Origin of the sequence: Chromatium okenii (assembly GCF_016583745.1) — a bacterium.
GTDB classification, from domain to species: Bacteria; Pseudomonadota; Gammaproteobacteria; order Chromatiales; family Chromatiaceae; genus Chromatium; species Chromatium okenii.
This window is the reverse complement of sequence record NZ_NRRQ01000002.1, coordinates 115,343-173,013: the sequence shown is the minus strand read 5'-3', so window position 1 is coordinate 173,013 and position 57,671 is coordinate 115,343. Positions and strand designations below refer to the sequence as shown.

Genomic DNA, 57,671 nt, shown 5'->3' with positions numbered 1-57,671 from the left:
ATTGGTGCCATTGTGCGGCAAGACGCTAGATTTATTGTGGTTAATGAGCCAAGGGTTGCGCGTGATTGGCGTTGAACTCAGCCCATTAGCGGTGGAAGAATTCCTTGCTGAACACGAATTAACGGCAGTCGTGATGGATACGCCACCATTGCGCCGTTATCAGGTAGATGAATTGACGCTATTGTGCGGTGATTTCTTTGCGCTCACTCCCGTGCATTGCGCTGGAATTGATGCAATTTATGATCGCGGTGCGTTGGTTGCATTGCCATCTGAATTGCGCGAGCGTTATACGGAAGTGCTCAAAACAATAGCACCGACTGCGCCCAAGTTGTTAATTACGTTTGCGTATGACCAACAACAAATGAATGGCCCGCCATTTGCGATCCAACCGGCGGAGGTACGACGCTTATTTGCAGAACAAAGCGTTATTGAATTGGCAACGTTTGATGTTTTAAGCGAGGCGGGAAATTTGCGCCAGCGCGGTGTGACGGCGCTGGCAGAACAGGTGTGGAAAATCGTTTGAATTAAATGCGGTTAATTGCCGCCAGTGCATCCTCACCGGCGCGATCAATTGCAGCAATCTGCGTATTAAATTGCTGCTGTAACGTCTGTTGAATTTCTAAAAACCGCACAAATGCGGCTTGCCCTTGCTGCATATCCTGCGCCGTTTCTTCTAATGCCGTTAATGCGCCGCGCATGATCTCTTGGGTGAAAAGATCGGCTAATTGCCGCGCCGTTGCGGTGGGATTGGAATCAAGCGGCGCATCGCGGTATAACTCCACAGCGCGTTCGCGGTCAATTCCAAACCGTTGCTGCATTTGTATTAAAAAACTCTCGTTGGGCTGATCGGGATGATTTAATACGCCTTTGTGCATGACGGTTAAAGCACGAGCAGATGCAGCTTGTTGCAACGCAGTTTCAGAATTGGGAGCCGCTGGATTGAGCGTGGAATGGCTCAATTCCTTGCCACAATCCCGAAGAACAGCAATTGCATCATCAAGAGAAAGTTTTCCAGATTTCAATTGGTTAACAAAAGAATCCACCTTGTCGGCAGCAATTACGCCCTCCCGACCCAACTCCCGAAATAGCGCCTCAACTTGCGCCGTTTGATCGGCGAGTGATGCTGGTTGCTGCGTGGCGACGGGTTGCGCTTTGGCTTGGAATAACGCTTGAATTTTATTAAGAATTCCCTTGCCGAGTACCGAGCGTTTCTCGTCGTTTTTACCGCCGCTGTGCGCCAACCGATAAACGCCGTAACCGAGTCCCGCACAAATGGCGATGCTGCCCAATACCCAGCCGACCGGCGTGGTAATCGTCGCAACTGTTGGAATTCCAATGGTTTTCAGCATACCCGCTGGCAGCCAACTTAAAACGGTTCCCAGCCCCGAAGTGCTAATCACGTTGGCACCAAACCAACCGGCAATGCTTGGCGCAGCAACGCCGCCCAGTGTTGCGCCCAGCGCGGTGCTGCCCGCCGCACCGGCGACCGTTGCTGCATCCGGTTTTTTTGTGGCTTCATAAGTCTTGATGCGATTCTTCAATTCTAATTGATCATTCATGACGAAAACCCATTAGCAAAGTATTCATCGCGCAGCGCCAAAAAGATGTCGGCGATTAAATGAAAAAAGCGTTTTGCAACGGTAATCAAATCTTCAATAAGTGAATACTGAACGTGTTGACCTTCGGCGATTTTGTCTAAACGATGTCCATTCAACATGCCGATGGTGATGCCAATCGTCATCGCAATTGGCGCGAGCAGCGGACCAATAAACGGAATCATGCCCACCAATGCGCCAAACGCTGCGCCGAGGATTGCGCCAATCACCATGTGCGGATTGGCTTTAATGAACTCCCAGATTTTCATAATGATCACGCGCCCGATATTCACCACCTTGCCGGCGATGATCTTGGTTTTTTCCCACAAATCCTCCATTCGCGTCACCAATTCCAAAGGTGCGCCGCGTGAATGCAGCAGCGTTGCCATATCCACCCAATCCAATTGATTGGTTTGCGAATTCAAAATCATCAGCTCTAATTTCGCCTCAGTGCTGGTGATGCTGGGTCGAACTGTGGTGGTTATTGTACTCATTATTGATCTCCATCAATTGATTGTAAGTTCAAGCTGCCTGAGCGATTGTTGTTAAGCGCCATTCAATTGCATCCCAAGAAATTGCTACGCCTTCTGGCGTCTGTGCGATTAAATCAAGTGCCAATAATGCCGTAATATCCGCTTGAACAGCATGATAATCACGCTGCAATTTTTGTGCTAATTGTTGAACACTCACGGTTCCAAGTTGCTGGAGCGTTTGCAATAAAACAAATCGCTCAGGTGTGATTGCACGATACGCATCGAGCGGATCAAGATAATTCAAAATATAGTCCGTTTCTGGTATGGATTCACCAGCATCAGCACGGCGGGCAATATCAAGTGTCCGCGTCATCATTTCTGCTTGACTAAAGTTTGTAATGATTGCTTTTGGCATGTTTTAAGCTCCGAGGTGAGGACGAATTGCAGCAGCAAAATCATTTAGCAATTGGGTCAAGGTGCTAAAGATATAAGGTCGCTGTTTATTATAAAAAACGCGCCTCGCGCAGAATGCGATCACGCAGCGCCGGATGCAGGCTCCCCTCCGTAATGACATCCACTTTGCGCTGGGTTAATTCCTGAACATCCGCAAGTAATCCGCCCAGTATCAGTCCGCTTTTACCCGGCGGCAGCGCAACCAGCAGATCAATATCGCTATTCGTATTGGCATCACCCCGCGCCATAGAACCGAAAACGCGAATGTCGTCAATGCCGTAACGGGCGGCAAGCGTCAAGATGGCAGCGCGGTGATGTTCAATAAAAGGGTGCATATCAATGATCTCATGCTGAGTTTATGATTAAACCTGCTCAAATAATGCGGTAATGAAAACTCAATGCTCATTAACCATTTCAAACTTCCTCGAAATTATTTAATCACATCAATTGAATTGCAATCATTAAACAATCAAAAGGATCAAAATCACTGTCCGCCGCGGACGAGGCGAACGTGGAGATCCAAGCCGCAATCGCTGTCGCCGGCGTAGCCATTGCCGAAATCCACGTACCACGCTTTGCTGGCAATCGGAGAGCTGGACCAAAACCATTTTAGCGAAAAAAATCCATAAGGTGTATTAGGAAAAGCTTTATGATCTATAGCAGGTTTTTGACCTTCAACAATCAGCACTTTTAATTCATTAATCGTTGGTAAACGCCAATCTGTATATCCAGCATAGCACGTCTCTTTGGCAACTTTTAAGGCGTCATTCCAATTGAATGTATTAGCCGATCCGACACAAGTTTGACCGTTCCAAGTCTGCCCCAGCGCACAGCGCATCCATTGCAAATTGGTCTGCGTATCCAACGCTACACCGTCGCCCAAATCTAAATAGCGCCCTTGGCTATCAATTGGCTTGTGAGTCTGCGGTTGCCGTGTAGCAACTAGCGTTGTCGGTTTATTTTCAGTCTGCGGTTGCTGAATTTGTAGCTTGGGATTGATTGCAGTCGTGACGCCAGACAATCCCAACACCAAACCACGACAGCCCAACAATTCCACTGCTAAATCACGCAGCGGAATGGTAATGCTGGTATCAATTCCTTCTTTTTCAATAAAACCGCGCAATACCCGTTTTAATGCTTCGCGGCGAGTGATGGATAATTGATCGGCTAATAAATCAATCACGTCGCTGCTGTGATTGTAACTATCCGCGATTTTATACAGCGCCTTGTGACTCGGTGCCGAGATGTTATCCAAAATAAACTGGTGTTCAATTCGCCCCTGTGCGCCGTTTACTTCAATCAAGCGGTCATACGCATCAAAGCCCTGCGCGTCAATTTCATCAATCAAACCATCAATAAAATCGCCCAGCGTAATGCCTTCACGCCACGGCAATTCCACCTCCTTGAGAGCCTTCTGTAAATACTTAATCTCGGTAACAGTCCAATTCGCCGATTTTAAAGCAAAAAAGTCCTGAATCACCCGCAGCATCCGTAACTTAGCCGGATAGCGATCAGGATAATCATAAGCATCCAACGTCAATAACCAACTGTGAATGTTCTGTTGAATCTCAATGGTTTCAACGCGCTGCTCTAACGCAGTAAAGCGTTCAGAAATGCGATTTGCCATCATGGTCAACATATCCCGCGTCTCGGTTTCCTTCACCGCCAACGTGAGCAAATTGTTTTTCACCGTGATCATGGTATGCGCGAGCATCAACTCGCGCTCATTCAATAACTGCAAATAGCGCCAACTCAGCCGCTGCATTTCAAACAATTGCGTTTGCGCAGCAGTGGTTTGCGCTTGCGTATTGCCGGTTAAACCACCCAGCAACCGCTTAAAAAATGGTTGTTTCACGACGATTGCCAATTGATCGGGACGTACTGACAGCAAGCGCGTGGCATCCATTGCCAACTGTTCGGTTTCAGCCGCCCGCTCACTGGCTCGCGCCAGCAACGGTTCCAAAGTGCGGTCAAGGGTGGCAAGTTCTGTGGCGTTAGCATTAAACATGAGGAAAACCTGCAAAAGCGGAAAGGTGCGCAAAGTTTAGACCTTTTTGCGGCAACTGAGCACACCTTTTTTTGTGAATTCACCACTGGCAAACAGAATCACTGCACCAGCATTGATGACACCAAACCAGCGGTTTTAATACGGATTAAAGTCGCTGCCACGCATGACCGCCACCACTCGCACAACCACCAGTTGAAGGCATCATTTTAGCCTGTAGCAATTGCTGACATTTGGAACATTGAAAAGCATGATTACCAACTTCAGCGGCGCGAAACCAGCGATGACCACCACCAGCGGGACAACTCGCATTATTCGGAGTTGTTGATTTTTGAATGCGGGTATTACAGCGTTGACAAATCCACCAATACTCAGCCATTTTTAGCGCCCTCAGAATTATTTAATCACATCAATTGAATTGCAATCATTGCACCATCTAAAGTCACTGTCTGTCACGCACGAGGCGGACGTGGTTGCTGACGTTCCGATTGTAGTTGCCGGCGAAGCCACTGCTGAAATTCACGTACCACGCGCTGCTCGAGTTGCTGGCATTCGGAGAAGCTGACCAAAACCATGCACTCAGCGTATTCGGAAAAGCCTGCTGGTTAATCGTTGGATTTTGACCTGTAACGATCAGCGTTTTTAATTCATCAATCGTCGGTAAACGCCAATCTGTATATCCGGCATGGCGCGTATCTTTCGCAACTTTAATAGCATTATCCCAACTAAATTGTTTAGCCTCTCCAACACAAGTTTGACCGTTCCATGTCTGCCCCAGAGCACAGCGCATCCATTGCAAATTGGTCTGCGTATCCAGCACTGTGCCATCGCCTAAATCACGATAACGATCACCGATAAGCGGCTGGTTGTAAAAAAGCATCTTATCAATTCGTTTAATTTGTATCGTCTGTTGCCGCAACTCCTTTTCAAATCGCTCAAAACGTTCATTAAGTTCCTGCAAACACTTATCAACGTGCGCTGTATGCGTTGATAACCGCCGCAAATACTCATCAGTACGCGCATCAATTGACAATTCGAGAAATCGCACAATATCTTCATCTTGCATGTTTTTAGTCTCCATTTCTGTAAATCATTAAACCATGATGAACTATAATTCATCTTTTTTGCGTAACAAAACACTTTTTCATCCATTAAAAACTGGCGAGCAACAGTGCTGCGCCAGCATTGATGACACGCAGCCAGCGGTTTTTAATCGACATTCAAGCCGCTATTACAAAAGCACGGGTTACGCAGTGCGTTGGTAAATTTTCCAACAATTATGAATCCGCGGATTCCGCGCAAAATCACGCGGCAATGTCGCCGCACTGAGGTCTTCAACCACGCAACCTTCTAACGCTTCGACATCCATCTTGAAACGCCGCAAATTGTTAGAAAAAATCAACACGCCTTCCGGTGCCAATAACCGCAGCACCGCTTGAATCAACAACACATGATCGCGTTGAATATCAAGCGTCCGCAGCATTCGTTTGGAGGTTGAAAAACTCGGCGGGTCTAAAAAAATCACGTCATAAAACCGGCGGCCAACGGCGTGATCAATCCAGCGTAAACAATCGGCTTGCACCAATTCGTGTTGATTCAAATCAATGCCATTTAAGAGAAAATTGTTTTGCGCCCAATCTAAATACGTATTGGATAAATCAACCGTCGTGCTGGCAATTGCGCCAGCCGCAGCGGCATAAACAGTCGCGGTGCCGGTGTAGGCAAAAAGATTGAGAAAACGTTTGCCAGCCGCCAAGCGTCCCAGCAGCCCGCGCACGTCGCGGTGATCTAAAAACAGCCCGGTGTCGAGATAATCTTCAAAATTGACCAGAAAGCGGTGCCCCGCTTCGACAACTTCGTGAAAATGGCGCGTATCAGCCAGCCGTTCATATTGGCTCGCGCCCTTTTGCTGCTGGCGCACTTTGAAATAGACCTGCGCTGCCGGCACATCGAGCACTTCGGGAATCAAGCCCAACGCTTCGCGCAGCCGCTGCCGCGCTTTTTTGGGATCAACCGTCGCAGGCGCGGCGTATTCCTGCACCTGCACCCATTGCGCAGTGCCGTTGCCGTACACGTCCACCGCCAGCGCGTATTCCGGCAGATCGGCGTCATAAATCCGCACGCACTCAATCTGCGCCTCGCGCTGCCATTTGCGCAGTGCTTTGCGGTTTTTGAGCAGGCGATTGCTCAACATTTCCGCGCCAGCACTCCGCGCTTCTGCTGGCAACGGACGCGGCTGATGACTGACGAAATAGTGCGGTTCAACCTTGAAATGGAGCAGGCGACATTCGATAGCGCCGTTAAACAGCGTGTGCATTTTGAGCGCCCGCAGTCCCATCGTTTTGCCCAACTCCGGGCTGCCGGTAAACAGCGCCGCTCGCCAACCGACAAAGCGTTCTTTCAACACTGCGCCGAGGCGGGCATACAACGCGGGCAACTCGTCAACCTCGCCGAGGCGCTCGCCATACGGCGGATTGACCAGCACCAGCCCTTCATCTTCCACGCGCCCCGGATAACAGTCCGCCAGCTCGCGCCGTTCAAAATGCGCGTATCCCGTCAGCCCGGCGCGTTCCAAATGGTGCAGCGCAGCGCGAATCGCGTTGGGATTTTGATCGTAGCCGCGCAGGGCACCGAGCCGTTGCAGACCGGCAGCGCGGCGGATGTGCGCTTCTGCCAGCAGCCGCTGCCACAGCGTTTGATCGTGTTGCAGCCAGCCATGAAAACCGAAGCGTTCGCGCAGCAAACCGGGCGCGATGTCTGCTGCGATCAGCGCCCCTTCAATCACCAAGGTGCCGGAGCCGCACATCGGATCAAGCAGCGCCCCGCCGTCCGCCGCAATCTCCAGCCACCCGGCACGGAGCAGCAGCGCGGCGGCGAGATTTTCTTTTAGCGGCGCGGCAGTGCCGGTGTCGCGGTAGCCGCGCAGATGCAGCGAAGTGCCTGATAAATCGACGCTGATGCTGACTGTGCCTTGATGGGCGTAGACGTGAATTTGCAAATCAGGCTGTTCAGCATCGACGTTGGGACGTTGTCCGCAGCGGGCGGTGAAATGATCGGCGATGGCGTCTTTCACCCGCAGCACGGCGAAATGGGGATGATTGATGCCCTCAAGTGCGCCGTCGAACTGAATGGCAAAGGTGTGATCGGGCGTTAAATGCTCATGCCAGTCGATGCTGGCGGCGGCGTCGTAGAGCGCCTCGGGGCTGGCAACCGGAAAATGTCCGAGTGGTAATAAAATGCGATTGGCGATGCGCGACCACAGACAGGCGCGATAACCGTCTTCTAAACTGCCGGAAAACCGCGCTCCGCCGCGAGTTTCGACGGCGTCGCGCATTCCGAGGCGGATGAATTCCTCAGCAAGCAAACTGCCTAAATGTTTGGGGGCGGAGGCGAAAAAGAGCTGCGATGACATGATGGATAATCAACTATCAATGGGCGCAGTTGCAGACAGCAGCGCGATGCGGTGCGGTTGCAACTGCGCCGGAGTGGGAAAAAGAAAGTCAGCCGTGATGATTGCAGCGGTGACCATTTGAAATAATGGCTCGGTGCGCAATAGAGCTGTATTGATGCATGATGCGATAGTGCTAAAACAGGAATGACTGGAATTCAATTGATGATGAATATGTACTCCCAACGTTGTGCCGAATTGGTTGCCACCCCGCGCACTTGGCTAGTGACCGGAGTGGCCGGTTTTATTGGTTCTAACCTGCTGGAAACGCTATTAAAGCTCGATCAAAGCGTCGTCGGGCTGGACAACTTTGCCACCGGCTATCGCCGCAATCTCGATCAAGTGCAGCAAGCGGTGACGCCAGCGCAGTGGATGCGCTTTCGCTTGATCGTCGGCGACATCTGCTGCCTCGACGATTGCCGCAACGCCTGCCTCGGTGTGGATTATGTGCTCCATCACGCCGCGCTCGGTTCGGTGCCGCGCTCGCTAGAAGACCCCATCGGCACCAACGCCGCCAATATCGACGGTTTCCTGAATATGCTGGTATCCGCCCGCGATGCGCGGGTGCAGCGGTTTGTTTATGCCGCCTCCAGTTCGACTTATGGCGATCATCCCGGTTTACCTAAAGTGGAAGATGAAATTGGTAAACCGTTATCACCGTATGCCGTCACCAAATTGGTGAATGAACAATATGCCGACGTATTTGCGCGGGCGTATGGTTTTCAAACGATCGGGCTGCGCTATTTTAATATCTTTGGAGCGCGACAAGACCCCAATGGCGCGTATGCTGCGGTGATTCCGAAGTGGACGGCGGCGATGATTCACAACGAGCCGCTGTGGATTAACGGCGATGGCGAAACCAGCCGCGATTTCTGTTACATCGCCAATACCGTGCAAGCCAATGTATTAGCAGCGACGGTGACGCAAGCGGAAGCGTTAAATCAGATTTATAACGTCGCAGTGGGCGAGCGCACAACGCTCAACGAATTATTTACCGCAATTCGGACAGCATTAGCGCCGCGCTTTCCACATTTGCTGGAGTATAAAGCGAATTATCAGGATTTTCGGGCGGGAGATGTGCGACATTCATTAGCGGATATTTCTAAAGCGCAGACGTTGCTTGGTTATGTTCCCAGCCATCGCATCAGTGCGGGTTTGATTGAAGCAATGGATTGGTATATCAAAAACTTAACCGTTTAATGCTGGCGCGGCAATGGTATTGCGTTCGCGCCGTCGCTCGCCATGAACACGGTCAGCGGCGGCGAATACACGCCGCAAGCTGATTTTGTAAAACACGTCATTTTTCTAACAGTCTAGGAGTTACGCAGTTGAAAGTTAAGTCATTGATTTTTATGAAAACGCGATCATACACTGCACAAACCAAGTTTCAATAAAATCAGGCACTTAGCATCCAACTGCGTAACTCCTACAGTCGTTTAATTCTGACGCGCTGCCAATTGGGGTTTTTATTTAAGACAAAATTGGCGAATTAACCCGCCTAAAATATCCAACATCGGTGGAATGCGTTCCAACGCCAGATATTCATCAGGCTGATGCGCTTGTGCAATATCACCGGGGCCAAGAATTACCGTGTCCATGCCCAATTGATTAAAAAATGGCGCTTCGGTGCCAAAATTCACCGCCTCCGCCGCATGTCCCGTCAAGCGTTCACACGCCTGCACCAACGCCGAATCCGCTGCCGTTTCCGCCGGCGGGATCGCCTCAAATAACGGCGTTACCGACCACTGCAAACCGCGCTTCTCAGCAACTGCCGCCACCCGCTGCGCCATTTCTGACCGTAAAACAACGGGATCAAGCCCGGGCAAAACCCGCAAATCGACATGCAGCACGCACTCGCCACAAATGCGGTTCGGATTATCGCCGCCGTGAATGTAGCCACAATTGAGCGTCGGATACGGCACCGCAAATGCCGGATGATGATGTTTTTGCTGCAATTCTTCGCGCCACGCCAACAACGCCGTCAGCACCGCCTGCATTCCATCCAGCGCACTGTTGCCCAAACGCGGATCGCTGGCATGACCGCTGCGCCCAAGCAACCGCACCGCTTCTGCCATCACGCCCTTATGCAGCCGCACCGGACGCAGATTTGTCGGCTCGCCAATCAACGCATAACGCCCAAACTGCCGCCCCGCCGCCGCCAATGCACGCGCCCCGTGCATCGCCGATTCCTCATCAGCGGTCGCTAAAATCAGCAATGGAGCGCGTAACTGCGCCGCTGTCAACCCGCGAGCCGCCTCCAGCGCCAAAGCAAAAAATGCTTTCATATCAGCGATTCCCAGCCCGTAATAGCGCCCATCCGCTTCCGTCAGCGCCAACGGCGGATACATCCACCGCGCCGCATCAAATGGCACCGTATCGGTGTGACCTGCCAACACCAAGCCGTTGCTGCCGCTGCCGAGCGTTGCTAACAAATTGAATTTATTGGCATGATCGGGCACAGGCAACATTTCAAGCTGCCAGCCCGCCGTCTCCAGCCACGTCATTAACCGTTCAATCAATGGACGATTACTTTGATCCAGCGCCGGATTAACACTACTGACTGATTGAATAGCAATGAGTTCCTGTAACAGTTGTCGCAATGGCGGAAAACGAGAAGACATTATTTTACCTTTTCAGAAACAACGCGGTTGAAAACGCAAGCGATTGATTTAGTTAGTAGTTGAATTCAACGACATCATGCACACTCGTAATGATAGCGTTCTGCTTAACCGGCATTAACCTTGTATTTTTTGCGTTATTCGGTACATTGCGCCGTAGCGCACCCGCTTACTGCAACAGAGGTTTGATCACTATGCCCCACACAAAAACCCAATCAATTTTAATTATTGACGATCACGTTGAGAATCTTAGCGTATTGTCAAACATTCTAAAACCTTATTATCGGATTCGTGCCGCAACGAACGGGAGAGAAGCAATCACGCTGGCATTAGCGACACCTGCACCAGATTTAATTTTGTTAGATATTATGATGCCAGAAATGGATGGTTATGAAGTGTGCGAACGGCTAAAAGCCAATCCCAAAAGCCATCTGATTCCAATTATTTTTCTCACTGCTCGCACTGCGAACACCGATGAAGCGCGTGGTTTTGCGGTAGGGGCAGTGGATTATGTCACTAAACCCGTGCAGCCGTTACTTTTATTAGCGCGAGTGCGGGCGCAATTAGCATTAGCAGCATTGTTGCAGCACACGCACCAGCAACTTAACGTTCAAATTGAACAAGTCATTAAAGTGACACGACAGCGCGATGAACATGCCGCGTATGCAGAACATTTAGCACATGAAATTATGCGCCGCGAGCGGGCTGAAAATGCCTTGCGCGATAGCCAAGCCCGCTTTGAGCGTTTAACCACACGCTTAAAAGATCAAATCATTTTTTTCAGTCATTCTGTAGAAGGAGAGTTGTTATATTGCAGTGATGGTGTTCATTTGTTGGATACGCAGATACTGCCTGCACAACTACTTGGTGAAAACTGGATCACTCTCGCTGCGTGGACAGCGGAATCATTAGCGCGTATTCATACAGAAGAGCAGCAATTATTAGCTGGTGACAAGCTGATCGCTGATTTTGAAATTGCTTATCACCATACAGATGGAGGATTGCGCCATTTTATGGTGCATGAATATCTGATCCAAGACCCTGCTACTGGCACTCATATTGTTGAAGGCATCGCTTTTGAAATGACCGCAAAAAAAGCACAGGACACGCAATTGCGTACTTTAGTGCAGGCGGTGGAACAGGCATCAGCATCCATTGTGATTTCAGATGCAACGGGAACTGTTTTATATGTTAATCCATATTTTTCTATGGTCACAGGCTACACCAAAGAAGAGATCGTTGGTCAAAATCCGCGTTTATTGAAATCTGGTGAACATGATAACGCTTTTTATGGACAGATGTGGAACACCTTGATTAGCGGTCAAACTTGGCGCGGTGATATTGTCAATCGCCGCAAGAATGGGGAATTGTTTTGGGAATCAGCCGCTATTTCACCCATCATTGATGCCAATGGTCTGATCGCCAACTATGTTGCCGTAAAAGAAGATATTAACGAACGTAAAAAACTAGAACGCATTAAACAGGATGTTGAGCAGATTATGCGACATGATCTTAAATCGCCACTCAACGCGATCATTGGCATACCGCAGGTATTAAACCTTGATGAAAACCTAACGCCAAGCCAGCGTGAACTGATTGGGTTAATTCAAGAATCAGGCACCAACATGCTGAATATGATTGATCTGTCGCTCGACTTATTTAAGATTGAGACCGGGCGTTATCAGTATCAGCCAGAAGCATTTAATCTTTTGCCCTTGCTAACACGCTTAATTCATACCTTCGACAGTTCCATACAACGTAAACAGGTCAACATCCACCTGAGCGTCAACGGCATTCTTCCAACGTTGGAAACAAAAGTGAGCGTTACTGCTGAATCTCGCTTGGTTTTTTCTATGCTTTCAAATTTGCTGTTGAATGCAATTGAAGCCGCCCCCATCGCAAGCGTTATTCAGATTGAATTGGTGGAAAGTGATCCGTTGTTACTGTCTATTTGCAACTCTGGAACGGTACCGGTTGCCATTCGCGCTGATTTCTTTCAAAAATATAAAACTTACGGTAAACGCGGCGGCACTGGTTTGGGAACGTATTCAGCCAAATTGATGGCGGATGTGATGGGCTTTGACATTGGAATGGACACCTCTGATCTTGAGCAAAAAACCCGAGTGTTGCTTAAAATTCCCGCTGTCCCAATAATATGAGTCCTTTTACTATGTTTGCTAAATCCGCAGCTTTTATAGAAGCTACGCTTACAGTATTGTGGCTGCACTGGTTGTGCAAACGCTATTGGTTGCGGGTTTCATTCAAACAATCAGGATATTGGCTATTGCTAGGAGTGTTTGGATTTCACTCTCTAGCAACCGCCGCCAACACACAGCAAGCCAGTCCTGAATTAACTTCCGTCTCGTTGCAACTTGTGTGGAAACACCAATTTGAGTTTGCTGGTTTTTATGCCGCCGTTGAAAAAGGATTTTATCAGCAACGCGGATTAAACGTAGAGATACGCGAGTATGAATCCGATAAAGATATTCGTGATGAAGTATTATCTGGACGCGCAACCTATGGATTAGCAAATGGAAGTTTTTTGAGCTGGAGTTTAGCCAATCAACCGGTCGTGTTAATGGCAAACTATTTCAAAAAACCACCGTTAGTATTATTGGGTCACGCTGGAATTCACACTCTCGACGATCTGCGTGGCAAGCGCCTGATGGCGACCGAAGTGGATTTACAATCGCCATTATTAGCGGTTGCATTACATGAAGCGGGTTTAGTTCCCGGTAAAAACTTGACCATTGTGCCGCACAGTTTTGAGGTTGGTGCCTTTATTCGCGGCGATGTTGACGCCATGACCGCATTTATCAGTAATCAGCCTTTTGAATTAGAACAACGCGGGATTCCTTATCACGTTATTGAATTAGGCAGTTACATTCTTGGACTTGGCGATCACTATTTATTCACTTCGACTACAGAAAGCACGACACATCCCGAACGCACCCGCGCTTTTATTGAAGCCAGCAATGCCGGCTGGCGCTATGCCTTGGATCATCCTGAAGAAATCATTGAACTGATTGCGCAACGGTATCCACAGCGCAAAGGACGTGAAGCATTACGCTATGAAGCGAAAAAAATCAGACAACTGATGATTCCAGCATTACAACAAATCGGTTCGGTATCACTCCCACGATTAGAATTAGCAGCAAATGCGTTATTAGAATCTGGTCAAAGCGGCGATATTTCCGCACTCAAAAAATCTATTTTTGATTTCTCACCACCGGTCGCTCCTCAAGTTACAAATTTTTCCCTGACACCACAACAGCGGGAATGGTTAGCCGCTCATCCTACAATCACTTTGGGAATTTCCGATCAGTTTCCACCCGCATTGATTCGGGATGAGCATGGTCAAGAATCTGGATGGATTGTTGATTATCTGGCATTGATTAACCAACGTCTTGGCACGCACATCCGTCTAAAAGTGCATTCTTCATGGCAACTTATTGGTGAACAAGCAATGCGCCATGACATTGATGGATTAGCAGTGGCATCTCCTAACGCGTTGTGGAATCAACATTTTGATTTTACTACGCCGCATTTACATATTTTTACTTACTTATTTACGCAGAGTGACGTGCCATTTATCGGCACAAGTTTAGCATCGCTTTCAGGACGTCGGGTTGGATTTCTAAAAGGAAATAAACGTATAAAACAGTTATTAACTGCTCATCCTGATCTCACCAGCGTTGAACTAGATACCAATGCTGAACTCGCTGCGGCATTAACAAATGGTCAAGTTGATGTGTTACTCGCAGATATTAGTTTGGATTGGTGGCGTAAAGCAAACGGATATTCTGGAATTAAAGTTAACAGCGTTTTAGAAAACAGTCGCACCAGCGTCTCTTGTGCTATTCGTAAAGATTGGCCAGAACTGACAGCGATATTAAATGCTGCGTTAGCAAGTATTAGTCCCAATGAACAGGTACACATACGGAATCGCTGGTTAAATGATGTTCCGAATAATGCGACAGTTTTTTCTCAGGATATTGTTTTAACAGCGGAAGAACAAGCGTGGTTAGACGCGCATCCTGACATTATTTTGGGTGCTGATCGCCAATGGTGGCCCAGTGTCCAGTTGAATTCAGAAAATAAAGTGATTGGGATTGAACCTGATATTATTGCGCATATTAACAAACTCACTGGTGCAAATATCCGCCTCAAGTTGGGACATTGGGCAGAAATAGTCGCGCAAGCAGAACGTGGTGAATTGCATGGCTTGGCGGTATCCGTTGCGCATCCAGAACGAGCGGCACACTTTTTGTTTACAAAAAGTGCTTACCGCGCATCGCGTTATATGTTTACTGTCAATGATTCCGCGTCACTATTGCGCTCTATGTCTGATTTAGATGGCAAAAAAGTTGGCATTTTGCGGGGGAATTTAGCTGACAAAAAGCTGTTGGCGTTATGGCCAAACATTCAAGTCGTTGAGGATGATTATCCAGTCATCATCGCCCAATTACTGAATGGCAAATTAGATGCAATCGTTTCTGGAATTGCATTTTTGCCCGCAGTACGCAAACAACTCATTCCGAATATCGGCATTGCTTTTCCAGTACCCAATAGTGATATAGATCTTTGTTATTCTATTCACCGTCAATATCCAGAATTGCAGAGCATTATCAATAAAGCCTTAGCAGCGATTCCTCTGCAAACCATTGACGATATTTTAGCGAAATGGATGGTAATTGCCCAGTCTGCAACGAAAAGTTATATTAATTTAAGTTTGAATGAGCGCAACTGGATTGCTGCACATCCGGTTGTCCGTTATAGTGTGAATCCTGATTTAGCTCCCATTCAGTTGTTGAACGATGCGCAGCAACCAATAGGGATTAGTGTTGAGTATCTTGAACACATTACCGCGCTGACCGGCCTGCAATTCAAAGCAATTGTCAATAGGAGTTGGACTGAGGAGCTTCACTTATTAAAGCGAGGTGACATTGATTTAATTCCGGGGATTGCGCAAACTGAAGAACGTTTACAGCATTTTCATTTCACCCCGCCATATCTCAACTTCCCGGTAGCTATTTTTGCACTCTTAAATTCACCTTTTTATGGCACTCTTGATAGTTTGAATGGTAAACGAGTGGCGGTGGTTGAAAAGTATGCAATCGCTGATTGGTTACAAAAAGATCATCCCGAACTGCAATTATTGACTTTTCCAAATATGCGCGCTGCATTGCAAGCCCTCAATACTGGCAAGGTCGATGCTTTTGTTGATAGCCTCATCACAACCAGTCATTTTATTGGAAGTGAGAATATGACCAATATCCGTATGGCGGGAATCACGCCCTATGAAATGGCTTTGGGAATGGCAGTTCGGCAAGATTGGTTGCCCTTGTCGCGCATTTTGCAGCAAGCAATTGCAGTCATTCCCAAAGATGAGCGCGACAGAATTCAAAATCGTTGGTTACATGCGCCATCAATACCACGCCCTGATTATACATTGTTATGGCAGTTGTTAAGTATTACGTTGCTCATTTTATTAGTTATTTTGTATTGGAATTGGAAGCTGAGTCAGGAAATAAAAAAGCGGCACATTGCTGAAAAGATTTTAATTTGCAGTGAAGCGTTGTTGCGGAAAACAAAAAAAGAAATGCAAATTTTAATTGAACATTCGCCGATAGCGATGCTCGTTTCCGAGGGCAAAGAACAGCGGGTGTTAATGCTCAATCAACGGTTTTCAGAGTTGATTGGTTATTCTATTTATGAAATGCCAGATGTTGCTCATTGGTGGTTATTGGCTTATCTTGATCCTGACTATCGTTTAGAGGTGCAAAAGCAATGGCAAAGCCGTCTTGAAAATGCACATCACTATGGTGGTAACATTGAGCCAATAGAAGCGCAGGTGAATTGTCGTGATGGCATCGTGCGCACGTTTCAAATTCATGCGACTAATTTAGGAGAGCGTTATCTGGTTGTGTTTGTTGATCTGACAGAACAGCGTTTAGCAGTCATAAAAATGCGCCAAGCTCAGGAACAAGCCGAACAGGCTACTCGGATTAAAAGCGAATTTTTAGCGAATATGAGCCATGAAATTCGCACGCCAATGAATGCGATTTTGAGTATGATTTATTTTTGTTTAGAGACCGAGCTTGATTTCAAACAGCGTGACTATCTGAGCAGAGCAGATGCGGCGTCAAAATCACTCTTAAACCTGCTGAATGATTTATTAGATTTTTCTAAAATTGAAGCGGGGTGTTTGCGTTTAGAACAGGTAGAGTTTCATTTAGAGAAAGCGATTAACAATGTGATGGATGTGATTGGACATGCCGCTGCGCATAAAGGATTGGCGGTGCGGGTGTTGTGTGCTGCAGAAGTGCCCCTGATGCTGATTGGTGATCCGTTGCGGGTGGCGCAGATACTCATCAATCTTGCCACGAATGCGGTGAAATTTACTGCCAGTGGTGAAATTGAAATTAGTGTACGCTTGCTCACGCGCACTGCCGAGCGGGCTCAACTTGAGTTTTCTGTGACTGATACGGGAATCGGATTAAGTAAGGAGCAACTTGCGTTTTTATTTGAACGCTTTACGCAGGCAGATAGTTCGATTACGCGCCGTTATGGTGGGACGGGATTGGGGTTGGCGATTTGCCGGCACCTGGTGGAAATGATGGAAGGAACAATTGGAGCGCAGAGTGAATTGGGGCGCGGCAGTACGTTTTATTTTGATATTTGGTTTACGGTGCCGGAATTAGCAGCAACGACAATATCAGCGCCAATACAAACCGTGTTATCACAACCGCCGCCGCCATTATTGATTATTGAAGCGGTTACTGATGCCGACATTAAAGCAATTTTAATCACCTTGCGCAGTTATACGTATGAGCATGATCCGACGATTGAAGATGTGATGTGGGAAGTACGGGAGCGATTGGTAGCGGCATTGCCAGCACCAGTATTGACTGCATTAACAACGCATTTAGAGTTATATCAATTTGCAAAAGCAACTACTCTGCTCGATGCTTTAATTGGGGGAGATTTACAATGATATGGCGTGGCAATGACATGGGAATCATTAAGAGATTAAATTGTTGTGAGCGAAGAAATCCTGATTAACGTAACGCCACCAGAAACTCGCGTGGCGGTGGTGGAAAACGGAGTGGTGCAGGAAATGATCATCGAACGCGCTGATCGCGCTGGTTTGGTGGGCAACATTTATAAAGGATTAGTGTGCCGGGTGTTGCCGGGGATGCAAGCGGCATTTGTTGACATTGGTTTAGATCGTGCGGCTTTTCTCCATGCTTCTGACATCTTTGGCACCCTCGGTGGTGATACGCGCCCTGAGCATATTTACGAATTGGTACATGAAGGCGATTTAGTGGTGGTGCAGGTGGTGAAAGACCCGCTGGGCACAAAAGGAGCACGGCTAACAACTAACATTTCTATTGCATCGCGTTATTTAGTGTGTATGCCGGCGCTGACTACGACGGGCGTATCGCAAAAAATTGATGATGATGAAGAACGGCGGCGCTTGCGTGATATTTTGCAGCGATATGTGGAGGCGCATCCCGGCGAGGGGAGTTTTATTGGGCGCACGGCTGCTGAAGGCGTGAGTGAAGAAGTATTAGTGAAAGATATGGATTTTTTAATCAAGCTGTGGAGCGGGGTAAAACGTCGTTGTGTGCAAACCAGCTCAGTTGGTTTGATTCACGATGATTTACCGTTGGCGCTGCGGGCGTTGCGCGATTTAGTGACGCCGGAAGTGGAACGCATTCGGATTGATTCACGGGCAATGTTTGAACAGGCGCTGCCGTTTGCGGCGAATTATATTCCAGAAATTCAAGAGCGTATTGATCACTATCAAGGTGAGCGACCGTTATTTGATTTATATGGCATTGAGGAAGAAATTAAAAAAGCCTTGTTGCGTAAAGTGAGTTTGAAATCCGGTGGGCATTTAGTCATTGACCAAACCGAGGCGATGACGACGATTGACATCAACACTGGCGCTTTTGTGGGGCATCGCAATTTAGAGGAAACGATTTTTAAGACCAATTTAGAAGCGGCGCAAGCGATTTGTCGGCAACTGCGGCTGCGCAATTTGGGCGGGATTATTATTATTGATTTTATTGATATGAGTGAAGAGGAACATAAACGACAAGTGTTGCGGGCTTTGGAAAAATGTTTAGCGCGGGATCACGCCAAAACGCATATCACTGAGGTGTCGTCTTTGGGTTTGGTGGAAATGACGCGCAAGCGCACGCGGGAATCTTTGGAGCATGTGTTGTGTGAGCCGTGCCCGTGTTGCGGGGGGCGCGGTTCAATTAAAACTGCGGAGACGACTTGTTATGAAATTTTCCGGGAGATTTTACGCGAGGCGCGACAATTTGATGTTGAGGCGTTATTGGTATTAGCATCACAAGAAGTGGTAGATCGGATGTTGGATGAAGAATCGGCATATTTAGCGGAATTAGAGGCGTTTATTGGTCATCCCATTCGGTTACAAGCGGAAGCGTTGTACACACAAGAACAATATGATGTGGTGTTAATTTAGATAAAGCGGTTGATTTTGCAACCGCTGGCAGCAATAATTATTTAACTGACAAGCCGCGTTAATTCAAATGGCATTGCAGTTGGCAATCAAAACAGTGATAGCGATTTTTACCGCTCAATTTCGCTTGATACATCGCTTGATCGGCTTGGCGCAATAAATGATCGGCATCAATTTCATGCGCTTGCGGATAAAACGTGGCTCCAATACTGGCGGATACCTGCAATTGTGCGCCGTCAACGACCACCGGCTGCGCCGCCGCCCACAGTAGCCGCTCAATCATCGGCAAGCCGCAGATGTCCTGCTCCAAATCCACCAACACGGCGACAAATTCATCGCCACCGAGCCGCGCAAGCGTGTCGCTGTCGCGCAGATATTTTTTCATCCGCGCTGCCACCGCTTGCAACAGGTGATCGCCCGCTTCGTGGCCATAGTTGTCATTCACCGCTTTGAAGCCGTCAAGGTCGATATAAACCACTGCCAATTGCTGTTGTCGCCGCCGTGCCTGCGCCATCGCTTGATCTAAGCGCGATGCCAATAACAGGCGATTGGGCAATTTGGTGAGGGCGTCATAGTGCGCGATGTGTTCCAGCTCGCGCTGTTGTTCTTTCAAGGCGGTGATGTCGGAAAACAGCGAGACGTAATGTTGGGTAACGCCCTGCGGATCGCGCACGGCGCTGATGGTCTGCATCTGCGCGTACAGACTGCCATCTTTGCGGCGATTCCACAGTTCACCTATCCACTGGCCTTCTTCAATCAGAGTGCGCCACATCGCGGCATAAAACTCGGTGGGTTGATGCCCGGATTTGAGCAGGCGCGGGTTGCATCCAATGACTTCGTCGTGCGGATAACCGGTGATGCGCGTAAACGCATCATTGACATCAACGATGGTGCCATCCGGCGTCGTGACCATGATCCCTTCCCGCGCATGGATGAACACGCTGGCTGCCAGTTGCAACTTTTCCGCCGCCTGTCGCTGCGCCGTGATGTCGGTGTGGATGATGAGCATCCGTTGCGGTTTGCCGCTGCCGTCATAACTGACCGTCATGCCCCGCGCCAGCAGACATTTCCAACTGCCATCTTCGCAAGCGATGCGATAGTCACAAGTGAAGGTGGTCGTCGGCTGATGAAAATGCGCTTGCAACAGTTTCCACACCTGCGCCCGATCGTCGGGATGGAGGCGCTGTTCCCACTCGCCAAAGCGCCCCCGCAGTGCATCCGCCGTCACGCCCAGCATCTCTTGCCACTGCGTGGAATAAAACACCGTGCCATCGTTGAGATTCCAATCCATCAAGCTATCGCCCGCGCTTTCCAAAGCAAAGCGCCAGCGGAATTCACTTTCTGCCAGCGCCTGCTCGCGCCGTTGCAACTGCTGCGTCAACTTGTGCGCGATCCGAATGCTGGCGCGGGTGCGCAGCAAAGACAGCGTCAAACTAAACAACAGCACACTCAGCGCGATTCCCATCGCCAGCGCCAGCCATGCGTTCAGCAAATTTGTCGTACACGGCGGCTGCGTGAACACCAGCCGCCAGTGCTGACCATTGAACTCCAGCGTCTGCTCGTACTGGAGACAACCGGGCGCATCAGGCGGCATCGACGTGGAATTGCGAAACAGCAACCGCTCGGGGGCGATCATGCCGTCATAAATGCTCAAACTGATGACTTGTGTGGCGTATTGCGTCCAGTCTCCCAAGATGCCGACCATCAGATTGGTCAAGCGATAAGGGCTGTAAGTCCAGCCGATTAACGCGGCGCGGCGTTGCGCCAGCGTGTCGAGCGGGGCGCGATGGCGATAAATGGGGAAATACATCAGCGCCCCGGCTTGCACATCGGTGCTGGTTTCCTGCAGCAACATCACCTTGCCCGACAACGCCGCCTCGCCGGTATCTCGCGCCTGCTCCATCGCTGCCCGTCGCACCGGTTCAGAAAACATGTCATAGCCAAAGGCGCGGAGATTGCGGTCGGTGAACGGTTCCAAATAAATGATCGCGGAATACACGCTGCGCTCCCCAACTGGACGCACGGTGTAGTCTGGAAAACCTTCCGCCCGCACGGCGGCGATGTGGGCGGCGAGCTGCGAGGGGAAGATCAGTTGCGCAAAACCAATGCCCTGCACACCGGGCACACTGTGGTCAGCATGAAGCGTTTCGACATAATCCCGCCACTCTTGGCGCGTGACGGTTCCCGATGCTGCAAACAAGCCCGCGCCGCCGCGTAAAATCAGGGCATAGGCATTGAGGCGCTCGTGGAGCTTGAGCACGATCTGATCGCAATCAAACATGAATTGGCGCTGGGCGGCAGATTCAATGCCTTGCTTGACCTGAAGGCTCGTCAACACTGCTGTCAATAAGCCACACCACAGCAGTACCCAAGCCAGCCAAGAATGTTTGATGCGTGTGCTCATAAAAACCACCTGCTTTATCGTTGTTTCGCAAACCACCGCCTCACTGATCAAGGATAAACCACCGCCGATGCGCGTTCCTGTCATCCACTCGCTGCCTTATGTGCCCGACAGCGCCGTGCGTTTTGCCCCGCTGCTGGCGCAACGCTGGCCGATCTTTCTCGACAGTGGACGCCCGTTAAGCACCCAAGGGCGTTATGACATTTTGAGCGCCGATCCGGTGCTCACGCTGACGACTCGCGGCGCAACAACCCACATCTGGACGCCAACTGGTGAACGGCATTCCCGCGCTGATCCGTTAGCGGTGCTGGCTGAAATTCTCGCTCCCGCCCGCCCCAATCCGACCGACTTGCCATTCATCGGCGGCGCAATGGGCTATTTTGGCTATGACTTAGCGCGACGCTGGCTGCGGCTGCCCACGCTGGCGCACGACGTCGCGCAGTTGCCGGAGCTGGCAATTGGTGTCTATGACTGGGCGCTGGTGGTCGATCATCACCGCGCTACGGCGCAGGTGGTGGCCAGTTCACCGCAACGTTTGCACACCGCCGCCGCATTCTTGGCAACTCCAGCGCCAGCATGTCTCACGCCGTATCGGGTGCGCGGCGCGGTGCAGTCCAATCTGACTCCAGAGCGGTATTTGGCGACCGTCGCCCGGATTAAACAGTATCTGGTCGCAGGTGATTGTTATCAGGTCAATTTCGCGCACCAGTTCAGCGTCGCGGCCGAGGGTGAGCCCTGGACGGCATATCAACGCCTGCGCCAGCTCAATCCCGCCCCGTTTAGCGCCTATTTCGCGCCGTCAGACTGTCAGGTGCTGTGCTCATCGCCGGAGCGGTTTTTACAGGTGCGTCACGGTGAAGTGACCACCCAGCCGATCAAAGGCACGCGCCCGCGTCACGCCGAGGCGCAGCGCGATCAGCAGCAAGCTGAGGCGTTGCGCACGAGCGCCAAAGATCGTGCTGAGAATGTGATGATTGTCGATTTGCTGCGTAACGATTTGGGGCGGGTGTGCGCCACTGGCTCCATTCAGGTGCCGCAACTGTTTGCAGTGGAACCCTACGCCCGCGTTCATCATCTGGTCAGCACCGTGACCGGACGGCTGGCGCCTGGACGCACGGCGCTGGATGTGTTGCGAGCGAGTTTGCCGGGCGGCTCGATCACCGGTGCGCCCAAGCTGCGGGCGCTGGAAATCATTGAGGAATTAGAACCGCAGCGGCGCGGCATTTACTGCGGAGCGATGGGCTATCTCGGCTGGGATGGCGCGATGGACACCAACATCATCATTCGGACGTTGGTGCATGGCGACGGGGTGACGCGGCTGGGAGTGGGTGGCGGGATCGTGATGGATTCCGATCCCGCAGCGGAATATCAAGAAACGTGGGACAAAGCCGCCGCGCTGTTGGAGGTGTGGCGCGAGTGTGCTGGCGCTTAAAGTGTGCGCTCAACCATCCGATTGACATCCACTGCCACCACCAGCTCGTGGGTGCCGCCGCCGTAAAAAATCCCCCGCAACGGCGTCACATCTTGAAAATCGCGCCCCACAGCCGTGGTGAGATGTTGCGCGTTGGGAATCTGGTTATTGGTCGGATCAAAATCGACCCAGCCCAATTCGGGAATCAACACCGCAAACCACGCATGTGACGCATCCGCCCCCTGCAATTTGACCTGTCCGGGCGGCGGCAGCGTTTCCAAATAGCCGCTCACATACCGCGCTGCCAGCCCCAATCCGCGCAGTCCCGCCAGCGCGACGTGGGCAAAATCCTGACAAACCCCGCGCCGTTGCCGCATCACCTCCGCCACCGGAGTAGCGATGGTGGTCGACAGCGGATCGTAGTCAAAATCCCGAAAAATCCGCCCCATCAACTCCTGCGTCGCCGTCAAAATCGGTCGCCCCGGCGGAAATGACGGCAACGCATACTCTCGCGCCGCCCGATCCAGCGGCACCTGCGGCGAGGGCAAGGTGAAGATGCGGGCGTCAGTCATCAGCCCATCGCCACGGTCGTACAGCCGCTGCACCACGCGCTCCCAAGCGGGCGTTTTATCGGTCGTTGGCACCACCAGCGGCGTGAGTTCCAGCTCACTGCTGGCGGTCACTTCCAACACGTTGTGCGCCTGTTGAATCGAAAAATAATTAACGCGATTCCCAAAAAAATCCTCGCGCTCGCGCATCACCGCCGGCCACGGATCAACCCGCAGATGACTGGATAAACACTGTTGACGGCGCGTGCGCAGCGGTTTGAGGTGGGCGATGCTGTGGCATAACGACACAGGTTCGGCGTATTCGTAGCGAGTGAGATGGGTGACGCGAAATTTCATGGCGCGGGCGTTCCAGTGCGGCGTAACAGACTGTGTGGTTGCTCTTCATGGCGGAAATACTGCGCCGTGATCGCGTCAGAAATCGCCGCCAATTCGCCACTCAAATCACTGAGCGTTTTGGCAAGCACCACCCGCCGCAACGGTGTCGACGGCGTTTGAATCAACTGATCAATCTCAACCAAACGGATGCCGGTCAAACTTTTCAGCACCAGCTTTTGCGCTGCCGTGCGTCCAATTGCCAAATCACCGCGTGGCAATTCACCAATCAACCGTTCCAACATCGCCAATTGATACGCCAGCGCCCGCGGATTGCCCTCATCTTGCAGCACCAAATCCAATAACGCGCCGACGCGAGTGCCGGCGTGATAACGGCGGCGATAGGTGATCAAGCTGTCGGTGATGCCGAGCACCGCCTCAATCACCAAGTTTTCATCGGTTTCGCCCGCCATAGGCACCAGCGTCGAATGCAGCAGACACGCCAAGGTGCTGCCGCGCTCCAACCGGCGACCGGTTTCCAAAAAGTGCCAACCCTCGTTGTGGGTCATGTTTTCCTGCGTCAAGCCCGAAAACGCCACCAGCGACGTGACCAGCGGATCAAGCTCATCGAGTGCTTGCGATAACTGAGTCGGCGAGTGCTGGGTGAGATTGGCTAATCGCCCTTCGATGTCGCTGATGATGCGCCAAGTGTCTGCTGACAATCGCTCGCGTACCGAATACGCCGCCTGTCCGAGCGCTTCCAACGTGCGCGGCAAACCGCCGCTGCGCATGGGATCGGTCATCAATGAGAGCAATTCGGGGATGGGATTGCGCAACCGTTCTTCTGCGCCGGTGCCGATGAAGCCGGGGAACGATTGGGTTTGATTCGTCAGCGCCTCCAGCAACAAGCGCAGCGCCGTTGGCAGCGGTTGCTGCGTGCGCTCGGAGAATTTGAAGATCGTGATGCGCAGCAACCGCACCAATCCTTCAGCGCGTTCGGCGTAGCGCCCAATCCAAAACAGGTTATCGGCGACACGACTGGAGACTGCGCTTTCTTGCACGACAGCGGGACTTTGCGCATCGGCGCTGACCAACAGCGTCTCTTGCCGCTCCGGTTCGGACGCCAGCACCCACACATCTTTGCCCAAACCGCCGAGCTGATTGGACACCAGCGTCGCCTCTGGCGTCAGCGCCACCCGCCCCAAACCGCCGGGCATCACGGCATAACTGTCTTCCTCCGCCACTAAAAACGTGCGCAACACGTTGGGGCGCGGTTCGAGCCGCTGCCCGATGAACGCTGGCGCAGTGGAGGGCACAATCCGCGCTTGCGCGACATATCCGCCGGGATGTGCTTGCAGCGCCTGTAACAACGCCGCTCGCGCTGCCGGTTCCATCGTTGCGGGCGTGTACGTCGCCGGAATCGTGCGCGGCAATTCCCCGTGCTCGCCGCTGATGGCGAGCGGCTGGCGCACTGGCGGAATCGCTTTGATCGTCAACTGTTCAAACTGCTCGCGCACCAGCGCCAGCCCCGCCGGATCACCGCACCACCACGTTGCAATATCTGGCACCAGCAAAGTTTCACCCAGCAAATGCTGGCAAATCTGCGGCAAAAAGGCGGGCAGCGCCGGATGTTCGAGAATGCCGCAGCCGAGCGCATTCGCCACAATGAGATTTCCCGCTCGCGCTGCTTGCAACAGCCCGGGCACGCCTAGCAAGGAATCCTCGCGCAGTTCCAGCGGATCACACCACACGTCATTGACCTGCCGCAGCACGGTATCAATGCGTTCGAGGCGTCCGAGAGTGCGCAGCCACAGCGCCCCGTCGCGCACCGATAAATCTCCGCCCTGCACCAGCGTATAGCCGAGATAATTGGCGAGATAGGCGTGCTCAAAATACGCCTCGTTCTGCGGCCCGGGCGTGAGCATCACCACCCGCGCTGGCTCGGCGCGGCGCGGCGCATGTTGGACGAGCGTGCGCCGCAGGGAGCGGAAGAAACCGGCAAGGCGGTGAACGTGTGAATCTCGAAACAGGCTGGGCAACACTCGCGCCAGCACGACCCGATTTTCCAGCGCATAGCCCGCGCCCATCGGACTTTGGGTGCGGTCGCCGATGACCTGCCAGCGCCCGTCGGGAAGGCGCGTCAAATCAGTTGAGTATTGCAGCAGCGGACGTCCGGCTGGCGCTTCGATGCCGTGACAGGGCAGCAAATAGTTGGGATGACCGTCGATCAATTCGGCGGGCAGATGACCGGTGCGGATCAGATCACGCGCTCCGTACAGATCGCGCAGAATCAAATCAAACAATTCCGCCCGCTGAATCAGCCCGCGCTCCAATTCCGCCCACTCATCGCTCGGAATCAAAATGGGCAACAAATCCAACTGCCACAGCCGCGACATTCCTTTGGGATCGCCGTTGAGGTTGTAAGTGATGCCGTTATCTCGAATCAGCCGCGCCGCCTCTGCGCCACGTTCAGCAATTCCCGCCGTGCCGAGAGAGCGCAGCACATCAAGCAGATATTGCCACTGCGGGCGCACGGCACCGGCGGTGGTGCGCATTTCGTCATATCGGTCTGGAAGCGGGAAATAGGCATCAATGAGCCCGGGTTTCTCTAAAAACGGTGCGAGGTCGGGGACGGACATAGGCTGAGCCTTTCTTTGCGGGGCGAGTTTTTTGAGTTGTCGGTTGGCAGTTGTCAGTAAAAATGTCGTTTGTCACCGCCTAACTGACAACTTCTGAAATCATTGCTGCGCCAAAATTTTATCGCCGCTGCCAACCGGCGCGGGTGGCGGCGGCGACCACGCCGGTTCTCGTACTGCGCCGCTGGTGGGTGACAACCGCTGACCGCTGCTGCCATCTACCGCGACCGTCGCCAACACTTCGCGCCCGTTATGAGTCGCGGCATACAGCACCTGCTCACCATTCGGAGCAAAACTCGGTGCTTCATCCAGCGGGCCCGTCGTCAACAGGCGCGTGTGGTTGCGCTCCAAATCCAATAACGCGATCCGAAATGCGCCATTGCTGCGCGTCACCATCACCAGCGACCGCCCATCCGGTGCAAATGAAGCACGGGCGTTGTAATCCCCTTCCAGACTGATCCGCTCTGCCGCGCCACCGCTGGCTGCCATCCGATACAACTGCGGAGTGCCGCCACGATTGCTGGTAAACACCAACTGCTGACCATCTGGCGACCACGTCGGCTCGGTATCAATCGCAAAATGATCGGTCAAGCGCCGCAGCTCGCGGCTGACCAGATCAAGCACATAAATCTCGGAATTGCCATCTTTTGACAGCGTCATCGCCAATCGCTGCCCGTCTGGAGCAAAGGCTGGCGCACTGTTGACGCCCGGATAACTGGCAACCAAGGTGCGTTGCCCGCTGCGCAAGTCTTGAAGGTAAATGGCAGCGCGTTGATTTTCAAATGAAACATAGGCGATGAGCTGACCATCTGGCGACCACGCCGGCGCCAGCAGCGGCTCCTTGGTGGAGATGATGGTTTGCGCGTTTTCGCCGTCCGCATCCGCCACCCGCAAGCTGACCATTTGCGCGTCACCGCTGCCGCTGCTGGCAACGTAAGCAATGCGCGTCGCCGCTACGCCGGGGCGTCCGGTCAGCGTTTGATAAATGACATCTGCCAGTTGATGCGCGGTGTGGCGCAGTCCCGCCGCCGTCGTCGCCACACTGGGAGCGGCGAGTTCAACCCCGCGCTGCACGTCATAAATCACCGCGTTGACCTGCAAACCCGTGCCGGCCGGCAGCACCTGCCCGATGACCAGCGTGTTCATGTTGAGCAAGCGCCAATCGCGCAGATCAACCGTCTCGCGGGTGGTCGGCTGCGTCAGCATGTCGCTGACCGGCAGCGGTTTGAAGATGCCCGTGCGGGCGAGATCGGCGCTGATGATGGCGGCAACATCGACCGGCGCGATGTGCCCGTCGGTGGTACCAAACGGCACGATGGCAAGCGGTTGTGCCGCTTCAACGCCGCCGGTGATGGCGATGTTGAGACGCGGCGCGGCGTAGCTGGCGCTGGTGGTCACACCGAGCACGAGCAGCAATACAGATAAAAGCTGGCGCATGGCGGGGTTTATTCCGGTGAAAAGGTGAAATAAAAATCGCGGAATGGCGCAAAGGCTGCGCCCGTCGGCACCGGCAGCGGTGAGGCTTGATATACGGCAGCGATGGCGGATTGATCGAACGCTGCATTGGTGCTGCTCGTGACGATACGCACGCTGTTGGGGATGACTTCGCCGCCCGGCAGCAGCCGCAACGCGACAACGGCGCTGAAATCGCGTCCGCTTGCCAGTGGACGTACCCAAAATTGCCGCACGCGCTCTTGAATGAGCGGGACGTATTGATCAGCTTCTCGCGTCATCTGCTCGGCTGCCAACGCTGCCAATAAATCGGCTTCCGGCGCATCAGGCGCGGCTGGCAACGGCGGCAGCTCGCGCTGTTGCTTGGCGAGGTCTTCAGCAAAGCGTTGTTCTTCCACTGCCGCCAATTGTGCCAATTCCGTCTCAAGCTGCTGTTGTTCCTGCCGTTCTTGTTCAATCGCCATTTGCTGCGCAGCAAGTTCAGCGTCAAGTTGCGCCGCAGCGCGGGCATTTGCTGCCTGCCGTTCCTGTTCAATCGCCAATTGTTGTGCCGCAGCGTCAGCATCACGTTGCGCCACAGCGCGAGCATTTGCTGCTTGCCGTTCCTGTTCAATCGCCAATCGTTGTGCCGCAGCGTCAGCATCACGTTGCGCCGCAGCGCGAGCATTCGCCGCTTGCCGTTCCTGTTCAATCGCCAATCGTTGTGCCGCAGCGCGGGTCGATTCTGCTGGCGCGGGGCGTTCAGGTTCAGATTGGCGGATCGGTGCGGCGGGAGGTAACGGACGCGGCGTTCCCACCAATCGTGCCGTCACCACCTGCACTTGCGGCTTGACCGGCGGCGGCGTCACCCACATGCCCAATAACAGCGCCAGCCCAACTGCCAGATGCAGCGCCACTGACCACAGCAATGCCGCACGCGGAGCCGGTAAAAATCGCCACAGCATTGGCTAAGGTGCCATTTCAGGTGGCGCAGTAATCAGCCCCACCTCCGCCGCGCCAGCGGTTTGCGCAATCACCATCGCCCGCATCACTTGCCCGTAATCCACCCGCTGATCGGCACGAACCAAAATCGGCGTCTGCGGTTGTTGTTTTAACACCACCCGCAACTGCGCCAGCAACGTCTGCGCCGTGATCGCTTGGCGCGGATCGTTGCCAAGATCAGCGAAATAGCGCCCCCTGACATCGACCGTAATCACCACCGCTTCCAACGGCGGGCTGGTCAACGCACCCGCCTGTTCTTGCGGCAGCTTGACCTTCACGCCCAAAGTCATCAGCGGCGCAGTCACCATAAAAATAATCAGCAGCACCAGCATCACGTCGAGATAGGGCACGACATTGATCTCCGCCAACAGGCGACGGCGCGAGCGGCAGCGGAACGATTTCATGCTCACGACGCCGCGCCACCGCGACCTTGCCGTTGCAACAGCGCCACAAATTCCTCCGCAAATTCTTCGTAACGATTGTTGAGCCGCTCAACCTGCGTCACATAACGGTTGTAAGCCATCACCGCCGGAATCGCCGCTAACAATCCCATCGCCGTCGCAATCAACGCCTCTGAAATGCCCGGCGCAACCAGCGCCAGCGTCGCCTGCTCCACATTTCCAAGCGATTGAAACGCCTGCATAATTCCCCACACGGTGCCGAATAAACCGATATATGGACTGGTCGAGCCGACCGTCGCCAAAAATGCCAACCCGCGTTCCAGCCGCTCCACCTCGCGGCTCACCGCCACCCGCATCGTCCGCGCACTGCCGCGCAAAATCGTCGTTAAATCAAACTCTTCTGTTTGGCGCAGCCGCAAAAATTCCTTAAATCCCGCGCTAAAAATCGTCGCCAACCCCACTTGCGCCTCCGCGTCGCGCTGCAACTCCTGATACAACGCGCCGAGATCGCCGCCTGCCCAAAACGCATCCTCAAATTCTTGCGCAGCGCGGCTGGCGCGGCGAATCACGCGCCCGCGATCAAAGATCAAACCCCACGACAGCACCGAGATCGCCAGCAGCGCCAGCAACACCAGTTGCACCACCACGCTGGCGTGCAGGATCACCGTCAACAGCGCCATGTCAGCGGTGCTCCGCAAACGAGAACGGCTGGCTGAGAGCCGCCGTCAGTCCCTCCGGCAACCGGCGCGGGCGCAGGCTCACGGCATCGACGCAGGCGATATTGATCACGCCGCGACAGCAGATCACGCCGTCGGCGTCACGGCGAACATCTTGCGCAAAAGTCATGCTCGCGCCGCCGAGATGCGTTAAATGCGAACGCACAGTTAATAAATCATTGAAACGTGCTGGCGCTAAATAATCGAGATTAACGCGCCGCGCCGTCAATAAAACACCGTCTTGCTCACGCAATTGATCTAATTCATAGCCACGAGCGCGGAGCCATTCACTGCGCCCGCGTTCTAAAAAGCGTAAATAGCTGGCATAAAACACCAAACCAGCAGCATCAGTATCCTCATAATAAATGCGGATCGGCCAAGAAAATACAGCATTCACTGCGTCGTGAGATTGTGGCATGTTAATTGTCATCTTTTAATAGCGTTGTTGTGCATTTATAGCAGCGGTTCGGGAGCCATCAATAACGCCATCCGCACCAATTCCGCCAATGATTCCGCTCGCATTTTATCCATCACATGAGCGCGATGCGCCTCAACTGTTTTAGCACTCACTTTGAGCGCCGCCGCAATTTCACGATTGGATAATCCATCTGTCACCATCGTCATCACTTCATGTTCTCGCGGCGTTAATTCCGCCAAGCGTTGCGCCAATTCCGCCCGCACTAAATGTCCAGCGCGGTGCTTTTCATCGCAAGCCAGCGCGTGGTGAATACTGCGCAATAAATCTTCATCGTGAAAGGGTTTTTCAATAAAATCCATCGCGCCCGCTTTCATCGCTTTCACCGCCATTGCAACATCGCCGTGCCCCGTAATTAAAATCACCGGCAAGCGATACCCTTGGCGCGTTAAATAACTTTGCAGTTCTAAACCGCTCATGCCCGGCATTCGCACATCCAGCAATAAACACCCCGCTTGCCCATGTTGATAACTGGCGAGAAAGACATCGGCGGATTCATAGGTTTGCACCGGCAAGCCAGTGGCTTCAATCAGCCATTGCAGCGAGGTGCGCATAGCTTCGTCATCATCAACAACAAATACGGTGGCATCAATCATTTTGTGAGTAGTCAGTTGGCAGTTTTCAGTGATTAGACGGAAGATTTATTTCTTCTTGCGCTGTTTCATGGCGTGTAATTCTTCCCGCCAAATATCTAACCGCGCTTGAATTCGCGCTGCGTCGTGATAAGGCAATTGCCGCTGGCGTAGCGCAACCTCAAGTTGTCGTATTGCCGGCTCCAGTTCACCTTCGGCATAATGCTGTTCAGCGCGATAACGATGCGTTGCGGCTTCATTCCCGGCTCGCAATGCCGCTTGTTCCAATAAATGATATAAGGTTGCACTTCCGGCGCGTTGCCGTTCAATAGCGGTTAATTCATCCAGCGCCAGCTTGGGTTGCGCATTGGCAATTAACGCCTCTGCATACGCCATGCGCAATACCCAATCATCTGGCGTATTCACTAAGGCGCGTTTTAATAATGCAACTGCTGCTGCCGGTTGCTGTTGGGCTTGGTGCAATTGCGCCGCTAAAACGAGAAATTCTGGTTGATTGGGTGCCGTTTTAAGCAATTGCGCAATTTCCGTTGCGGCTGCATTCAATTGTCGCGCCCGCACCAGCGCCAGCGCGTAACCATACCGCTCGGCCAGCTCGTTGCGATAACGCCCTTCGCGCAACCGTTCCCGACTTTGCGCCACCGCCTGCTCCGGCAGCGTTTGCGCCAATTGCCGCAGCCGCGCTCGCGTCAGGTGAAAACGCACGCTGTCAGGATGTTGCCGCGCTCCAAATTCATCAGCGCGACCGAGCGCATCGGCAATGCGATTGCTGGTCACGGGATGCGTGCGCAAAAACTCCGGCGCGTGGTTGTCATATAGCCGCCCCGACTGCGCCAAACGCCCAAAAAATCCCGCCATCGCATACGGATCGTGGCCGGCGTGCGCGAGCGTGGCGATGCCCAAACGGTCGGCTTCATTTTCATTATCGCGGGTGAAATTGATCTGCCGCTGCACCGTCGCCGCCTGAATTCCCGCCATCGCCGCCATGCCCGCATCCGCCGACACCTGAGCGCCGAGAATGGCCGCTGCGATCAACAACGCCGTCGCCGGCAGGGAAAATTTGCTTTGATCTTCAAAGCCACGCAGCAGATGGCGCTGGGTAACGTGGGCGATTTCGTGCGCGATGACGGCGGCCAATTCGCTCTCGGTTTCCGCCGCCAAAATCAGCCCGCTGTAAACGCCGATGTAGCCGCCGGGACCGGCAAAGGCATTGACCATCGGCGCATCAATCAGAAAAAAGGTAAATTTTCCAACGGTTTGCTGCGTTGCTGCCACCAGCGTCGCGCCGAGCGTTTCCAGATAACTGGTCAACAGCGGATCGTCTTGCACCGGCAGCGCGGTGCGCACGCTGCGCATGAACGCATGACCGAGCTGCGCCTCCGCGCCACTGCTCAACAGCGCATCGGCCGAATTTCCCAGCTCCGGCAGCTCCACTGCGGGCGCGTTACTGAACCAGCACAGCGCCAATACCTGAATGATTAACAGCAATTTGCGAGGCGGGCGCACCATTAACAGAACCTTGATGAAAAAGTCAGAGTAACGCAATGACAGTTCATTGAAAACTGACAATTTATTTTAGGCGCGATGGCTGCCGTTGCCAGACGATATAACCGACGAGCGTGGCGATTACAAACAGCAATACCGCCGCAGTGACCAATGGCAAATGCTCTTGAATTAACGCCGCGTTATTGCCAATGAGATAACCCACTGCCAGCAATATCATTGACCACAAACCCGCGCCCAAACTGGTATAAATAGCGAAGGTGGTGATGGGCATCCGACATAAACCGGCCGGCAATGAGATTAAATGACGAATGCCCAGAATTAAGCGTCCGGTGAAGGTTGAAATTGCGCCGTGCCGCATAAAAAAAGCATCGGTCTTGGCTAATAACGCCGGCTTCACAAAGAAATAACGTCCATATCGTTCCAGAAATGGACGTCCCACCCACAATGCAAACCCATAATTCACAAAAGCACCGACTAAACTGCCGATAGTGGCGGCGAATAATGCCACCAGCGCGTTCATCTGTCCTTGCTGCACCAAATAGCCCGCCGGAATTAACACCAATTCACTCGGCACCGGTAAAACAGTTGATTCGAGCGCCATTAAAATAAAGATGCCGCTATAGCCCCAACCATTAACCGTCATCACAATCCACTCAATAAACTCGTGCATCAGTTATGCCTCGTCGCGCATCAACACACTATGTTGATGCGAATACATAAAATAAATCACTAAGCCTAGTGCTAACCAAATCCCAAACCGCAACCACGTCACCAGCGGCAAATTCAACATCAAATACAAACAGGCAGCGGCACCGAGTAATGGTACTGCTGGCGCGAATGGCGTTTTGAAAGGACGCGGTAAATCAGGATGGGTATAACGCAAACTCACAACGCCAATGCAGACTAAAAAGAATGCTGCCAAGGTGCCGATATTCACTAATTCCGCAACTTCACCAATTGGCGTGAAGCCAGCAATTGCTGCCATTAATACGCCGCTGACAATAATAACGCGAATGGGAGTGTGGGTGCGCGGATTGACTCGTGCGAATAACGGTGGCAATAAACCGTCGCGGGACATTGCTAAAAAGACGCGAGTTAAACCGTAATACAACACCAGCATCACTGTTGTTAATCCCGCAATTGCACCGGCAGCAACAAATCCTGCTGCCCAAGGATAACCTAAGCGCAACATGACATCTGCAACGGGTGAACCGACATTGAGCGTGGGATAGGCGACAACTGCCGTTAATAACCCGGCGACGATGATATAAATTAACGTGCAGACGGCGAGTGATACCAGAATGCCAATCGGTAAATCTCGTTGTGGATTCCGCGCTTCTTCAGCGGCAGTGGAGACGGCATCAAAACCAATATAGGCAAAGAAAATCACTGCCGCGCCGCCCATCACTCCATTCCAACCAAACGGCATAAACGGTTGCCAATTGCTGGGTTGAATATGAAATAGCGCCACGCCAATAAAGATGCTGATGGCGATCAATTTCACCGCTACCATGATGGCATTAAAGCGGGCACTTTCGCGCACACCTAAACTTAATAATCCCGCCAGAACTAATACGATTAACGCGGCGGGTAAATTTAACCAGCCACCTTCACTTGGGCTTTTAATCAATATATCGGGTAAAGCAAAGCCTACCGCAGTAAACGCATTATTGACATAACTTGACCAGCCAATTGCTACTGCGGAAGTTGCTACGCCATATTCTAAAATTAAATCCCAGCCAATGATCCAAGCGACAATTTCACCTAAACCCGCGTAGCTGTAACCATAGGCGCTGCCGCAACCGCCGACTGCGGCTGCGAGTTCGGCGTAGGCTAATGCACTAAATGCGCAGGCAATACCAGCAACGAAATAAGAGAGAATAATGGCGGGGCCGGCTTGAGTAGCGGCAGCGACGCCAGTTAATACGAAAATCCCAGCGCCAATAATGGCACCAATGCCCAATAAAGTGAGATCAACCGGACCGAGGACGCGCCGCAAATTGCCGCCCGCAGCGGGATGATCGGCGTTAATCATTTTGGTACGCAACACATCTGCAAACTGCATTTGTTAATGCTCCACATGAGTGAAAAATTGCAAAACAGTGACTCTGTTTTGAGCGTTATCGTTGGCGCTAACTATGATTGAGATTGACTAAAAACGCGCAGTCCTTTGCACGTTTACCTGCTGACAACTGACAACTAAAAAAAGTTACCTATTTTTAGTGCTAAATTGAGTGGCATGTCCGCGCAAGGTTGCTGCCAATTGCGTTAATTGCACACTTGCTGCTTCTAAATGTCCCATACCAGTGGTGCCGCGATGCGTGGCATCACTAATTGCAATCACGCCTTGATTGATTTCATTAGCAACCGCAGTTTGTTCTTCAGCGGCGCTGGCAATTTGCAGCATTGCCGCCGAAATCCCCCCAATGGCGTCGGTAATTGCTCCCAACGCTAATCCCGCATTTCCCGCCGCCGTCATCGCCGCTTCTGCGCCCTGTTGACTTTGTACCATTGCCGCGCCCGCTCGCCGCGAACTGTGCTGCAACTGCGCCACCATCGCCTCAATCTCCCGCGCTGAAGCGTGAGTACGCTGCGCCAGCGTCCGCACCTCGTCGGCGACCACTGCAAAACCGCGTCCCGCCTCGCCAGCGCGGGCAGCTTCAATCGCAGCATTGAGCGCCAGCAAATTGGTTTGCTCCGTCACACTTTGGATCACTTCCAACACCTTACCGATGCCAAGCATGTCCTGTTCCAACGAGCGAATCGTATCGCTGGCGGTAGTGACGTGCGCCGCCAACGTCGTCGTCGCGCCCACCGTATCCGTCACGGCCACCTGTCCTTGATCAGCAAGCTGTTTTGCCTGTTGCGCCGCCGTCGCCGCATCGCTGGTATTCCGCGCAATTTCCGCCGCCGACGCGGTCATTTCGTGCATCGCCGCCGCCACCTGTTCCGTTTCCGCGAGCTGCTGCTGGGCACCATTGCGGGTATCGCCCAAACTGGTAGTCATTTGCCCGGTCGCCGCCGATAACGTCAACGCCGAATCATTAATTTGCGCCACCAGCGTCCGCAGCCAATCCACCATCCGATCAAAATCGCGGGCAATATCGCCAATTTCATTCTGCGCATCGAGATTAACGCGCACTGAAAAATCTGCGTATTGCAAAATGCGCGTCATCGCCGTATGCAATTGATTGAATTGTCCAATAATGGAGCGATAAAACGTGATGCCCAACACAATCACCAATACAATTGCGCTGCCTGCCAACCATAAAAAAATCAGCAACGAATTCCAATATGTTTGCTGCGCCTGTTCCCGTTCCTTGCTTGCTACCTGCAATTGCAATGTCACCAATGCAGTGACGCTTGCACTAATAGGATCAATGTAAGTATAGAGCGGACCATCAAATTCTTGTAATAGCCCCGTGATTTGCCCGTGTTGTTCCCGCAGCCACCGCAGCAATTGATTGATGACTGTATCGGCAGCTTGAAATTGCGGCGTTGCTTGCGCAATTAACCGCTGTTCTTCTGGCGTCAGTTCAGTTTGCAGATAGGCGCGCCAGTATTGAGTAATCCGTTCCTGCGCACGCTGTACAGCAGCAACTGTTTGTTCTGCCGTTATCCGTCCAGCATTCGCTTTATTCACTGCATCAATCACCCGCACCGCGTATTCATCCGCCACGGTTTTTAATTGTTCCAACGGCACCACGCGATCTAAATAAATGCGATCCACGCCGTGACTGACTTCGCGTAATAAAGTGCTAGAAATGACACCAATCACTATCATAGCAAGGCTAGGAAACAATGCTAATAAAATGATTTTCGTGCTGATTTTCGTGTGATGAATCCATTGCATTGCGAGTTGGCCTCAGTTTTGATACGAATTTAACGACAGGTTAATCAATCGAGTTGTCCATTCAGTGAAGGAAACGCGGATGAAATCACGCTCGCGCAGTTTGGCTACCCTAACCTGTTGATTTCAATCAACAGAGCACGATTGTGCTCCGCTCAGTCCACGCCCTTTCATCTTAATGACACATGAGAAATGGTACTGTCATTTTATATGAAGCGCCCCGTCTGTTGCCCGTTACGACAACGGCGCGTCATGTGACCAGACGTCCATTTGCTCTGGAATGTGTGCAGTTAGGCATTTATCAAGTGAGGAGTGCGCTGAAGATAGTGGATAAGATAAGAACGCATTTGTTTAATTCAATTGCAGAAATTGCCAGCAGCAGTTAGAACTTTAGCATCTAAACCCTGTGCATATTATCTAATATCAACTAGGCGTGATGCCCATTTTCTGCATCACGCCAATGATGATTAAATCCGCGTTTCAATTCCCTGTTCACGCAAATGCGTTTTGACGGCAGCAATGGGTACTTCACGGCGATGAAAAATCCCGGCTGCTAATGCCGCTTCCACTCCAGTTGCAATGAATACTTCACTGAAATGTTCAACCTGACCTGCACCGCTAGACGCAATCACCGGAATCGTGACTGCTTGACTTACTGCGCCGATCAATTCCAAATCAAACCCCGCGCCCGTGCCGTCACGATCAATTGAATTGAGCAAAATTTCACCCGCGCCTAATTGTTCACAAATCCACGCTAATTCTACTGCATCAACATCGCGCCCTTCCCGTCCACCTTTAATGGTGCATTGAAACCAACAATAACCTTCGCCATGCGGTCCAGGTGTCGTTGTAGCAACGGTGTGATGGCGCGTGTCATCGGGTGAATTGACATACACGCGACGCGGATCAATTGAAATCACGACCGCTTGATTGCCATAGACGCGAGCGATTTGTTCAATCGCGCTGCTGCCATCACCATTACCGCATTCTAAATAATTTTCAGCCGTTGCTACTGCATCAGAACCAATTGAAATTTTATCTGCGCCAGAGCGAAAGTATTCATCGGCAACATCCAGCGCGGAATAACTTTTGCCGCTAGCATCAGTAAAGGCGCGAATACCGCCGCCAATCGTTAATGGCACAAACACGCGCTCAGAAGTGCGGCGCAAGACTTCCAACATCGGTTGATCAGCAAGCGGGAAATCTCGAAAGGCGGTGATATTCAAAAAGGTGATTTCATCTGCGCCTTCATCATAATAGCGTTGCGCTAATTCAACGGGTTTACCGAGATTGCGCACTTCACCCGCTTCGCGCACATCATATTGATCGCCTTTGGTCACAACTAAATCACCAGCGTCATTCGTGCGCACATCTAAACACGCAATGATGCGTTTAGCAAAATGCGTCTGCTGTAATGAATTGGTGATCGGTTTAGTTGTATTTTCTCCCGCTAAAAATTGCCGCAATAATTGTAAACCGACTGCGCCGCTTTTTTCCGGGTGGAATTGCACTGCCGCGATATTGCCGCGTTGCACCGCACTTAAAAATGGTGCGCCGTAATCAGTCAATGCTAATTGCCACTCCGTATTTTCTGGCGTGGGCGCAGCGCAATAAGAATGCACAAAATAAAGTTTTTCATCGCGGTAATTTGCAAATAATGGTGATTCACGCGCCAGCCGTACGTCATTCCAACCCATGTGCGGAACCGATAATGATCCGACATCAAAACGGCGAATGTGTCCCTGAATGAAACCTAATCCAGCAACGCCCGGCGATTCTTCACTGCCATCAAATAGCACTTGCAAACCAATACAAATCCCAAAAAAAGGACGATTCGCAGCGAGATATTCTTTGAGCGGTTCGACATAACCCAGCCGTTGCAACCGTTCCATCGCTGCGCCGAATGCGCCAACGCCGGGAAAAATCAGCCGTTCGGCGCGTAAAATATCGTCCGGGCAAGTAATATCGGTCACGCTAAAACCCAGCGCCTGAATCGCATTGCGGACGCTGCGGACATTGCCCGCGCCATAATCAAGCAGTGAAATCATCAGTGCATTCCTTAATCAATTCTGGAATAAAAAACGGTTAAATGATAACCGCTAATTGTGTTAATCGGTGCAAATGGTTAAGCTCGCATCTTTATTCAATGAGCGCCCATAATATGCAACGCTTGACCATTGCCGCCACGCGCCGAAATGAATTATTACCGCTCTTGGCGTTGACCGCAGCGGCAGTGTTGGGCACGGTGCCATTTTGGCTGAGTGACGCAGATGTGTGGCTCGCGGCGCAGTTTTATCACCCTGACGCCGCCGACGTGTGGTGGGAAGGGCAGCGCCCGCTGTGGCAATGGTGTTACCACATCGTGCCGTTTCTGGTCGGTGCCATCGTGCTCGGCAGCGCGGCCGTCATCGCCGCCAGCTTCCGGTGGTCACAATTACAGCGCCCGCGCCGCTTGGCAATTTTTCTGCTGGCAGTGACGCTGCTCGGCCCCGGATTATTGGTCAACGGCATCTTCAAAGAACACTGGGGACGCCCGCGCCCGCATCAAACCATCGCGTTTGGCGGCAGCGAAATCTATCAACCGCCATTAGCATTTCATTCAAGCGGCAGCGGCAAATCATTTCCCAGTGGGCACAGTTCAATTGGATTTTTAATTGGCGCATTATTCTTTTGGTGGCGACGCGAGCGCCCAATTTTGGCGCGATTGGCGCTACTTATTTCATTGCTGGCGGGGAGTTTAATTGGCATGGCACGAATGGCGATGGGCGATCATTTCGCTTCTGATGTGATTTGGTCGGCGGTAATGGTGTATGGCGTGGCGGCGGCAATTTGTCAATTGTCAATTGTTAGTTATCAACCGCAAACGACCAATTAAATCATGTGCGGCATTGCTGGTTTTATTCTTCGCGCCGGGCAGCGTCCCGATCCGGCGCAACTCGCGCAGATGAACGCCGCGTTGGCACATCGCGGTCCCGATGACAGCGGCATTTATTGCGCGGGCGCGGTCGGTTTAGCGCAAACGCGCTTATCAATCATCGGTTTACACGACGGTCATCAGCCGCTGTTGTCTGCCGACGGGCGGCTGGCACTGGTTGCCAACGGCGAGATTTATAACTATTTGGAATTAAACTCAGAATTGCGCCAGCTCGGGCGCATTCCGCGCACCGCCTCCGATTCCGAGACCATCCTCAACAGTTATGCCCAACACGGTTTGCAGTGTTTACCGCAGTTGCGCGGCATGTACGCCTTCGCGCTGCACGACGCGACCGCCGAGCGCCTGATTCTCGGCCGCGACCGGCTCGGCATCAAACCGCTGTTTTATGTGCGGCTGCCGGATCGCATCGCTTTTGCTTCTGAAATCAAAGCCTTGCTGCCAATTTTGCCGCGCCAGCCGCAGGTCGCCGCAACCGCGCTGCGCCAATTTCTACAACATCAATTCGCCAGCGGAGAAAACACATTGCTGGCTGGAATTCAGCGCGTATTGCCCGGCGAGGCACTGCTCATTGATGCTGATTTGCACATTAAACGTCATCGCTATTGGTCACCATTGAATGTAGAACCGCGCCAGCTTGGAATTGACACTGCGCAAGCTGAATTGAATGATTTAATGACGGCAGTCATGCGCGAACATGTGCGTTCGGATGTGCCGTTTGGATTGTTTTTATCAGGCGGCGTTGATTCCGCAATTCTCTCCGCACAACTCCACGCGCACAGCAATGAGCGCATTAAAAGTTTTTCCATTGGTTATCGCGGCGCAACGCGAGCAGATGAATTGAATGAAGCCGCGCGTATTGCCGCGCATTTTGGCTTTAATCATCAGTCGCTGGAATTGGAATTCAAGCAAGTATTTTCCCGCATTCCGCACAGCATCTGGTGCGCAGATGAATTGATGCGCGATTACGCCAGCTTGCCCACATCAATTCTGGCAGAAACTGCTGGCGCATCATTAAAAGTGGTGTTTTCTGGCGAGGGCGGTGATGAGATATTTGCCGGTTATCGCCGTTATGATCCGCGTTTTGCGGAACGCTGGTTAAAAACCTTATTACATCCCGGCAGCGGTGGATTTCGCACTCGTGGGCAATGGGAGAAACAATGGACGCGGCAATTATTTGGTGCGGAATTAAATACAGTTGCGGCAATGGAACGTGCGCCATTTCAACAGGCTTGGCGCGACACTCCAACGAATTGGTCGGATTTGCAGCGCCGTCAATACGTCGATTTAATCACGGCGCTGCCGGACAATTTGCTGGTCAAAACCGACCGGCTGCTGATGGGGTTTGGCGTCGAAGGGCGCGTGCCATTTCTCGATCATCGGCTGGTGGAATTCGGATTGGCGCTACCGGATAACCTAAAAATTCAACAACATCGCGGCAAGTGGTTATTGAAACGCTGGGCAGAACCGCAATTGCCGCCCGGTCATCTCCAGCAGCCGAAACGCGGTTTTCACGTTCCGGTTGGCGATTGGCTGCGCGGCGAAGTGGCGACGCACATTGGGCAACAGTTATTGCGTAATCGCGGCATTCGAGAATGGTTTAATGTCGCGGCAATTCCACAATTAGTGGCGGCGCGACAACGCGGCAATGGCGGGAGTCGGGAATTATTTGGGTTAATGCAATTCGCCATCTGGCATCGTTTATTTATTGAACAACCGGGCTTAAAACCGGCAGCGAACGAAAATCCAATTGACTGGATTTGATGCTTTTGCTGCTGAAACTGCAATTCAACTGCGCACTTTTTAATTCATTCTTGTGACCAAAATCATCTCCGCACTCGCCACCGTTGGCAGCAATACTTTATTATCTCGCATATTGGGATTTGTGCGCGATTTCGTCATTGCGCATGTTTTCGGAGCCAATGCCGCTACTGATGCGTTTTTTGTTGCCTTCAAAATTCCAAATCTTATGCGGCGTTTATTCACTGAAGGCGCATTTGCATTGGCGTTAGTGCCGCTGTTGCACGAATACCGCACCCAACGGGGTTTGAGTGCGCTGCGCGTTTTGATCGCCGACATCAGCGGTTGGCTCGGCGCACTGCTGCTGGTGCTCACCGCCGTTGGCATTTTCGCCGCGCCGCTGTTGATTACGCTGGTTGCGCCGGGGTTTATCGCCACTGCCGCGCAGCACGAGTTGGCAACCGCGCTGCTGCAACTGACCTTTCCCTATGTGCTGTTTATCGCCCTGACTGCGGTGGCGGGCAGCATTCTCAACACTTACGAACGCTTTGGCATTCCCGCATTTACGCCGGTGGTGCTGAATCTCAGCCTGATTGCTTGCGCCCTGTGGCTGGCACCGCACTGCGCCCAACCGATTATGGCGTTGGCGTGGGGCGTGTTATTGGCAGGAGTGGTGCAGTTGGCGCTGCAACTGCCTTTTTTGCGCCAACTCAAGCTGTTACCGCGCCCGCGTCTGCGGCGGCAAACCGACGGCGTGCAGCGGATGCTGCGCTTGCTGGGGCCGACGATGATGGGCGTGTCAGCAGCACAACTCAGCTTGCTGCTGGATACCGTGCTGGCGTCACTGCTCATTAGCGGCAGCATTTCTTGGCTGTATTACGCACATCGGTTGTTGGAATTCCCGCTAGGCATCTTTGCCGCCACGCTCGGCACCGTCATTCTGCCGCGTCTCACGCAGCGTCACGCTGCTGCCGATCCGGTCGCGTTTGCGCACACGCTGGATTGGGCACTGCGCTGGATCGTGTTAATTGGTACACCGGCGACGGTGGGATTGTTGACGTTGGCGGTGCCGATTCTCGCCACGCTGTTTTATGGCGGAGAATTTGATGCCGATGACGTGATGCTGACCAGTGGCAGCGTGATGGCGTATGCGCTGGGGTTGCTGAGTTTGATGGCAACGCGAATCCTCGCCGCCGGGTATTACGCCCGCCAAGATGCTCGCACCCCGGCACGGATGGCGCTGTGGACGGTGCTGCTTGGCTTTGGCTGCAATCTCATCTTGATGGTGCCCGCTGGACACGTGGGGCTGGCGCTGGGAGCAACGCTGGCAGCGACGCTCAATGCCGGTTGGTTATTACACGGTTTAATCACCAGCGGCATCTTGCGGCTGCGGGCGGGGTGGCTGGCATTGCTGCTGCGCTGTGGGCTGGCGGCGGTGAGCATGGGCGCAGTGTTAATCATCGGGAGCGGTGCCAACGCCGATTGGTTTGCCCGCAGCGGCGGTGAACGCTTGTGGCAATTACTCGGCTGGATCAGCGCCGGTGGTGTGGTTTATGTGGGCAGTTTGCTGGCGCTGGGAGTGCGTCCGCAGCACTTGCGGCTGGCGACTACCTGCGCAGCGGGCTCGTAGCAGTTGGTCGTAATCTATGACAATCTATTCTAATTAAGAGTGACGCAGTGAAGACAACGATTTAATTTTTGATACCACTGAACAGCGTATTCAATGTCCTAATGACAAAAAACTGCAAAAATAACCTTTTTTAGGTAAATAAAAAGCTAACACGTTAAGGGTTCAAACCGCCGAGCGAAAGCCAAGCTCAAAATAAAAACACTTCCATGAATTATCCGACTATTTAACCAAGACTTCTGACGTGATCACGATTGAAGACAGCCAAGACCTTAAATGCACACAAGAGCAAAGTGAAACCACAGTTTTATCGTGGTTTTTGCGTTAATGGTGTGAATAGATACTAGAAAATCATGGATTTTCATAGGGTTTTAGTAGCGGCGCTACTCAATCCTGATTTTGACCAAAAACGACCGATTTCACACGCTCACGAGTGAGTGGTGAGCGCCAATATGCAATAATCCGTCGTCGCCTGAACGTGCCCAAGCGCACTAACTCGCGCTATTTCATCGACTTTTTAAGGAATCCATTATGAGCTTTTTTCTCTCCGATGCCCTTGCCCAAACCGCCCCCGCTGCTGATACCGGCAGCACGCTGATGGCGCTCTTGCCGCTGGTGCTGTTTGCGGTGGTGTTTTATTTCCTCCTGATTCGCCCCCAAGCCAAGCGCCAAAAGGAACATCAGCAAATGGTTGATTCGCTTACCAAAGGCGATGAAATCGTCACGGTTGGCGGCATTGCCGGACGGGTGATGGAGCTGGGCGACAATTTTGCGCTGGTGGAAATCGCCGATGGTGTGCAGGTGAAAATTCGCCGCTCGACAGTCGAATCGGTGCTGCCGAAAGGTTCATTAAAAGACCTGTAATCTTCTGGCGTTGCGCCTCGGCAGCGTCGTCATGGCAATGGCGACGCTGTTTGTTTAATTGCTCCCTGCGTATTTGTATTTTGGAATTGCCATGAACCGATACCCGTTATGGAAAAACCTGTTGATTGTGGGCGTTATTTTGGTCAGCTTGGTGCTGGCTTGGCCCAATCTGTATTCCCAAGACCCGTCAATTGAACTGACTGGCGCTCGCGGCGTGACCGTGACTGATGCCAGCCGCGCCGAGATTCAGGCGGTGCTGGAGACCGCCGGAGTGCCGCTCAAAAACATCGCGCTGCGCGATGGCGACAAGCTGCTGGCGCGGTTTGCGAATGCCAGCGAGCAATTGCGCGGACAAGAAGCCATTGAACAAGCCTTATCAACCCGTTATCGCACCGCGTTGACTTTGGCTGCCGATGTGCCGCGCTGGATGACGGCAATCGGTTTGAAGCCGATGAATCTCGGTTTGGATTTGCGCGGCGGCATTCACGTTGTGATTGATGTCGATTTGGAAGCGGCGCTGGAGCAGGCGCTGGAACGCAATCTCGCCGATATGCGCACGCAATTGCGCGATAAAAAAATCCGTTATCTGACGCTGGCGCGAGAAGGCGAGCAGGTGGTGGCGACTTTTAATGATGCGGAAACGCGAGATGCTGGCGTGAAAGTGTTGACGCGCAACGCGCCAGATTTGGTGGTGATGACCAGCGCCAGCGGTGAGCGGTTTCTTGCCCAGCTCAGTTTGTCGCCGACGGAACAGCGCCAGATTAAAAATTTCGCTTTAGAACAAAACATTACGACGCTGCGCAATCGCGTCAATGCGCTGGGCATCGCCGAGCCGAGCATTGCGCGTCAAGGTGAACGGCGGATCGTGGTGCAGTTGCCCGGAGCGCAAGACCCCGGGCGGTTGAAGGAAATTCTCGGCGCGACGGCGACGTTGGAATATCGTCTCGTCGATACCGAAGGCAGCGTCGCAGCGGCGGTGGAAGGCAAGGTGCCGGTCGGCAGCAAGCTCTATTACGAGCGCGATGGTCGCCCGATTTTGCTCAAGCGCCGCGTGATCGTCACCGGCGATCAAATCACCGATGCCGCTGCCGGTTTTGATAATCAGAGCGGAACGCCGACGGTATTTGTGAATCTTGACGGGCAGGGAGCGCGACGGATGCGCGATATGACCTCGGAAAATGTCGGCAAACCGATGGCGGTGGTGTTTATTGAAAATCGCACCACCACCAGTATGGTGGACGGCAAGCCGGTCAAAACCACCCGCAAAGTGGAGGAAGTCATCAGCGTGGCGACGATCCGCGAGCCGTTTGGGGCGCGGTTTCAAACGACGGGTTTAGACAGCAGCGCCGAGGCGCATAACACCGCGTTGTTGCTCCGTTCTGGCGCGTTGGCGGCACCGATTCAGATCGTGGAGGAGCGCACCATCGGCCCGAGCTTGGGACAGGACAACATTGACCAAGGGCTATTTTCGGTGCTGATTGGGCTGGGTTTGGTGGTGGTCTTTATGGGGGTTTATTACCGCGTGTTCGGGATGATCGCCAACGCCGTGCTGCTGTTGAATTTAGTGATGATTATTGCCGTGCTCGGCGCGTTGGGCGCGACCTTGACCATGCCCGGCATTGCTGGAATGGTGCTAACAATTGGCATGGCGGTGGATGCTAACGTACTGATTTTTGAGCGCATTCGTGAAGAAATCCGCATCGGCAATTCTCCGCAAGCCAGCATCGCCGCCGGTTATGAAAAGGCGCTTTCAAGCATCATCGACGCCAACGTCACCACCCTGATTGCCGCCCTGATGCTGTTTAGCTTCGGCACCGGACCGGTCAAAGGTTTTGCCGTCACCCTCACCATCGGTCTGATTACCTCGATGTTTACCGCCATTTCCTGTAGCCGCGCTGCGATCAACGCGCTGTACGGTGGTAAACGCTTGAAAACATTGCCAGTTTAAGGATGCAACCATGCTTGCGATTCGCTTACCGAACCTTGATTTTTTATCGCAGCGCCAGCGGGCATTGCGAATTTCTGCCGTTATCATCGGCATCTGTTTGTTTTCACTTGCGATTTTTGGATTAAATCGCGGTCTTGATTTCACCGGCGGCACCTTGCTGGAGATCAGTTATCAAACGCCGGTTGACCTCGCCGCAGTGCGCAAGTCATTGAGTGACGGCGGTTTTAACAACGTGATGGTGCAGCAATTCGGCACCCCCCGCGATGTGCTGCTGCGCATTCCGCCGGTTGACGCCAGCAACGATGCGCAACTCAGCCAGCGCGTGATGCAGGCGCTCAATGCGCCCAACGCCACGCCGGTGGAATTGCGGCGCGTGGAATTTGTTGGCCCGCAAGTGGGTAAAGAATTGGTAGAACAAAGTGGCTTGGCGGTTTTGTTTTCCGTCATTGGCATTTTAATTTACGTCGCGCTGCGCTTTGAATGGCGATTTTCAGTTGGCGCGGTGGTGGCAACCATTCACGATGCGATTATAACGCTGGGCGTTTTTTCATTGTTACAAATTGACTTTGATTTGAATGTCTTGGCTGCCGTGCTCACCGTCATTGGCTATTCATTAAATGACACCATCGTCTTATTTGACCGCGTGCGGGAAAACTTCCGCAAAGTGCGCAAAGGTACGGTATTAGACATTATGAATCAATCGGTGAATGAAACGATGTCGCGCACCATTATCACCGCTGGCACCGTCTTTTTAGTAGTGGTGGCGCTGTATCTATTCGGCGGCGAGAGCTTGCGCGGCTTTTCTTTAGCCTTGATTATTGGCGTCATTTCGGGAACGTATTCGACAATTTATATTGCCAGCGCAACCGCAGTAATGCTGGGCGTGAGTCGCGCCGATTTGCTGCGTACTCCCAAAGAAGCCCTTGATGATGGGCGACCTTAACTTGGTATAAATCCCCCTTTTTTACAAAGGGGGAAATGTCAGCAAGCTGGTAACAATTAAAGGTTATCTCGCATCTGAGCACAACCGCACGCTTGAAAAAGTTGTTATCGCTACAAACTTGCGTGCTCACTGCCTGTCTGTAGCATCATCGCATTGTCACGATAATCCATGTACGATAACCATCTGGTATTTCACCTCGGAGCACACCATGAGCTTTTTATCTGTGAATAAGCAAGCCATCACGCAAAAGATAACGCATTTGATCGCACTATATGATCCGCGCCAATGGAAAGAAAAGGGATTGTGGTGGACGTTGGGATTGTTTATTGCAACCTATATCGTGGTTGTGATTGTACTTGGTGTTATTTGGTCGCGCTCACCCAGCAAATTTGATGTGCGTGACAATGCGCTGTCGTTATTGAATAACGATGAGACGCAATTGGTGACTGGCGCAGTGACGGCGGCAACTGCGATTCATATTGCTGAAACCTTATTAAATAAACCGGGCGGTTATTTAACCAACGATAAGACACCGCCCGGCATGTATTTAGATAACATTCCCAATTGGGAATTTGGGGCGCTGACTGAGCTGCGCGATTTAACAGATTCACTGCGTAACGATTTCAGTCGGGCGCAATCGCAATCGGTGGAAGATAAAGATTTACAGATTGCGCAACCGCAATTGAATTACAATTCTGATTCTTGGATTCTACCGTCAACTGAATCAGAATATCGCAAGGGATTAGAAGCGCTGCGGCGTTATCTGAAACGCTTAACCGATCAACAAGCATTTGATGGTCAATTCTTTGCCCGCGCTGATAATTTAGTTGCGTATTTGCAAGTTGCTGAGAAGCGTTTGGGCAATTTAGCGCAACGGCTATCGTATGCAGTAGGACAAGAACGCTTGAATACGAATTTAGCTGGTGATCGTAATGCGCGTCAATCAACGCCGACTCCTGAAAACACCCGTTCTAAAACACCTTGGATGCAGATTGATGACATCTTTTTTGAAGCGCGGGGCTATACCTGGGCATTGCTGCATACATTGCAAGCATTAGAAGTTGATTTTGAAGTGGTATTAAAAGACAAGAATGCGTTGGTATCGCTGAAACAAATCGCCCGCGAATTACAGAACACTCAAAACCCTATTTGGAGTCCGATGATTTTGAATGGTACGGGTTTTGGCCCAATGGGTAATCATTCGCTGGTCATGGCGTCTTATATTTCCCGCGCCAATGCCGCAATTGGTGATTTACGCGCTCTATTGCAACAGGGTTAATTGAGTTGCTAAAACTGCTCCGTTGTTTTAGCAGCGGAGCAGTGATTAAAAACACCGATTATTCCACTATTGCTTCTGGCCAAAAATCGCTCAGAGTGTGTTCCCAAGTGAAAGGATTCACCATTGGAAAAACTGCTTCAGGAAGTCCAGTTTCACGGCGAGCAATGAAACGCGCATCGCTATAAGCATCGTCAGCAATTTCTGCTAACTGCGCTTCAAGGCTGGGATTTTTTCTCAACAAGCGGGCAATGCGCTGGCGCTGTTCTTTAATCGTGGTTTCCCAACTCGCACCGCGTTGCACGGATTGATAACGCCACTTTAAGAGATGTGCGAATAGCACACCTAAGCAATTTTCCAATTCCCGCGCAGTGTTGGCACCCATACAAGTTCCTCGGCAATTTGCGCAGTATCAAGTCCTTCAAAACGCCCAGCGCGAATGAGTGCCGCAGTGTCTAATAACCAAGCATAATGGTCATGTTGGTCAGCACTTGCCATCTTCAGCCATCCTCTTCAATAGTGAATATTTTAATTCTGAATGATGCCCTGCGTTTGCAGATACGCCATCACCGTAGCAGCCAACAATTCTGGCGCTTGTTCATCTGCATTCAACGTTAATTCTGGTATCAATGGCGTTTCATAAGGATCATCAATGCCAGTAAAGCCTTTTAATTCACCCGCCCGCGCTTTTTTGTATAACCCTTTGGGATCGCGGCGTTCACAGACTGCCAATGGCGTATCAATAAACACCTCAATAAAATCACCGGACGGCATGGCGTGCCGAATTAAATCCCGATCCCGTCGATAAGGGCTAATAAATGCGGTGATGACAATCAAACCCGCTTCTGCAAACAATTGTGCCACTGCACCAATGCGGCGGATATTTTCCTCGCGGTCAATTGCAGAAAAACCCAGCCCAAAGCGTTGTGCAAATTCATCGCCATGTATTGCGCGTAACAGATTCGGAGCAGCATTTAACGTATGGCGCACATTGTCGCCATCTAATACGGCACTGTGAATACCGCGCTCACATAACGCCAGATCAAGATGATTGGCAATGGTGCTTTTTCCAGAACCACTTAAACCGGTTAACCAAATCACGCAGCCTTTATGTCCATATTGCGTTTCACGGTGTGAACGCGACACCTGCTGCTGGTGCCAAGTGAGTTCAATCTCATTACTCATGTGTTTTTCTCATAGCGTATTGGATACTGCATTATCAATAACCTTGCCGGATTTTACTGAATACGTCAAGCAGTTAAAATGGTTGCTTTTCAGTGCGCCATGTTTTACGCTATTCTTTAGCATTATTACCAAACGCGCTACAGTACATAGCAGCTTCAATTTTGTGTTTTTTATTACCATCGTTTTCGCCATTATCGCTATTAACGACGCATTCAGTTGCGAGCAACGGCGAGCGCCCCTGATAATGAACCGATTTCGCCGCTTGTCGGTGGCGATACTGCACCTAAGGATGTTGCTCAGATGAATATCGGAATTCCCCGCGAAACGCTGTCTGGTGAGACGCGAGTGGCGATGACGCCAGAAATCGCTAAGAAATTGATTGGTAAAGGGTTTACTGTGCAGATTGAAGCCGGAGCGGGCGTCCGCGCTGGGTATCCTGACGCGGATTATGCCCAAGTTGGCGCACAGTTGACCGACCGCGCTGGCGCATATGACGTTGATTTAGTGCTAAAAGTTCGTCGCCCGACGGCGGATGAGGTCGCGGCAATGCGCGACGGTGGGCTGTTTATCGGGCTGCTGGAAACCTGCGGCGCAGATGAGATTTTGACGGCAATGTTGACCAAAAACCTGCGCGTTCTCGGCATGGAACGGATGCCGCGCACCTCGCGGGCACAGTCGATGGACGCGCTGTCGTCGCAAAGCAATCTCGCCGGTTATCGGGCGACGTTGGAGGCGGCGACGCGCTACGGGCGCTTTTTTCCGATGATGATGACCTCGGCCGGCGCGGCAAAACCGGCGCGGGTGGTGGTTTTGGGCGCAGGTGTCGCCGGTTTGCAGGCGATTGCGACGGCGCGACGCTTGGGCGCGGATGTCTATGCCTATGATGTGCGACCGGAAACTGCCGAGCAGATTCGCTCGCTCGGGGCGAAACCGATCACGCTGAATCTGGGCGAAAGTGGCGCGGGTGAAGGCGGTTATGCGCGTGAATTGTCAGCAGAAGCCAAGGTTATTCAACAGCTTGCGCTCGGTGACGAGCTGGCGAAAGCGCACGTCATCATCACTACCGCGCTGATTCCGTGCCGTCCCGCGCCGGTCTTGGTGACGGCGGCAGTGGTTGAGCGGATGCGTCCCGGTTCAGTCATTATTGATTTAGCGGCGGCAAATGGCGGCAATTGTCCATTAACGGTAGCCAATGAAGTGATAGAACATCGCGGTGTGACCATTGTAGGAATTACCAATTTTCCTGCCTTAGTTCCAGCAGATGCCAGTGCTTTTTATGCCCGCAATCTGTTTAATCTCATTGAGATAATGTTCCAAACAGATAGCGCCAAACCGCAATTAAAAGAGTTAATGCAGGACGACATCACTGCGGCGATGTTAATCACTGCTGCATAACGATTCAAGTCCTTTTTTCTGCCACCTGTTTCAAGGAATTCTTCATGCCAGAAATGATTGATCCCTCAATTATTGCGTTATATGTATTCGTACTCGCCTGTTTTATTGGTTATTGGGTGGTGTGGGGCGTCACTCCCTCGCTGCACACGCCACTGGTCGCATTAACAAACGCCATTTCCGGCATCGTATTGATTGGTGCTCTTTTAGTTGCTGGTGATCCGAATGCAGGGATTTTAGTGCAACTGATTGGTTTTATTGCGGTATTACTGGCATCAATCAACGTTTTTGGCGGCTTTCTGGTCACGCACCGGATGCTCTCCATGTTCAAAAAGAAAAAGTAAGGATTGCGCATCATGGAATTCACCGTTAATCATCAGGCGCTGGCGTATTTAGTCGCTGCCGTGCTGTTTATTTTAGGCTTAAAAGGCTTAACACACCCGTCAACGGCGCGGCGCGGCAATCTATACGCCATGCTCGGAATGTTGCTTGCTATTGTTGCGACCTTATTAGGGCGCGATGTTCAAGCGTATGGATTTATTATTGCGGGAATTGCCGGTGGCGCAGTCATTGGCGTTATTGTCGCGCTGCGCATTCAAATGACCGCGATGCCGCAATTGGTCGCCGCACTGCATAGCTTTGTAGGTTTAGCAGCGGTATTGGTTGGTATTGGCACCTTTTTACACAAACAAGACGCCGGCTTACTCAATGCAGTGTTAATGGGCGAGATTTCTGCGGGCGTGGTCATTGGCGCGATTACTTTCACCGGCTCCATTATTGCATTCGGTAAATTGCAAGGCTTACTCACTGGCGCACCAGTGAAATTTGCGGGGCAACATCTATTAAATGCGGTATTAGCATTGGCAACGATTGCGCTGGCAGTGTATTTCGCCATGAGTGGCAGTATTTTGGCGCTGCTGTTAATGACGATGCTGGCATTAACGCTCGGCGTCACCCTGATTATTCCGATTGGTGGCGCGGATATGCCAGTGATTATTTCCATGCTCAACAGCTATTCAGGCTGGGCAGCAGCAGCAACTGGCTTTACCTTGCACAATGACCTGTTAATTATTATCGGCGCATTAGTGGGCTGCTCCGGTGCAATTCTGTCATTCATTATGTGTAAAGCGATGAATCGCTCGATTATCAATGTCGTGTTTGGCGGCTTTGGTTCTGATGGTAATAGCGGTGCCAGTGCGGGAGCGCAAGCCGCAGAAAAGGGCGTTAAATCCGCTGCAATTGAAGATGCTGTGTATTGGATGGAAGATGCGAATCGCGTGATTATTGTGCCCGGTTATGGCATGGCGGTTGCGCAAGCACAGCATTCATTAAAAGAATTGATGGAATTGTTAGAAGCGCGAGGCGTTGAGGTCAAGTTTGCAATTCATCCGGTAGCGGGACGAATGCCCGGACACATGAACGTATTATTGGCAGAAGCGGATATTCCTTATGACCGCGTGTTGGAAATGGATGAGATCAATCCTGAATTCCCCAGCACTGATGTGGTCTTAGTTGTTGGTGCGAATGATGTTGTGAATCCGGCTGCAAAAGAAGATAAAAGCAGCCCAATTTATGGAATGCCAATTTTAGAAGCAGGGCGAGCGCGGCAGGTGTATTTTCTCAAGCGGTCGATGCGTCCCGGCTATTCTGGCGTGGATAATTTGCTGTTTTATCAAGATAATACGTCACTGGTGTTTGGCGATGCAAAAGATACCATTGATGGAATGAATAACGCGCTAAAAGGTAGTGGGCATTAACTGCTCATCAGTGTTATTGAATACTGTATCGCTGCTGTTGACGTTTGAATGCGCGGCAGCAGCGGTAACACAGCACAATTTGCGGATGCTTTATGACACAAGACGCCATTAACAAATCCGTTGTTTTAATGATGGCGCTGGGCATTTCGGCGCTATTTTTTACCATGATTCAGCAGTTTTTAATGGCGCTGTTTCTGGCTGGTTTATTTAGTGCTTTAGCGCATCCACTGTTTCTGCGCTTCACGCTATTATTAAAAGGACGGAGGCGTTTCGCTTCATTAGCGACAATCCTTGTGATTGCGGTTGTGATTTTAATTCCCTTGATTCTGTTAATTGGGGTTTTAATCGGGCAGGCGCTGGATGTGAGTCAAATGATTACGCTGTGGTTCCGCGATCTGGTCAGCGATCCGGTGCGACTTGATGCGTATTTGCAGCGCATTCCGTTTTATGAAGAATTGCGGATCAATCAAACGCAAGTGATTCAACAAGCTGGATCATTAGCAACGGTAATGAGTCGCTTGTTGGTGGAGTGGGTGTCTTCGGTGACTTTGGGCACCGCTAACTTTATTTTTATGGGCTTTGTCTTTTTGTATAGCATGTATTTTTTACAAATGGACGGCATTCAGTTAGTGGAAAAATTTCTGTATTATTTGCCGCTAAAAACTTCTGAAGAACGCATGATGTTAGCGAAGTTTACTTCGGTGACTCGCGCCACCTTAAAAGGATCGTTGTTGATTGGATTGTTGCAAGGGGCGTTAGCAGGAATTGCGTTTGCAGTGGCGGGAATTCCTAATTCGGTATTTTGGGGATCAGTGATGGCGTTATTAGCGGCGATTCCCAACGTGGGTGCCGCTTTGGTGTGGATTCCAGCTTTTATTATTTTATTCGTGCAGGGACATTGGGCGACGGGAATTAGTTTGGCATTATTTTGTGGATTAGTCGTTGGCAGTTTGGATAACGTGCTGCGTCCAATTTTAGTTGGTAAAGATACGCGAATGCACGAGCTGTTGATTTTTTTAAGTAGTTTGGGCGGTATTGTGATGTTTGGCTTGCCGGGTATTTTTATTGGGCCTGTGATTGCTTCGTTGTTTATTTCATTGTGGGAAATGTACGGCATCGAGTTTGCCGAATTTTTACCAGCGGTGCATTCCATAGAAGACGATTCAGTGCCCACTGTTGATAACGCTGAATCTCAATAAAGATCGGACTGAGCACCCGTGAAAACTATCGCGTTCATTGATCCAGGACCGCAACTGGTGCAATTTCTGGTCGCAGTGGCGGCGCAATTAACGCCAGAATATCGCGCATTGTTTTTTTCGCGTCATCCTAAAAGCCGCAGCCTGCTGCGACAATTAAACATTCCAGTTGTTCCGCAATCTGCTTTCATTGCGCCTTTTCAAAAAAAAGCACCGCTTTTCAAAAAGTCCCCGCGTGTCAAAAAAGAATTCCACTTTGATTCCGAGTATTTACTCACGCAATTACGCGCCAGCAGTGAACGGGCGCTGGTGCAAACCCGAGCGCCAGCCGTGACGCAATTGGCAAACGCGCTGGCTGACTGTCTCGCCACCGCCCAACCGACAGCTATTTTTCTGTGGAATGGCTCCGGTTTGGCGGCGGCGCTGGCGCAACAGTGGGCACACCAACACAACATCCCGCTGTTATTTGCTGAAAACGGCTATTTGCCGCACACGTTGCAACTCGATCCGATGGGCGTGAATGCTTTTTCATCGCTTAATACTTTGAATTTAACCGACATCGCCGCTCGCACCTATTCCGCTGCGCAAGAACAGGAATTTGCCGCCATGCTGACCGACTATCGCGCCGGTCGCGCTACGCCGGTCGCACCGCCACCGCGCTTGCGTCCGTCGCTGCTGGCGTATCTCCAGCAAGGGTGGCGCGATTGGTGGCAGCGCCCGCGTCGTCGTCGGATCAATCGCCGCATTGGGGACACGCAGCCGCAGGTGCCGGAGCGTTTTGTGCTGTTTCCGCTGCAAGTCGTCGCCGACAGCCAATTGACGCTGCACTCGCCGCTGTACGGCAACCAGCTCGCGGTGGCGATTGCGGAATTCGAAATGGCGCTGCGGGAGGTGGATCCGACGCTGGCGCTGGTGGTCAAGCTGCATCCGGCGGATCGGAAAAAAACCGATTACGACGCGGTGGCGACCGCGCATCCGGCGCTTGTTTGGGTGAGCAGTGGCGATGTGCGTCCGCTGCTGGCGCGAGCGCAAGGCGTGGTGACGATCAATTCGACCGTTGGCGTGGAGGCGCTGCTGTTTGGCAAGCCGGTGGTGACGCTGGGCAACAATTTTTACTGCCGCGAGGAGCTGGTCTATCCGGTGCGCAGTCGCGCCGAGCTGGTGCCGCAGCTCCGGCGGGCGTTGACCCAACCGCCAAACCGCATCTTAATTGGGCAATATCTGCGTTATCTGTATTTCCACGCGCTGGTGCGAGGGCATTGGCGCGATCATGCGCCGGAGTCGGTCGGCGCACTGGCGCAGCGGGTGCGCGATGTGATCGCTGCGGCTGAAACAAGTTGTTAGTTTTTAGTAAGAAACAGCGTTGTGACTGACAACTAAATCAATAGTTTGTATCGCAACCGTGTCATTCCTAAACATTTGATGATTCAGATCACGCTTTTCTAGCAGACAAAAAAACAGCGCGTCGCCGCGCTGTATATTGCTAAAAGTGAATAACGGTTATTTGGCGCGGCGGGAAAAGCCAAAGCCCAATAAACCCAAACCTAATAATGCAAAAGTACCGGGCTCTGGAACGGAGGTGCTCACATTGCTAAATACAAACACATGGTCATTATAATCACCTTGCGCTACGTTAGGCTGATCCTCAAAACCTATCAAGGTTCCAGCCGGAATAATGCCATCACCAGCGAAGCTGGTTGAATAGATGTGATTCAAACCGTCAACATTCATTGACATGTCAGAATACCAACTTCCTACACTATACCAATTGGTATTTAGTCTAAAAACCAGCGTATCTCCAGCAGTGACGTCACCAAAAAGGATGGAATCACCAATAGTGCTGGTCTGGTTGGGTAAACCAGTTGCACCAAGTTGAACTCCGTTCACTAATAGACTAATAGTGCTACTCGCTTGCGCTTCACTAAAATAAAAATAGGCGGAGATAGCGCCAGTAGTGGTTGCTGTGAAGTTGTAATCTACGTTGTTATATGTGCCCGGATTAGGATAGGAAATACTCGCAGCCACGCTACCGCTTGCAACAATACCCGCACAAAGAACTAATGCAGAAAAAATCTTGTTCATGGTCAATACCTTAAATTGGAAAGTGAGTGATACGAGTTATTTCGTACAAAAGCACAAGAGCAATTTGTTTGCCAAAAATAAAATATCTACTTTATCAACTGGTTATGCCGTTTTGCTGGGTGCGTGATATGTCACTGTAAATAATTCCAACACTTGCCTGAAGCAGTTTGCAGTTAAATTCAATATAAACAGTCAGTTATATTAGAAGGCGTTGTAAAGGTTACACGACGCTTCCGTGTACAAAAATTGCGAATTTTTCAGTGCGTTAGCACTATTTTAGTTGTTAAATGAGTGAGTTACGGCACAATAGCGTGTCACGAGTAGCTGTAAAAAAACCTGACACCGCCACGCCATCACCTAAACAATCATCCCGTTACCTGCACCAGCCGCCGCCGAAAAATTACATCGCGCACCGGATGACCGAGCCGCTCGCCGCGTTGCTCAAAGCGCGTCAACGGACGCGACGACGGACGCGGTGCAAAATGCCCCGCGCCAGCCGTGTTTTCAAACCACAACGCCGCTGCATCAAGCGTTTCCAACATCTGCGCCGCATAAGGCTCCCAATCGGTCGCAGCGTGAAAAATACCTCCAGATTCCAGCACTTGCGCCAGCACTGCCACCAACTGCGGGCTGAGAATCCGCCGTTTATGGTGCCGCCGTTTCGGCCACGGATCAGGAAAAAACAGTTGCACCGCCGCCACACTCGCCGGCGCAATGCCTTCACTGAGCACCGCCACCGCGTCGTGGCGCAGCACCCGCAGATTGCGCAAGCCCAACCGCTCAATCTCCAGCAATACATGCCCAATTCCAGGACGATGCACCTCAATTCCCAGCCAATTGCGCTCCGGTGCCGCCGCCGCCATCGCCGCCAGCGACTCGCCGTTCCCAAAACCGATCTCCACCGTCACCGGCTGCGCGTGCTCAAACAGCGTCGTCCAATCCAGCACCTTGCCGGGCGTCCACTCCACGCCAAAGCGCGACCACAGTTCCCGAAAAGCGCGTTCTTGCGCGACGGTCAAGCGCCCTTCCCGCAGCACAAAACTGCGGATCGGACGCGGATGCAACGGAGTGGAATCAGCAGAAGTCACTGGCAGCTCAAGCACTTAAAAAAACAAACCGTCAACTGGCGACGACGCCGAAGCAAAGCGTTTGGCAGGCATCCGTCCGGCTAAATACGCCTCGCGCCCAGCTTCAATCGCTTTGCGCATCGCACTCGCCATCAACACCGGATGTTTTGCTGCCGCAATCGCGGTATTCATCAACACCCCGTCGCAGCCCAATTCCATTGCAATTGCCGCATCCGACGCCGTGCCCACGCCCGCATCAACCAGCACCGGCACCTTGGCATTTTCAACAATGGTGCGGATATTCAACGGGTTACGAATGCCCAGCCCCGACCCAATCGGCGCTGCCAGCGGCATAATCACGATGCAGCCAATCGCCTCCAATTCGCGGGCAATAATCGGATCATCGTTGGTGTAAACCATGATGTTAAACCCATCATTCACCAACACCTCAGCGGCTTTCAGCGTCGCAATCACGTCTGGAAACAACGTCTTCTCATCGCCGAGCACCTCCAGCTTGACGAGGTTGTGCCCATCGAGCAGCTCCCGCGCCAGCCGACACGTGCGAATCGCCGTCTCCGCGTCATAACAGCCCGCCGTGTTCGGCAAAATCGTGTACCGCTCCGGCGGCAGCACGTCGAGAATGTTCGGCTCGCCGGGCGTTTGCCCGATATTGGTACGGCGCACCGCGATGGTGACGATTTCCGCGCCGCTCGCAGCAATCGCCCGCGCCGTCTCGTCCATATCCTTATATTTGCCGGTGCCGACCAACAGCCGCGAATGATAGGTTTTGCCAGCAATCGTCAATAAATCAGTAGTTTGCATCTCAATAGTCATCGCTTAATTCAGTGGTAAAAAAATCTCAGCCGCCGCCAACCGCGTGAATAATCTCCACCCGATCGTCGGGCGCAAGCTGATAGTGAGCAAAGGTGCTGCGTGGCACCAGCTCGGCATTCACTTCGACTGCCAGCCGCTGTCCAGTCAGCGCCAAATGCGCAATAAGATCGGCAAGAAAGCACTGTTCTGCGACCTCAGTTGGAATTCCATTCAGCACAATGTTCATTATTAAATCACGCCGTCAATAACAATTGAAATTAGCGCACATGATTGGCATCTTGTCCGAGCATTTCTGGCGTGACTAATGTGACGCCACCCTCGCTGACATAAAAACCTGCTGCGCGATCCTCATCAGAATCAAAACCAATTTGAGTACCTTCAGCGAGCCGACAATAGCGATCAATAATCGCATTATGCACGATGCAATTGCGCCCAATCA

At 52.0% G+C, this 57,671-nt stretch carries 48 protein-coding genes and 1 pseudogene (2 of these 49 running past the window's edge); 19 read left to right on the top strand and 30 right to left on the bottom strand.

Annotated features, from left to right (window positions below; all coding sequences use genetic code 11):
• On the top strand, nt 1–523 hold the 3' portion of the coding sequence (gene tmpT / locus CKO12_RS01500) for a thiopurine S-methyltransferase (RefSeq protein WP_200152957.1). 122 nt of this gene lie to the left of the window's left edge; the window shows 523 of its 645 coding nt (coding positions 123–645); the start codon falls outside the window, past its left edge; it ends in the stop codon at nt 521–523.
• Nucleotide 524: 1 nt separating this feature from the next.
• Here the strand turns inward: tmpT and CKO12_RS01495 are convergent, their stop codons facing one another.
• From CKO12_RS01495 to CKO12_RS01465, 7 genes are all read right to left on the bottom strand, one after another.
• Nucleotides 525–1,559: a hypothetical protein gene (locus CKO12_RS01495; protein ID WP_200152956.1), complete on the bottom strand. Its 1,035-nt coding sequence runs from the start codon at nt 1,557–1,559 to the stop codon at nt 525–527.
• The gene (locus tag CKO12_RS01490; RefSeq protein ID WP_200152955.1) at nt 1,556–2,089 is read right to left on the bottom strand and encodes a DUF2273 domain-containing protein; all 534 of its coding nucleotides are present in this window, start codon (nt 2,087–2,089) and stop codon (nt 1,556–1,558) included. Before CKO12_RS01490 ends, CKO12_RS01495 begins: the two co-directional genes overlap by 4 nt.
• Nucleotides 2,090–2,117: 28 nt before the next feature.
• Complete coding sequence (locus CKO12_RS01485; RefSeq protein ID WP_200152954.1) at nt 2,118–2,483, bottom strand: HVO_A0114 family putative DNA-binding protein; 366 nt, start codon at nt 2,481–2,483, stop codon at nt 2,118–2,120.
• Nucleotides 2,484–2,571: 88 nt separating this feature from the next.
• Entirely contained in the window at nt 2,572–2,856 is a 285-nt protein-coding gene (locus tag CKO12_RS01480; protein ID WP_200152953.1) for a nucleotidyltransferase family protein, read from the bottom strand.
• A gap of 149 nt (nt 2,857–3,005) precedes the next feature.
• Nucleotides 3,006–4,529: an Lcl C-terminal domain-containing protein gene (locus tag CKO12_RS01475; RefSeq protein ID WP_200152952.1), complete on the bottom strand. Its 1,524-nt coding sequence runs from the start codon at nt 4,527–4,529 to the stop codon at nt 3,006–3,008.
• Between the two features lie 145 nt (nt 4,530–4,674).
• Nucleotides 4,675–4,905, bottom strand: a complete 231-nt coding sequence (locus tag CKO12_RS01470; RefSeq protein ID WP_200152951.1) for a hypothetical protein — start codon at nt 4,903–4,905, stop codon at nt 4,675–4,677.
• A 63-nt stretch (nt 4,906–4,968) separates the two neighbouring features.
• Complete coding sequence (locus CKO12_RS01465) at nt 4,969–5,487, bottom strand: Lcl C-terminal domain-containing protein (RefSeq protein ID WP_200152950.1); 519 nt, start codon at nt 5,485–5,487, stop codon at nt 4,969–4,971.
• A gap of 139 nt (nt 5,488–5,626) precedes the next feature.
• Between CKO12_RS01465 and CKO12_RS14620 the strand changes: the two genes are divergently transcribed.
• Nucleotides 5,627–5,791: a hypothetical protein gene (locus CKO12_RS14620; RefSeq protein ID WP_207146204.1), complete on the top strand. Its 165-nt coding sequence runs from the start codon at nt 5,627–5,629 to the stop codon at nt 5,789–5,791.
• On the opposite strand, the gene rlmKL is transcribed toward CKO12_RS14620, so the two are convergent.
• On the bottom strand, nt 5,773–7,938 hold the full coding sequence (rlmKL, locus tag CKO12_RS01460; protein ID WP_200152949.1) for a bifunctional 23S rRNA (guanine(2069)-N(7))-methyltransferase RlmK/23S rRNA (guanine(2445)-N(2))-methyltransferase RlmL: 2,166 nt from the start codon (nt 7,936–7,938) through the stop codon (nt 5,773–5,775). The two genes, CKO12_RS14620 and rlmKL, sit on opposite strands and share 19 nt — an antisense overlap.
• Before the next feature lie 201 nt (nt 7,939–8,139).
• On the opposite strand from rlmKL, the gene CKO12_RS01455 reads away from it, so the two are divergent.
• Nucleotides 8,140–9,174 (top strand): NAD-dependent epimerase/dehydratase family protein, encoded by a 1,035-nt coding sequence (locus CKO12_RS01455; RefSeq protein WP_274599881.1) that lies wholly within the window; start codon nt 8,140–8,142, stop codon nt 9,172–9,174.
• A gap of 266 nt (nt 9,175–9,440) precedes the next feature.
• Here CKO12_RS01455 and argE read toward each other — a convergent pair whose 3' ends face one another.
• Nucleotides 9,441–10,595: an acetylornithine deacetylase gene (argE, locus tag CKO12_RS01450; RefSeq protein WP_200152947.1), complete on the bottom strand. Its 1,155-nt coding sequence runs from the start codon at nt 10,593–10,595 to the stop codon at nt 9,441–9,443.
• A 191-nt stretch (nt 10,596–10,786) separates the two neighbouring features.
• On the opposite strand from argE, the gene CKO12_RS01445 reads away from it, so the two are divergent.
• From CKO12_RS01445 to rng, 3 genes are read left to right on the top strand one after another with little or no spacing between them, the layout of a single operon-like run.
• Nucleotides 10,787–12,751 (top strand): response regulator, encoded by a 1,965-nt coding sequence (locus CKO12_RS01445; protein WP_200152946.1) that lies wholly within the window; start codon nt 10,787–10,789, stop codon nt 12,749–12,751.
• Nucleotides 12,752–12,762: 11 nt separating this feature from the next.
• Nucleotides 12,763–17,589, top strand: a complete 4,827-nt coding sequence (locus CKO12_RS01440; protein ID WP_200152945.1) for a transporter substrate-binding domain-containing protein — start codon at nt 12,763–12,765, stop codon at nt 17,587–17,589.
• Nucleotides 17,590–17,634: 45 nt separating this feature from the next.
• Complete coding sequence (rng, locus tag CKO12_RS01435) at nt 17,635–19,092, top strand: ribonuclease G (RefSeq protein ID WP_200152944.1); 1,458 nt, start codon at nt 17,635–17,637, stop codon at nt 19,090–19,092.
• Between the two features lie 58 nt (nt 19,093–19,150).
• On the opposite strand, the gene CKO12_RS01430 is transcribed toward rng, so the two are convergent.
• Nucleotides 19,151–21,493 carry a sensor domain-containing diguanylate cyclase gene (locus CKO12_RS01430; protein ID WP_200152943.1) on the bottom strand — a complete coding sequence of 781 codons (2,343 nt, stop codon included), beginning with the start codon at nt 21,491–21,493 and terminating at the stop codon, nt 19,151–19,153.
• 67 nt (nt 21,494–21,560) lie between these two features.
• Between CKO12_RS01430 and pabB the strand changes: the two genes are divergently transcribed.
• Nucleotides 21,561–22,922, top strand: coding sequence for an aminodeoxychorismate synthase component I (gene pabB, locus CKO12_RS01425; RefSeq protein WP_200152942.1), 1,362 nt, complete (start codon nt 21,561–21,563; stop codon nt 22,920–22,922).
• On the opposite strand, the gene CKO12_RS01420 is transcribed toward pabB, so the two are convergent.
• The 13 genes from CKO12_RS01420 to hisF form a co-directional block, all read right to left on the bottom strand.
• Nucleotides 22,919–23,806: a transglutaminase family protein gene (locus CKO12_RS01420; protein WP_200152941.1), complete on the bottom strand. Its 888-nt coding sequence runs from the start codon at nt 23,804–23,806 to the stop codon at nt 22,919–22,921. The two genes, pabB and CKO12_RS01420, sit on opposite strands and share 4 nt — an antisense overlap.
• On the bottom strand, nt 23,803–26,421 hold the full coding sequence (locus tag CKO12_RS01415) for a circularly permuted type 2 ATP-grasp protein (protein WP_200152940.1): 2,619 nt from the start codon (nt 26,419–26,421) through the stop codon (nt 23,803–23,805). Before CKO12_RS01415 ends, CKO12_RS01420 begins: the two co-directional genes overlap by 4 nt.
• Nucleotides 26,422–26,520: 99 nt before the next feature.
• Nucleotides 26,521–27,855 carry a Tol-Pal system beta propeller repeat protein TolB gene (tolB, locus tag CKO12_RS01410; RefSeq protein WP_200152939.1) on the bottom strand — a complete coding sequence of 445 codons (1,335 nt, stop codon included), beginning with the start codon at nt 27,853–27,855 and terminating at the stop codon, nt 26,521–26,523.
• 8 nt (nt 27,856–27,863) lie between these two features.
• Nucleotides 27,864–28,814 carry a cell envelope integrity protein TolA gene (gene tolA, locus CKO12_RS01405; protein WP_200152938.1) on the bottom strand — a complete coding sequence of 317 codons (951 nt, stop codon included), beginning with the start codon at nt 28,812–28,814 and terminating at the stop codon, nt 27,864–27,866.
• A gap of 3 nt (nt 28,815–28,817) precedes the next feature.
• Complete coding sequence (gene tolR / locus CKO12_RS01400) at nt 28,818–29,255, bottom strand: protein TolR (RefSeq protein ID WP_200152937.1); 438 nt, start codon at nt 29,253–29,255, stop codon at nt 28,818–28,820.
• Between the two features lie 2 nt (nt 29,256–29,257).
• Nucleotides 29,258–29,932, bottom strand: a complete 675-nt coding sequence (gene tolQ, locus CKO12_RS01395; protein WP_200152936.1) for a protein TolQ — start codon at nt 29,930–29,932, stop codon at nt 29,258–29,260.
• A gap of 1 nt (nt 29,933) precedes the next feature.
• The gene (ybgC, locus tag CKO12_RS01390) at nt 29,934–30,386 is read right to left on the bottom strand and encodes a tol-pal system-associated acyl-CoA thioesterase (RefSeq protein ID WP_200152935.1); all 453 of its coding nucleotides are present in this window, start codon (nt 30,384–30,386) and stop codon (nt 29,934–29,936) included.
• A 35-nt stretch (nt 30,387–30,421) separates the two neighbouring features.
• Nucleotides 30,422–31,039 (bottom strand): response regulator transcription factor, encoded by a 618-nt coding sequence (locus CKO12_RS01385; protein WP_200152934.1) that lies wholly within the window; start codon nt 31,037–31,039, stop codon nt 30,422–30,424.
• Nucleotides 31,040–31,084: 45 nt separating this feature from the next.
• Nucleotides 31,085–32,542 carry a M48 family metalloprotease gene (locus tag CKO12_RS01380; protein WP_200152933.1) on the bottom strand — a complete coding sequence of 486 codons (1,458 nt, stop codon included), beginning with the start codon at nt 32,540–32,542 and terminating at the stop codon, nt 31,085–31,087.
• Nucleotides 32,543–32,603: 61 nt separating this feature from the next.
• Nucleotides 32,604–33,209, bottom strand: coding sequence for a DedA family protein (locus CKO12_RS01375; protein ID WP_242466145.1), 606 nt, complete (start codon nt 33,207–33,209; stop codon nt 32,604–32,606).
• A gap of 3 nt (nt 33,210–33,212) precedes the next feature.
• Nucleotides 33,213–34,604, bottom strand: coding sequence for an APC family permease (locus CKO12_RS01370; RefSeq protein ID WP_200152932.1), 1,392 nt, complete (start codon nt 34,602–34,604; stop codon nt 33,213–33,215).
• Between the two features lie 144 nt (nt 34,605–34,748).
• Nucleotides 34,749–36,392, bottom strand: a complete 1,644-nt coding sequence (locus CKO12_RS01365; protein WP_200152931.1) for a methyl-accepting chemotaxis protein — start codon at nt 36,390–36,392, stop codon at nt 34,749–34,751.
• A 464-nt stretch (nt 36,393–36,856) separates the two neighbouring features.
• Nucleotides 36,857–38,437 (bottom strand): imidazole glycerol phosphate synthase subunit HisF, encoded by a 1,581-nt coding sequence (gene hisF, locus CKO12_RS01360; protein ID WP_200152930.1) that lies wholly within the window; start codon nt 38,435–38,437, stop codon nt 36,857–36,859.
• A gap of 113 nt (nt 38,438–38,550) precedes the next feature.
• On the opposite strand from hisF, the gene CKO12_RS01355 reads away from it, so the two are divergent.
• The 7 genes from CKO12_RS01355 (at nt 38,551) to CKO12_RS01325 (ending at nt 47,722) form a co-directional block, all read left to right on the top strand.
• Entirely contained in the window at nt 38,551–39,264 is a 714-nt protein-coding gene (locus tag CKO12_RS01355) for a phosphatase PAP2 family protein (RefSeq protein WP_200152929.1), read from the top strand.
• 3 nt (nt 39,265–39,267) lie between these two features.
• Complete coding sequence (gene asnB / locus CKO12_RS01350) at nt 39,268–41,085, top strand: asparagine synthase (glutamine-hydrolyzing) (protein WP_200152928.1); 1,818 nt, start codon at nt 39,268–39,270, stop codon at nt 41,083–41,085.
• A gap of 52 nt (nt 41,086–41,137) precedes the next feature.
• The gene (murJ, locus tag CKO12_RS01345; RefSeq protein ID WP_200152927.1) at nt 41,138–42,691 is read left to right on the top strand and encodes a murein biosynthesis integral membrane protein MurJ; all 1,554 of its coding nucleotides are present in this window, start codon (nt 41,138–41,140) and stop codon (nt 42,689–42,691) included.
• Nucleotides 42,692–43,219: 528 nt separating this feature from the next.
• Entirely contained in the window at nt 43,220–43,552 is a 333-nt protein-coding gene (gene yajC, locus CKO12_RS01340) for a preprotein translocase subunit YajC (protein WP_200152926.1), read from the top strand.
• A 91-nt stretch (nt 43,553–43,643) separates the two neighbouring features.
• Nucleotides 43,644–45,500 carry a protein translocase subunit SecD gene (gene secD, locus CKO12_RS01335; protein WP_200152925.1) on the top strand — a complete coding sequence of 619 codons (1,857 nt, stop codon included), beginning with the start codon at nt 43,644–43,646 and terminating at the stop codon, nt 45,498–45,500.
• Nucleotides 45,501–45,510: 10 nt separating this feature from the next.
• Entirely contained in the window at nt 45,511–46,443 is a 933-nt protein-coding gene (gene secF / locus CKO12_RS01330) for a protein translocase subunit SecF (protein WP_200152924.1), read from the top strand.
• A gap of 208 nt (nt 46,444–46,651) precedes the next feature.
• The gene (locus CKO12_RS01325) at nt 46,652–47,722 is read left to right on the top strand and encodes a DUF2333 family protein (protein ID WP_200152923.1); all 1,071 of its coding nucleotides are present in this window, start codon (nt 46,652–46,654) and stop codon (nt 47,720–47,722) included.
• 58 nt (nt 47,723–47,780) lie between these two features.
• Here the strand turns inward: CKO12_RS01325 and CKO12_RS01320 are convergent.
• Both CKO12_RS01320 and cysC read right to left on the bottom strand, forming a co-directional pair.
• A pseudogene (locus CKO12_RS01320) lies at nt 47,781–48,217 on the bottom strand (DUF29 domain-containing protein).
• 30 nt (nt 48,218–48,247) lie between these two features.
• Complete coding sequence (cysC, locus tag CKO12_RS01315; RefSeq protein ID WP_200152922.1) at nt 48,248–48,904, bottom strand: adenylyl-sulfate kinase; 657 nt, start codon at nt 48,902–48,904, stop codon at nt 48,248–48,250.
• Nucleotides 48,905–49,204: 300 nt separating this feature from the next.
• On the opposite strand from cysC, the gene CKO12_RS01310 reads away from it, so the two are divergent.
• The 5 genes from CKO12_RS01310 (at nt 49,205) to CKO12_RS01290 (ending at nt 54,593) form a co-directional block, all read left to right on the top strand.
• Nucleotides 49,205–50,299 carry a Re/Si-specific NAD(P)(+) transhydrogenase subunit alpha gene (locus CKO12_RS01310; protein ID WP_200152921.1) on the top strand — a complete coding sequence of 365 codons (1,095 nt, stop codon included), beginning with the start codon at nt 49,205–49,207 and terminating at the stop codon, nt 50,297–50,299.
• Between the two features lie 44 nt (nt 50,300–50,343).
• Nucleotides 50,344–50,640, top strand: a complete 297-nt coding sequence (locus tag CKO12_RS01305) for a proton-translocating transhydrogenase family protein (protein WP_200152920.1) — start codon at nt 50,344–50,346, stop codon at nt 50,638–50,640.
• 12 nt (nt 50,641–50,652) lie between these two features.
• Entirely contained in the window at nt 50,653–52,053 is a 1,401-nt protein-coding gene (locus CKO12_RS01300; protein ID WP_200152919.1) for an NAD(P)(+) transhydrogenase (Re/Si-specific) subunit beta, read from the top strand.
• Between the two features lie 92 nt (nt 52,054–52,145).
• Nucleotides 52,146–53,252 (top strand): AI-2E family transporter, encoded by a 1,107-nt coding sequence (locus tag CKO12_RS01295; protein ID WP_200152918.1) that lies wholly within the window; start codon nt 52,146–52,148, stop codon nt 53,250–53,252.
• An 18-nt stretch (nt 53,253–53,270) separates the two neighbouring features.
• Nucleotides 53,271–54,593, top strand: a complete 1,323-nt coding sequence (locus CKO12_RS01290; protein ID WP_200152917.1) for a capsular polysaccharide export protein, LipB/KpsS family — start codon at nt 53,271–53,273, stop codon at nt 54,591–54,593.
• Nucleotides 54,594–54,749: 156 nt separating this feature from the next.
• On the opposite strand, the gene CKO12_RS01285 is transcribed toward CKO12_RS01290, so the two are convergent.
• The 5 genes from CKO12_RS01285 to glgC form a co-directional block, all read right to left on the bottom strand.
• Entirely contained in the window at nt 54,750–55,331 is a 582-nt protein-coding gene (locus CKO12_RS01285; protein ID WP_200152916.1) for a PEP-CTERM sorting domain-containing protein, read from the bottom strand.
• Nucleotides 55,332–55,696: 365 nt separating this feature from the next.
• Complete coding sequence (gene trmB, locus CKO12_RS01280) at nt 55,697–56,419, bottom strand: tRNA (guanosine(46)-N7)-methyltransferase TrmB (RefSeq protein ID WP_338032677.1); 723 nt, start codon at nt 56,417–56,419, stop codon at nt 55,697–55,699.
• A 15-nt stretch (nt 56,420–56,434) separates the two neighbouring features.
• A complete protein-coding gene (locus CKO12_RS01275; protein ID WP_200152915.1) occupies nt 56,435–57,232 on the bottom strand; it encodes a thiazole synthase in 798 nt (265 codons plus the stop codon).
• Between the two features lie 25 nt (nt 57,233–57,257).
• Nucleotides 57,258–57,458 carry a sulfur carrier protein ThiS gene (gene thiS, locus CKO12_RS01270; protein ID WP_200152914.1) on the bottom strand — a complete coding sequence of 67 codons (201 nt, stop codon included), beginning with the start codon at nt 57,456–57,458 and terminating at the stop codon, nt 57,258–57,260.
• 31 nt (nt 57,459–57,489) lie between these two features.
• Nucleotides 57,490–57,671, bottom strand: the end of a protein-coding gene (gene glgC, locus CKO12_RS01265; RefSeq protein WP_200152913.1) for a glucose-1-phosphate adenylyltransferase. 1,090 nt of this gene lie beyond the right edge of the window; the window shows 182 of its 1,272 coding nt (coding positions 1,091–1,272); its start codon lies beyond the right edge, outside the window — the gene reads right to left on this strand; it ends in the stop codon at nt 57,490–57,492.

Bases quoted from the DNA above. Each gene is read 5' to 3' on its own strand.
- rlmKL (WP_200152949.1), bottom strand. From the start codon at position 7,938: ATGTCATCGCAGCTCTTTTTCGCCTCCGCCCCCAAACATTTAGGCAGT.
- CKO12_RS01380 (WP_200152933.1), bottom strand. From the start codon at position 32,542: ATGGTGCGCCCGCCTCGCAAATTGCTGTTAATCATTCAGGTATTGGCG.
- pabB (WP_200152942.1), top strand. From the start codon at position 21,561: ATGCGCGTTCCTGTCATCCACTCGCTGCCTTATGTGCCCGACAGCGCC.
- CKO12_RS01275 (WP_200152915.1), bottom strand. From the start codon at position 57,232: ATGACTATTGAGATGCAAACTACTGATTTATTGACGATTGCTGGCAAA.
- CKO12_RS01370 (WP_200152932.1), bottom strand. From the start codon at position 34,604: ATGCAGTTTGCAGATGTGTTGCGTACCAAAATGATTAACGCCGATCAT.
- tolR (WP_200152937.1), bottom strand. From the start codon at position 29,255: ATGAAATCGTTCCGCTGCCGCTCGCGCCGTCGCCTGTTGGCGGAGATC.
- CKO12_RS14620 (WP_207146204.1), top strand. From the start codon at position 5,627: ATGATGAACTATAATTCATCTTTTTTGCGTAACAAAACACTTTTTCAT.
- asnB (WP_200152928.1), top strand. From the start codon at position 39,268: ATGTGCGGCATTGCTGGTTTTATTCTTCGCGCCGGGCAGCGTCCCGAT.
- CKO12_RS01355 (WP_200152929.1), top strand. From the start codon at position 38,551: ATGCAACGCTTGACCATTGCCGCCACGCGCCGAAATGAATTATTACCG.
- CKO12_RS01490 (WP_200152955.1), bottom strand. From the start codon at position 2,089: ATGAGTACAATAACCACCACAGTTCGACCCAGCATCACCAGCACTGAG.
- CKO12_RS01475 (WP_200152952.1), bottom strand. From the start codon at position 4,529: ATGTTTAATGCTAACGCCACAGAACTTGCCACCCTTGACCGCACTTTG.
- hisF (WP_200152930.1), bottom strand. From the start codon at position 38,437: ATGATTTCACTGCTTGATTATGGCGCGGGCAATGTCCGCAGCGTCCGC.
- tolB (WP_200152939.1), bottom strand. From the start codon at position 27,855: ATGCGCCAGCTTTTATCTGTATTGCTGCTCGTGCTCGGTGTGACCACC.
- CKO12_RS01385 (WP_200152934.1), bottom strand. From the start codon at position 31,039: ATGATTGATGCCACCGTATTTGTTGTTGATGATGACGAAGCTATGCGC.
- CKO12_RS01310 (WP_200152921.1), top strand. From the start codon at position 49,205: ATGAATATCGGAATTCCCCGCGAAACGCTGTCTGGTGAGACGCGAGTG.
- CKO12_RS01470 (WP_200152951.1), bottom strand. From the start codon at position 4,905: ATGGCTGAGTATTGGTGGATTTGTCAACGCTGTAATACCCGCATTCAA.
- CKO12_RS01415 (WP_200152940.1), bottom strand. From the start codon at position 26,421: ATGTCCGTCCCCGACCTCGCACCGTTTTTAGAGAAACCCGGGCTCATT.
- CKO12_RS01420 (WP_200152941.1), bottom strand. From the start codon at position 23,806: ATGAAATTTCGCGTCACCCATCTCACTCGCTACGAATACGCCGAACCT.
- CKO12_RS01445 (WP_200152946.1), top strand. From the start codon at position 10,787: ATGCCCCACACAAAAACCCAATCAATTTTAATTATTGACGATCACGTT.
- CKO12_RS01480 (WP_200152953.1), bottom strand. From the start codon at position 2,856: ATGCACCCTTTTATTGAACATCACCGCGCTGCCATCTTGACGCTTGCC.
- CKO12_RS01325 (WP_200152923.1), top strand. From the start codon at position 46,652: ATGAGCTTTTTATCTGTGAATAAGCAAGCCATCACGCAAAAGATAACG.
- cysC (WP_200152922.1), bottom strand. From the start codon at position 48,904: ATGAGTAATGAGATTGAACTCACTTGGCACCAGCAGCAGGTGTCGCGT.
- tolA (WP_200152938.1), bottom strand. From the start codon at position 28,814: ATGCTGTGGCGATTTTTACCGGCTCCGCGTGCGGCATTGCTGTGGTCA.
- thiS (WP_200152914.1), bottom strand. From the start codon at position 57,458: ATGAACATTGTGCTGAATGGAATTCCAACTGAGGTCGCAGAACAGTGC.
- argE (WP_200152947.1), bottom strand. From the start codon at position 10,595: ATGTCTTCTCGTTTTCCGCCATTGCGACAACTGTTACAGGAACTCATT.
- yajC (WP_200152926.1), top strand. From the start codon at position 43,220: ATGAGCTTTTTTCTCTCCGATGCCCTTGCCCAAACCGCCCCCGCTGCT.
- ybgC (WP_200152935.1), bottom strand. From the start codon at position 30,386: ATGCCACAATCTCACGACGCAGTGAATGCTGTATTTTCTTGGCCGATC.
- CKO12_RS01485 (WP_200152954.1), bottom strand. From the start codon at position 2,483: ATGCCAAAAGCAATCATTACAAACTTTAGTCAAGCAGAAATGATGACG.
- CKO12_RS01495 (WP_200152956.1), bottom strand. From the start codon at position 1,559: ATGAATGATCAATTAGAATTGAAGAATCGCATCAAGACTTATGAAGCC.
- CKO12_RS01430 (WP_200152943.1), bottom strand. From the start codon at position 21,493: ATGAGCACACGCATCAAACATTCTTGGCTGGCTTGGGTACTGCTGTGG.
- CKO12_RS01455 (WP_274599881.1), top strand. From the start codon at position 8,140: ATGATGAATATGTACTCCCAACGTTGTGCCGAATTGGTTGCCACCCCG.
- CKO12_RS01365 (WP_200152931.1), bottom strand. From the start codon at position 36,392: ATGCAATGGATTCATCACACGAAAATCAGCACGAAAATCATTTTATTA.
- secD (WP_200152925.1), top strand. From the start codon at position 43,644: ATGAACCGATACCCGTTATGGAAAAACCTGTTGATTGTGGGCGTTATT.
- CKO12_RS01300 (WP_200152919.1), top strand. From the start codon at position 50,653: ATGGAATTCACCGTTAATCATCAGGCGCTGGCGTATTTAGTCGCTGCC.
- CKO12_RS01305 (WP_200152920.1), top strand. From the start codon at position 50,344: ATGCCAGAAATGATTGATCCCTCAATTATTGCGTTATATGTATTCGTA.
- CKO12_RS01285 (WP_200152916.1), bottom strand. From the start codon at position 55,331: ATGAACAAGATTTTTTCTGCATTAGTTCTTTGTGCGGGTATTGTTGCA.
- CKO12_RS01375 (WP_242466145.1), bottom strand. From the start codon at position 33,209: ATGCACGAGTTTATTGAGTGGATTGTGATGACGGTTAATGGTTGGGGC.
- CKO12_RS01440 (WP_200152945.1), top strand. From the start codon at position 12,763: ATGTTTGCTAAATCCGCAGCTTTTATAGAAGCTACGCTTACAGTATTG.
- secF (WP_200152924.1), top strand. From the start codon at position 45,511: ATGCTTGCGATTCGCTTACCGAACCTTGATTTTTTATCGCAGCGCCAG.
- tolQ (WP_200152936.1), bottom strand. From the start codon at position 29,932: ATGGCGCTGTTGACGGTGATCCTGCACGCCAGCGTGGTGGTGCAACTG.
- CKO12_RS01295 (WP_200152918.1), top strand. From the start codon at position 52,146: ATGACACAAGACGCCATTAACAAATCCGTTGTTTTAATGATGGCGCTG.